Annotated in this window: 51 protein-coding genes and 2 pseudogenes (1 of these 53 cut by a window edge); 31 read left to right on the forward strand and 22 right to left on the reverse strand. The window is 73.2% G+C overall.

Annotated elements, in window-relative coordinates; genetic code table 11:
• Positions 1–202 precede the first annotated feature (202 nt).
• On the forward strand, positions 203–682 hold the full coding sequence (locus P3T29_RS25355; RefSeq protein WP_280718936.1) for a VOC family protein: 480 nt from the start codon (positions 203–205) through the stop codon (positions 680–682).
• Positions 683–689: 7 nt separating this feature from the next.
• Here the strand turns inward: P3T29_RS25355 and P3T29_RS25360 are convergent, their stop codons facing one another.
• Both P3T29_RS25360 and P3T29_RS25365 read right to left on the reverse strand, forming a co-directional pair.
• On the reverse strand, positions 690–1,058 hold the full coding sequence (locus tag P3T29_RS25360) for a cupin domain-containing protein (protein WP_280718937.1): 369 nt from the start codon (positions 1,056–1,058) through the stop codon (positions 690–692).
• A gap of 256 nt (positions 1,059–1,314) precedes the next feature.
• Complete coding sequence (locus P3T29_RS25365; RefSeq protein ID WP_280718938.1) at positions 1,315–2,088, reverse strand: lysophospholipid acyltransferase family protein; 774 nt, start codon at positions 2,086–2,088, stop codon at positions 1,315–1,317.
• Positions 2,089–2,513: 425 nt separating this feature from the next.
• Here P3T29_RS25365 and P3T29_RS25370 point away from each other — a divergent pair, with 425 nt between their 5' ends.
• The 6 genes from P3T29_RS25370 to P3T29_RS25395 all read left to right on the forward strand — a co-directional run bounded on the left by P3T29_RS25370 (position 2,514) and on the right by P3T29_RS25395 (position 8,829).
• On the forward strand, positions 2,514–2,900 hold the full coding sequence (locus P3T29_RS25370; protein ID WP_280718992.1) for a thioredoxin family protein: 387 nt from the start codon (positions 2,514–2,516) through the stop codon (positions 2,898–2,900).
• Between the two features lie 423 nt (positions 2,901–3,323).
• A complete protein-coding gene (locus tag P3T29_RS25375) occupies positions 3,324–4,109 on the forward strand; it encodes an electron transfer flavoprotein subunit beta/FixA family protein (RefSeq protein ID WP_280718939.1) in 786 nt (261 codons plus the stop codon).
• Between the two features lie 70 nt (positions 4,110–4,179).
• On the forward strand, positions 4,180–5,142 hold the full coding sequence (locus tag P3T29_RS25380; protein WP_280718940.1) for an electron transfer flavoprotein subunit alpha/FixB family protein: 963 nt from the start codon (positions 4,180–4,182) through the stop codon (positions 5,140–5,142).
• A gap of 97 nt (positions 5,143–5,239) precedes the next feature.
• On the forward strand, positions 5,240–6,643 hold the full coding sequence (locus P3T29_RS25385) for an acyl-CoA synthetase (RefSeq protein WP_280718941.1): 1,404 nt from the start codon (positions 5,240–5,242) through the stop codon (positions 6,641–6,643).
• 277 nt (positions 6,644–6,920) lie between these two features.
• Entirely contained in the window at positions 6,921–7,979 is a 1,059-nt protein-coding gene (locus tag P3T29_RS25390) for an NUDIX hydrolase (protein WP_280718942.1), read from the forward strand.
• An 82-nt stretch (positions 7,980–8,061) separates the two neighbouring features.
• Positions 8,062–8,829: a DUF4184 family protein gene (locus tag P3T29_RS25395; RefSeq protein ID WP_280718943.1), complete on the forward strand. Its 768-nt coding sequence runs from the start codon at positions 8,062–8,064 to the stop codon at positions 8,827–8,829.
• 36 nt (positions 8,830–8,865) lie between these two features.
• Here the strand turns inward: P3T29_RS25395 and P3T29_RS25400 are convergent, their stop codons facing one another.
• Positions 8,866–10,233, reverse strand: coding sequence for a dipeptidase (locus P3T29_RS25400; protein WP_280718944.1), 1,368 nt, complete (start codon positions 10,231–10,233; stop codon positions 8,866–8,868).
• Between the two features lie 195 nt (positions 10,234–10,428).
• On the opposite strand from P3T29_RS25400, the gene P3T29_RS25405 reads away from it, so the two are divergent.
• The 3 genes from P3T29_RS25405 (at position 10,429) to P3T29_RS25415 (ending at position 14,110) form a co-directional block, all read left to right on the forward strand.
• Entirely contained in the window at positions 10,429–11,622 is a 1,194-nt protein-coding gene (locus P3T29_RS25405; protein ID WP_280718993.1) for a geranylgeranyl reductase family protein, read from the forward strand.
• 176 nt (positions 11,623–11,798) lie between these two features.
• Positions 11,799–13,112, forward strand: a complete 1,314-nt coding sequence (locus P3T29_RS25410; protein ID WP_280718945.1) for an MFS transporter — start codon at positions 11,799–11,801, stop codon at positions 13,110–13,112.
• 236 nt (positions 13,113–13,348) lie between these two features.
• A complete protein-coding gene (locus P3T29_RS25415) occupies positions 13,349–14,110 on the forward strand; it encodes an enoyl-CoA hydratase family protein (RefSeq protein ID WP_280718946.1) in 762 nt (253 codons plus the stop codon).
• Between the two features lie 17 nt (positions 14,111–14,127).
• Here P3T29_RS25415 and P3T29_RS25420 read toward each other — a convergent pair whose 3' ends face one another.
• Positions 14,128–14,883 (reverse strand): maleylpyruvate isomerase family mycothiol-dependent enzyme, encoded by a 756-nt coding sequence (locus P3T29_RS25420; protein ID WP_280718947.1) that lies wholly within the window; start codon positions 14,881–14,883, stop codon positions 14,128–14,130.
• A 102-nt stretch (positions 14,884–14,985) separates the two neighbouring features.
• Here P3T29_RS25420 and P3T29_RS25425 point away from each other — a divergent pair, with 102 nt between their 5' ends.
• Positions 14,986–15,753, forward strand: coding sequence for an acyltransferase (locus P3T29_RS25425; protein WP_280718948.1), 768 nt, complete (start codon positions 14,986–14,988; stop codon positions 15,751–15,753).
• A 74-nt stretch (positions 15,754–15,827) separates the two neighbouring features.
• Here P3T29_RS25425 and P3T29_RS25430 read toward each other — a convergent pair whose 3' ends face one another.
• Positions 15,828–16,565, reverse strand: coding sequence for a chitinase (locus tag P3T29_RS25430; protein WP_280718949.1), 738 nt, complete (start codon positions 16,563–16,565; stop codon positions 15,828–15,830).
• A gap of 460 nt (positions 16,566–17,025) precedes the next feature.
• Here P3T29_RS25430 and P3T29_RS25435 point away from each other — a divergent pair, with 460 nt between their 5' ends.
• A complete protein-coding gene (locus P3T29_RS25435; protein ID WP_280718950.1) occupies positions 17,026–18,138 on the forward strand; it encodes an NADH:flavin oxidoreductase in 1,113 nt (370 codons plus the stop codon).
• A gap of 87 nt (positions 18,139–18,225) precedes the next feature.
• Here P3T29_RS25435 and P3T29_RS25440 read toward each other — a convergent pair whose 3' ends face one another.
• Positions 18,226–18,798, reverse strand: a complete 573-nt coding sequence (locus tag P3T29_RS25440) for a HutD family protein (RefSeq protein ID WP_280718951.1) — start codon at positions 18,796–18,798, stop codon at positions 18,226–18,228.
• Between the two features lie 79 nt (positions 18,799–18,877).
• Positions 18,878–20,119, reverse strand: a complete 1,242-nt coding sequence (locus P3T29_RS25445) for an MFS transporter (protein WP_280718994.1) — start codon at positions 20,117–20,119, stop codon at positions 18,878–18,880.
• Positions 20,120–20,343: 224 nt separating this feature from the next.
• Between P3T29_RS25445 and P3T29_RS25450 the strand changes: the two genes are divergently transcribed.
• From P3T29_RS25450 to P3T29_RS25475, 6 genes are all read left to right on the forward strand, one after another.
• Entirely contained in the window at positions 20,344–21,555 is a 1,212-nt protein-coding gene (locus P3T29_RS25450; protein ID WP_280718995.1) for an ROK family protein, read from the forward strand.
• Positions 21,555–21,977, forward strand: a complete 423-nt coding sequence (locus P3T29_RS25455; protein WP_280718996.1) for a VOC family protein — start codon at positions 21,555–21,557, stop codon at positions 21,975–21,977. The genes P3T29_RS25450 and P3T29_RS25455 overlap by 1 nt, the downstream gene beginning before the upstream one ends.
• Positions 21,978–22,108: 131 nt before the next feature.
• Positions 22,109–22,999, forward strand: coding sequence for a PhzF family phenazine biosynthesis isomerase (locus tag P3T29_RS25460; protein ID WP_280718952.1), 891 nt, complete (start codon positions 22,109–22,111; stop codon positions 22,997–22,999).
• Between the two features lie 157 nt (positions 23,000–23,156).
• On the forward strand, positions 23,157–23,390 hold the full coding sequence (locus P3T29_RS25465) for a hypothetical protein (protein ID WP_280718953.1): 234 nt from the start codon (positions 23,157–23,159) through the stop codon (positions 23,388–23,390).
• A gap of 110 nt (positions 23,391–23,500) precedes the next feature.
• The gene (locus tag P3T29_RS25470) at positions 23,501–24,604 is read left to right on the forward strand and encodes a PLP-dependent cysteine synthase family protein (protein ID WP_280718954.1); all 1,104 of its coding nucleotides are present in this window, start codon (positions 23,501–23,503) and stop codon (positions 24,602–24,604) included.
• Positions 24,605–24,690: 86 nt separating this feature from the next.
• Positions 24,691–25,179, forward strand: a complete 489-nt coding sequence (locus tag P3T29_RS25475; RefSeq protein WP_280718955.1) for a GNAT family N-acetyltransferase — start codon at positions 24,691–24,693, stop codon at positions 25,177–25,179.
• 84 nt (positions 25,180–25,263) lie between these two features.
• Here P3T29_RS25475 and P3T29_RS25480 read toward each other — a convergent pair whose 3' ends face one another.
• From P3T29_RS25480 to P3T29_RS25505, 6 genes and pseudogenes are all read right to left on the reverse strand, one after another.
• Positions 25,264–26,064, reverse strand: a complete 801-nt coding sequence (locus tag P3T29_RS25480; RefSeq protein WP_280718956.1) for a DeoR/GlpR family DNA-binding transcription regulator — start codon at positions 26,062–26,064, stop codon at positions 25,264–25,266.
• A 91-nt stretch (positions 26,065–26,155) separates the two neighbouring features.
• On the reverse strand, positions 26,156–28,546 hold the full coding sequence (locus tag P3T29_RS25485; RefSeq protein WP_280718957.1) for a right-handed parallel beta-helix repeat-containing protein: 2,391 nt from the start codon (positions 28,544–28,546) through the stop codon (positions 26,156–26,158).
• A gap of 212 nt (positions 28,547–28,758) precedes the next feature.
• Complete coding sequence (locus P3T29_RS25490; RefSeq protein ID WP_280718958.1) at positions 28,759–29,670, reverse strand: MOSC N-terminal beta barrel domain-containing protein; 912 nt, start codon at positions 29,668–29,670, stop codon at positions 28,759–28,761.
• Between the two features lie 543 nt (positions 29,671–30,213).
• Positions 30,214–30,615, reverse strand: a pseudogene (locus P3T29_RS32755) (DUF6643 family protein); the annotation flags it as partial.
• 353 nt (positions 30,616–30,968) lie between these two features.
• Positions 30,969–31,424 (reverse strand): large conductance mechanosensitive channel protein MscL, encoded by a 456-nt coding sequence (gene mscL, locus P3T29_RS25500; protein WP_280718959.1) that lies wholly within the window; start codon positions 31,422–31,424, stop codon positions 30,969–30,971.
• A gap of 217 nt (positions 31,425–31,641) precedes the next feature.
• Positions 31,642–32,772, reverse strand: a complete 1,131-nt coding sequence (locus tag P3T29_RS25505) for a glycosyltransferase family 4 protein (RefSeq protein ID WP_280718960.1) — start codon at positions 32,770–32,772, stop codon at positions 31,642–31,644.
• 226 nt (positions 32,773–32,998) lie between these two features.
• Between P3T29_RS25505 and P3T29_RS25510 the strand changes: the two genes are divergently transcribed.
• Both P3T29_RS25510 and P3T29_RS25515 read left to right on the forward strand, forming a co-directional pair.
• A complete protein-coding gene (locus P3T29_RS25510) occupies positions 32,999–34,084 on the forward strand; it encodes a glycosyltransferase family 4 protein (RefSeq protein ID WP_280718961.1) in 1,086 nt (361 codons plus the stop codon).
• Positions 34,085–34,220: 136 nt separating this feature from the next.
• Positions 34,221–35,135 (forward strand): slipin family protein, encoded by a 915-nt coding sequence (locus P3T29_RS25515; RefSeq protein WP_280718962.1) that lies wholly within the window; start codon positions 34,221–34,223, stop codon positions 35,133–35,135.
• Here P3T29_RS25515 and P3T29_RS25520 read toward each other — a convergent pair.
• Positions 35,123–35,608: pseudogene (locus P3T29_RS25520) on the reverse strand (cytosine permease); the annotation flags it as partial. The gene P3T29_RS25515 and the pseudogene P3T29_RS25520 overlap by 13 nt on opposite strands.
• Positions 35,609–35,935: 327 nt before the next feature.
• Here P3T29_RS25520 and P3T29_RS25525 point away from each other — a divergent pair.
• The gene (locus P3T29_RS25525) at positions 35,936–36,601 is read left to right on the forward strand and encodes a thiol:disulfide interchange protein DsbA/DsbL (protein ID WP_280718963.1); all 666 of its coding nucleotides are present in this window, start codon (positions 35,936–35,938) and stop codon (positions 36,599–36,601) included.
• Between the two features lie 13 nt (positions 36,602–36,614).
• On the opposite strand, the gene P3T29_RS25530 is transcribed toward P3T29_RS25525, so the two are convergent.
• Both P3T29_RS25530 and P3T29_RS25535 read right to left on the reverse strand, forming a co-directional pair.
• Positions 36,615–37,364 (reverse strand): class I SAM-dependent methyltransferase, encoded by a 750-nt coding sequence (locus tag P3T29_RS25530; protein ID WP_280718964.1) that lies wholly within the window; start codon positions 37,362–37,364, stop codon positions 36,615–36,617.
• A 60-nt stretch (positions 37,365–37,424) separates the two neighbouring features.
• A complete protein-coding gene (locus P3T29_RS25535; protein ID WP_280718997.1) occupies positions 37,425–38,564 on the reverse strand; it encodes a glycosyltransferase in 1,140 nt (379 codons plus the stop codon).
• A gap of 79 nt (positions 38,565–38,643) precedes the next feature.
• On the opposite strand from P3T29_RS25535, the gene P3T29_RS25540 reads away from it, so the two are divergent.
• Complete coding sequence (locus tag P3T29_RS25540; protein WP_280718965.1) at positions 38,644–39,417, forward strand: aspartate/glutamate racemase family protein; 774 nt, start codon at positions 38,644–38,646, stop codon at positions 39,415–39,417.
• Positions 39,418–39,442: 25 nt separating this feature from the next.
• On the opposite strand, the gene P3T29_RS25545 is transcribed toward P3T29_RS25540, so the two are convergent.
• Complete coding sequence (locus P3T29_RS25545; protein ID WP_280718966.1) at positions 39,443–40,435, reverse strand: polysaccharide deacetylase family protein; 993 nt, start codon at positions 40,433–40,435, stop codon at positions 39,443–39,445.
• A gap of 335 nt (positions 40,436–40,770) precedes the next feature.
• Between P3T29_RS25545 and P3T29_RS25550 the strand changes: the two genes are divergently transcribed.
• On the forward strand, positions 40,771–40,977 hold the full coding sequence (locus P3T29_RS25550; protein WP_280718967.1) for a hypothetical protein: 207 nt from the start codon (positions 40,771–40,773) through the stop codon (positions 40,975–40,977).
• Between the two features lie 39 nt (positions 40,978–41,016).
• Positions 41,017–41,511 carry an NUDIX domain-containing protein gene (locus P3T29_RS25555; protein ID WP_280718968.1) on the forward strand — a complete coding sequence of 165 codons (495 nt, stop codon included), beginning with the start codon at positions 41,017–41,019 and terminating at the stop codon, positions 41,509–41,511.
• Positions 41,512–41,518: 7 nt separating this feature from the next.
• Here P3T29_RS25555 and P3T29_RS25560 read toward each other — a convergent pair whose 3' ends face one another.
• Positions 41,519–42,043 (reverse strand): PTS fructose transporter subunit IIA, encoded by a 525-nt coding sequence (locus P3T29_RS25560; protein WP_348532865.1) that lies wholly within the window; start codon positions 42,041–42,043, stop codon positions 41,519–41,521.
• 298 nt (positions 42,044–42,341) lie between these two features.
• Here P3T29_RS25560 and P3T29_RS25565 point away from each other — a divergent pair, with 298 nt between their 5' ends.
• The 3 genes from P3T29_RS25565 to P3T29_RS25575 all read left to right on the forward strand — a co-directional run bounded on the left by P3T29_RS25565 (position 42,342) and on the right by P3T29_RS25575 (position 45,329).
• Positions 42,342–42,578, forward strand: coding sequence for a DUF397 domain-containing protein (locus tag P3T29_RS25565; protein WP_280718999.1), 237 nt, complete (start codon positions 42,342–42,344; stop codon positions 42,576–42,578).
• Positions 42,579–43,291: 713 nt separating this feature from the next.
• On the forward strand, positions 43,292–43,786 hold the full coding sequence (locus P3T29_RS25570; RefSeq protein ID WP_280718969.1) for a hypothetical protein: 495 nt from the start codon (positions 43,292–43,294) through the stop codon (positions 43,784–43,786).
• Between the two features lie 352 nt (positions 43,787–44,138).
• Positions 44,139–45,329 (forward strand): acyl-CoA dehydrogenase family protein, encoded by a 1,191-nt coding sequence (locus tag P3T29_RS25575; protein WP_280718970.1) that lies wholly within the window; start codon positions 44,139–44,141, stop codon positions 45,327–45,329.
• Between the two features lie 49 nt (positions 45,330–45,378).
• Here the strand turns inward: P3T29_RS25575 and P3T29_RS25580 are convergent, their stop codons facing one another.
• The gene (locus P3T29_RS25580; RefSeq protein WP_280718971.1) at positions 45,379–46,533 is read right to left on the reverse strand and encodes an aminoglycoside phosphotransferase family protein; all 1,155 of its coding nucleotides are present in this window, start codon (positions 46,531–46,533) and stop codon (positions 45,379–45,381) included.
• A 500-nt stretch (positions 46,534–47,033) separates the two neighbouring features.
• On the opposite strand from P3T29_RS25580, the gene P3T29_RS25585 reads away from it, so the two are divergent.
• From P3T29_RS25585 to P3T29_RS25595, 3 genes are all read left to right on the forward strand, one after another.
• Entirely contained in the window at positions 47,034–48,500 is a 1,467-nt protein-coding gene (locus P3T29_RS25585) for a hypothetical protein (protein WP_280718972.1), read from the forward strand.
• Positions 48,501–48,727: 227 nt separating this feature from the next.
• The gene (locus P3T29_RS25590) at positions 48,728–50,176 is read left to right on the forward strand and encodes a HEAT repeat domain-containing protein (RefSeq protein WP_280718973.1); all 1,449 of its coding nucleotides are present in this window, start codon (positions 48,728–48,730) and stop codon (positions 50,174–50,176) included.
• A gap of 304 nt (positions 50,177–50,480) precedes the next feature.
• The gene (locus tag P3T29_RS25595) at positions 50,481–53,333 is read left to right on the forward strand and encodes a BTAD domain-containing putative transcriptional regulator (RefSeq protein ID WP_280718974.1); all 2,853 of its coding nucleotides are present in this window, start codon (positions 50,481–50,483) and stop codon (positions 53,331–53,333) included.
• Positions 53,334–53,356: 23 nt separating this feature from the next.
• On the opposite strand, the gene P3T29_RS25600 is transcribed toward P3T29_RS25595, so the two are convergent.
• The 3 genes from P3T29_RS25600 to P3T29_RS25610 are packed head-to-tail and all read right to left on the reverse strand — an operon-like array spanning position 53,357 to position 55,667.
• Positions 53,357–54,217 carry a biotin-dependent carboxyltransferase family protein gene (locus P3T29_RS25600; protein WP_280718975.1) on the reverse strand — a complete coding sequence of 287 codons (861 nt, stop codon included), beginning with the start codon at positions 54,215–54,217 and terminating at the stop codon, positions 53,357–53,359.
• Positions 54,214–54,834, reverse strand: coding sequence for a 5-oxoprolinase subunit PxpB (gene pxpB / locus P3T29_RS25605; protein WP_280719000.1), 621 nt, complete (start codon positions 54,832–54,834; stop codon positions 54,214–54,216). Before pxpB ends, P3T29_RS25600 begins: the two co-directional genes overlap by 4 nt.
• A 56-nt stretch (positions 54,835–54,890) precedes the next feature.
• The gene (locus P3T29_RS25610) at positions 54,891–55,667 is read right to left on the reverse strand and encodes a 5-oxoprolinase subunit PxpA (protein ID WP_280718976.1); all 777 of its coding nucleotides are present in this window, start codon (positions 55,665–55,667) and stop codon (positions 54,891–54,893) included.
• Between the two features lie 502 nt (positions 55,668–56,169).
• On the opposite strand from P3T29_RS25610, the gene P3T29_RS25615 reads away from it, so the two are divergent.
• Positions 56,170–56,539: the 5' end (the start) of a hypothetical protein gene (locus P3T29_RS25615; RefSeq protein ID WP_280719001.1), read on the forward strand. The gene runs 1,154 nt beyond the window's last position; the window shows 370 of its 1,524 coding nt (coding positions 1–370); the start codon lies at positions 56,170–56,172; the stop codon falls past the right edge of the window.

Below are 56,539 nucleotides of genomic sequence, written 5' to 3' on the forward strand. Positions count from 1 at the left end.
GGGGACCCTGTGGGAGAGTAGGACGCCGCCGAACAATCATTCACAAATGACCCCTCATCCGGGAACGGATGGGGGGTCATTTGCATGTCCGGACCTGACACGGGCCGACACGGCCGGCGCGGGGGCGCGGCGAAACTCGTACTACCGGGTGGTAGCCGTGACCATGTACGGGAGTGACGGTCTCACATACACGGAGGTAGCGATGGCCGACGACGGCTTCACCACATGCCTTTGGTTCGACGGGCAAGCCGAAGAGGCTGCCAACTACTACATCTCGGTCTTCAAGGACTCCAAGCTCGGCAGGATCGGCCACTACACCGAGGCTGGTCCCGGGCCCGCCGGCTCGGTGCTGGTCGTCGAGTTCGAGCTCAACGGCCAGAAGTTCGTGGGGCTGAACGGCGGACCGCAGTTCACGTTCAACGAGTCGATCTCGTTTCAGATCTTCTGCGAAGACCAGGAGGAGGTGGACTACTACTGGAACAGCCTCACCGAGGGTGGTGGGGAGGTCCAGTGCGGCTGGTTGAAGGACAAGTTCGGCGTCTCCTGGCAGGTCGTCCCGAAGGGGCTGATCGAGATGATCAGTGACCCCGACCCGGAGAAGGCCACGCGGACCACCCAGGCGATGTTCGCGATGAAGAAGCTCGACATCGCCGCACTTCAGAAGGCCTACGCGGGGAAGTGAGCAGCCGTCAGACCAGGGACTCCGGCGTGGCGGTAAGTGCCCCGCCGGCGTCGCCGGTGTTGACCACGCCCTCCGGTTCGATCAGCAGCGCTGCGACCTGGCCGTCGGCTTTCGGACAGTGTTCGACGCCTCGGGGAACGACGAACATCTCCCCGGGGCCGAGTTCGACGTCCTGGTCGCGGAGTTGGATCGTCAGTCGGCCGTCGATGACCAGGAAGAGCTCGTCGGTGTCCTCATGGGTGTGCCAGACGAACTCACCCTGGAGTTTGACGACCTTGATCTCGTAGTCGTTCAGCCGACCGACGGCCTTGGGGGACCAGTGTTCGGCGAAGAGTGCGAGTTTGTCCTGGAGGTTGACCTTCTGCGGCTTGTTCACCCGGTCACTCTTGCCGAGTGGTGTCGCCGGACGCAACAGCATGCCGCGCTGTGGCGTCGTCCGGCTTGCGGGCCAGCAGGTGGGCGCGCGGTGCCTGCTCCGGTGGGGAAGTGTCCGGCGCAGTTCTCCTACGACGCCATGGCGTCGTAGGAGAACTGAGTGGTGCTCAGAAAGTCCGGTCCGGTCACAGCGGGCACCGTACTCCGCGAGTACGGCGAGGCCAGGCCCTCTTCTGCCGGGCCGGTGTCCGCAGGCCCTACTTCTGCTGAGCCGCCCGGCGCTCGGCCTTGGCGACGGCCTCGGCCTCGTCCTCGGCCTCCGCGACCTCCAGGGTCGGGGCGGTGCCGCCGAGTTCGGCGGGTACCCACCAGGTGTCGTCGGGGCCGGCGGGGGTGCCGGGGTACTCGCGCTGGGCGCGTTCGAGCATCTCGTTCATCGCCGCACGCAGGCGGCGGGTGACCATGACGGGCTTGTCGCCGGGTTCGAGGACGATGGGCTTGCCGATCATGATGGTGACCGGGACGTGACGCTTGGTCAGGGTCTTCGGCCGGCCCTTGGTCCAGAGCTGCTGAGTGCCCCACAGGATGACGGGCAGCAGCGGTGCCCCGGAGTCGGCCGCCATCCGGGCGGCGCCCGTCTTGAACTTCTTCAGCATGAAGGACCGGCTGATCGTCGCCTCGGGGAACACGCCGACCACCTCGCCCGCGCGCAGAGCCCGCACAGCGGCGTCGTACGCGGGCTGGCCGTCCGCGCGGTCCACGGGGATGTGCTTCATGCCACGCATCAACGGACCGGAGATTCCGTGCTTGAAGACGTCGTCCTTGGCCATGAAGCGCGTCATGCGCTTTCCGCCCTTGAACGCGCCGAGGCCGGCGAACAGGAAGTCGAGGTAGCTGATGTGATTGCTCACCAGCACCGCGCCGCCCGAGGCGGGAATGTTCTCCGCCCCCTCGATCTTGATACGCACGTCGAGGGCGCGGAACGCGGCGATGGCCGTGCCGATCACCGGCGGGTACACGAGATCTGCCACGGTAAGCCCTACTTCCCACGGGCCTCTGGGCCCGGTCCGGCGGTCCCGGGACGAGGGTGGGCCGACGGAATCAGCGGCACGCCGCGGCGGCCACGGGTGATACATAGAGATAATCCCCCGAAGGAGTGCCCTCTGTCACCTGAGGGCATTGTGTGCGTGCCACGTCACTGACCGGAGGCGCCGAGCCGCGTGTACCTGCGGCGCGGCGGCAGGTCCCTCTCGCAGCCGAGGCAGGAGCCGAGAGCGTCGTGGAGGACGGCGGCGGCGAGTGACGGTCGGCTGCACCGGGCGGCGGGACGGGAGCGGGCCGGTGACGAGAGGTGCTGCACACTGGAGCGGTCACCGGCTCGGTGGTGTGGATCGTGGCACTCGCGTCGGTGAGCGTGTCCGGCGGGCTGCTGCGGCCCAGGCGGCCCAGGCGGGCCATGAGGGACGGGTGCGAGGGGAGGATGCGGGTGCGGACGAAGGACGAAACGGTACGACTGTCGGCGGCTGAGCTGGGCCTGGGGCCGGGGGAGGCCGGCGGCGAGGGCCTCGGGGCGCGGGCCACGCTGGTGCAGTTCTCCTCGGCGTTCTGCCAGCCGTGCCGGGCGACACGCCGGGTGCTGGCCGAGGTCGCCGAGATGGTGGACGGCGTGGCGCACGTCGAGATCGACGCCGAGGAGCAGCTCGAACTGGTGCGGCGGCTGGAGATCCTGCGGACGCCGACCGTGCTGGTGCTGGACGCGGCCGGACGGGTGGTCCGGCGGGCGGTCGGGCAGCCGCGCCGGGCGGATGTGATCGCGGCGCTGGGCGCGGCCGTCGGCGGGTGAGCCCTTTAGGCCTCTGGATCGGCCCCCGGATCTGCCCCGGAACGGCGGCAGAAAGGCGGCTTCGAAAGGTCGGGTTGAGGGACCGTCCGGCCGGGTGGATCTGTCAAGACCTTTCAATCTCACAGTGGATCTGCTGCGCAGTCAGGGGGTAGCGGGCCCGCACTGGGGCAGGATGGGGCGCAGACGGCAGTGCAGCTGTCCCGCACCCCTCCCGGCCAGGGCACAAAGGGGGCGCGGGACGCTTGGCCGGGACCTTGCAGCGCTAAGCTACTGGCCAGTAGTGACGGCTAAGCTACTGGCGAGTATGCTGCCAGGAAGTTCCGGACGGGCACAGGAATACGCTGCCCGGAGTAGGCGCGTCGCGTGTTCGCGCCTACTTGCACAGCCGCAGCCGCCGGACGAGACCAGTACAGGAGACAGGCCGTGAGCTTGAGGATCGTTGTCTGTGTGAAGTACGTGCCCGACGCGACCGGTGACCGTCGCTTCGCGGACGACACCACCACCGACCGGGAGGGCGTCGACGGCCTCCTTTCGGAGCTGGACGAGTACGGCGTGGAGCAGGCGCTCCGGATCGCCGACGCCCACGGCGACGCCGAGGTGACCGTCCTGACCGTCGGCCCGGACGACGCCAAGGACGCCCTGCGCAAGGCCCTCTCGATGGGCGCCGACAAGGCCGTCCACGTGAACGACGACGACATCCACGGCACTGACGTGATCGGCACCTCGGCGATCATCGCCAAGGCGCTGGAGCAGACCGGGTTCGACCTGGTCATCGGCGGCATGGCCTCGACCGACGGCACCATGGGTGTGCTGCCGGCGCTGCTGGCCGAGCGCCTGGGTGTCCCGCAGCTCACCCTGCTGTCGGAGGTGTCGGTCGACGGCACCACGGTCAAGGGCCGCCGTGACGGCGACGCCGCCACCGAGCAGCTCGAGGCCGAGCTGCCCGTCGTGATCTCGGTCACCGACCAGTCGGGTGAGGCGCGCTACCCCTCCTTCAAGGGGATCATGGCCGCCAAGAAGAAGCCGGTCCAGGAGTTCGACCTGGACGACCTGGGCATCGACGCGGACGAGGTCGGCCTGGCCGGTGCCTGGACGGCTGTCGAGACGATCACCGCCCGCCCGGCCCGCACCGCCGGCACGATCGTCAAGGACGAGGGCGAGGGCGGCAAGCAGCTCGCTACCTTCCTCGCCGAGCAGAAGTTCATCTGACCCGTTCGACGTGGTGACTGTCCCTTCGCAGAGCTGACGGGCAGTCAGGAGATACAGGAGACATTGAGCAATGGGTGAGATTCTCGTCCTCGTCGACCACGCCGACGGTGTGGTCCGCAAGCCGGCCCTCGAACTGCTGACCCTGGCCCGCCGCATCGGCGAGCCCTCGGCGGTCGTGCTGGGTGCCGGTTCCGCCGCCGCCGACATCGCCGCCAAGGCGGCCGAGTTCGGTGCGGCCAAGGTGTACGTCGCCGACGCCGCCGAGTTCGCCGACCAGCTGGTCGTCCCGAAGGTCGACGCGCTGACCCAGGTCGCCAAGGCCGCCGGCGCGGCCGCAGTGCTGGTCACCTCGTCCGGTGAGGGCAAGGAGATCGCGGCCCGCGTCGCGCTGCGCCTGGGCTCCGGCATCATCACCGACGCCGTCGACCTGGAAGCCGGCGACGGCGGTCCGGTCGCCACCCAGTCGGTGTTCGCCGCGTCCTTCCAGGTGAAGTCCAAGGTGTCGCACGGCACCCCGGTCATCACCGTCAAGCCGAACTCCACCAGCCCGGAGGCCGCCCCGGCCGCCGGAGCGGTCGAGAACGTCACCGTCGAGTTCACCGGCAACGCCGCCAAGGTCGTCGCCCGCACCCCGCGCGTCTCCTCGGGCCGCCCGGAGCTGACCGAGGCCGCGATCGTGGTCTCCGGTGGCCGTGGTGTCGGTGCCGCCACGGGCTTCGGCGTGGTGGAGGAGCTGGCCGACTCGCTCGGTGCGGCCGTCGGTGCCTCGCGCGCCGCCGTGGACGCCGGCTGGTACCCGCACAGCAACCAGGTCGGCCAGACCGGCAAGCAGGTCTCGCCGCAGCTGTACGTCGCGGCGGGCATCTCCGGCGCGATCCAGCACCGGGCCGGCATGCAGACCTCGAAGACCATCGTGGCCATCAACAAGGACCCCGAGGCCCCGATCTTCGAGCTGGTCGACTACGGCGTGGTCGGCGACCTGTTCGCCGTCCTGCCGCAGCTGACCGCCGAGGTCAAGTCCCGCAAGGGCTGACCCGCGCGGCAGCGCACAGCAGACGCCGAAGGGCGCGTTTCCCGGGTTCCGGGGAGCGCGCCCTTCGGCGTTCCCGCGCCGCGTAGAGTCCTGGATCATGCGACTGCTAACGGCACTTGAGGGTGCGTACGGCGACTCGGCCGACGCGCTGCGGATCGACGGGTACGCGATGTCGCGCGAGCAGCTGCTCGGCGCGGCGACGGCGGTGGCGGAGCGGGTGGCGGGGGCTCCGGCGCTGGCCGTGCTGGCGCGGCCGTCCGCCGAGACGGTGGTCGCCGTGGTGGGCGGGCTGCTGGCGGGCGTTCCGGTGGTGCCGCTGCCGCCCGACTCCGGCCCGAAGGAGCGGGAGCACATCCTGCGCGACTCGGGGGCCACCCTGCTCGCAGGTGGTCAGGCTTCGGCAGACGACGGGATCGAAACGTTCGCGGTGGAGCTCGGGGCTCGTTCGGGGGGCTCGTTCGCGGAGCCCGCGCCGGAGCGCACCGCCTTCGTGCTCTACACCTCGGGTACCACCGGCGCGCCGAAGGGAGCGCTGATCCCGCGCTCTGCCGTCGCCGCAGGCCTGGACGGGCTCGCCGCCGCCTGGCAGTGGACCGCCGAGGACACCTTGGTCCACGGACTGCCGCTGTTCCATGTGCACGGGCTGGTGCTCGGCGTGCTGGGCGCGCTGCGCACGGGCAGTCGCCTGGTGCACACGGGGCGTCCGACGCCGGAGGCGTACGCCGGGGCGCGCGGCAGCCTGTACTTCGGGGTGCCGACGGTCTGGTCGCGGGTCGTGGCCGACCGGGCGGCGGCGGAGGCGCTCGGTTCGGCACGGCTGCTGGTCTCGGGCAGTGCTCCGCTGCCCGTCCCGGTCTTCGAACGGCTCGCCGCGCTCACCGGGCGCGCCCCGGTCGAGCGGTACGGGATGACCGAGTCGCTCATCACCGTGTCCACCCGGGCCGACGGGGAGCGTCGGCCCGGCAGCGTCGGTCTGCCGCTGGACGGCGTCCGCACCAGGCTGGTCGGCGAGGACGGCGGAGCCGTCCCGCACGACGGCGAGACGGTCGGCGAGCTCCAGGTGGCCGGGCCCACCCTCTTCACCGGGTACCTGAACAGGCCGGACGCGAACGCCGAGTCCTGGACGGCGGACGGCTGGTTCCGCACCGGGGACGTCGCCGTGATCGGCCCGGACGGCTTCCACCGGATCGTCGGCCGTGCCTCGGTGGACCTGATCAAGAGCGGCGGCTACCGGATCGGCGCGGGCGAGGTGGAGTCGGCGCTGCGGGACCACCCGGCGGTCGCCGACGCGGCGGTGATCGGCGCGCCGGACCCGGACCTCGGGCAGGCCGTGGTCGCGTACGTGATCGCGGACGGGGTGGTGACGGGCGATCAGCTGACGGCGTTCGTGGCCGAGCGGCTCTCGGTGCACAAGCGGCCCCGCCGGGTGGTGCTGGTCGACGAACTGCCGCGCAACGCGATGGGCAAGGTACTGAAGAAGCAGCTGCTCGACCTGGGGTGACCTGGGCAGCCGGGTAACTCGTGGGGGGCGCGGGGAACTGCGCGAAGTCGGAAGGCAACGGTCCGCACCCTCCCGCGAAGCGCAGCCTCCGCACCGCCGAGGTAGCTGGCGCCAGCCACCGGGCACGTGCCGTACGGCCGGGAAGCGATGGTGCGGCGGGCGGCCAGGTATGGGCACGGGCCCGGGGCGGGTACCACCTGGGGTGGCGGCGGGCCGGTGCGTACGGTCCGCACCGCCCGGCGCGGACGGCGTCGGGGCGGAAGCGAAGGGGGATGCTGTGATCGTCTGGGTCAATGGCACGTTCGGCGCGGGCAAGACCAGCGCCTGCCACGAGCTGGTGGAGTTGCTGCCGGGCAGCCTGCTGTACGACCCGGAGCTGACCGGTCAGGGGCTGCGCCGGGTACTGCCGCCGGACCGGATGGCCCCGGTCTCCGACTTCCAGGACCTGCCGTCCTGGCGCCGCCTGGTGCCGGAGGTCGCGGCCGCGCTGCTCAGCGAGGTGCCGGGTCCGCTGGTGGTACCGATGACGCTGCTGCGCGAGGACTACCGGGACGAGATCTTCGGGGCGCTCGCGGCACGGGGACTGGCGGTGCACCACTTCGTCCTGGACCCTGCCGAAACGATCCTGCAGGAACGGATCGCGGCCCGCGAGGAGTGCCCGGGGGATCCGGAGAGCAGCGCCCGGGTCCGGGCCTGGTGCCGGGAACACCTGCCGCAGTACCGGCTGGCCAGACGCTGGCTCGCCCGGGACGCCCAGCTCGTCGACACCGGCGAGCTGACCCCGTTGCAGACCGCCGAGCGGCTCGCCGAACTGATCAAGGACGGCACGGCCCGCTGCCCCATCGTCCAGAGCGCCGACACGACCGGCGACACCGTCGCCGCCGCCGTCCTGCTCTTCGACGGCCAGGGCCGGGTGCTGCTGGTCGACCCCGTCTACAAGCCGGCCTGGGAGTTCCCCGGCGGGGTGGTCGAGCGGGGTGAGGCCCCGACGGACGCCGCCCAGCGCGAGGTGGCGGAGGAACTCGGGCTCCGGCTGGAGACCGCCTCCCTCCGGCTGCTGGCTGTCGACTGGGAGCCGCGCACCGGCCCGCGCCGGGGCGGCCTGCGGCTGGTCTACGACGGTGGACGGCTCGACGCGGCCGCCCTGGCCGCCCTGCGGCTGCCCCCCGAGGAGTTGCGCGGCTGGCGGCTGGTCACCCTCGGTGAGGCCGCCGCCCTGCTGCCGCCCGGTCGGCTGCGCCGGCTCAAGGCGGCGCTCGACGCCCGTGAGCAGGGCGAACTGCGCTACCTGGAGGCCGGACTGCCCGCCGCTGCCGGGGCGGTGACGGGAAGTTGAGTGTGCACGCACACGGTTGCACGCATACGGTTGACCGGGCGGGGCCTCGAAGCGAAGCCGTGGTGTGCGGGAGGATGGCGGCATGCCGTTCACGCTCAGCCACCCCGCCGCCGTACTGCCGTTGCTGCGGGGCGCCACCGGCCGGGGGCCGTTGATCGTCTCCGGGCTGGTCGCCGGGTCGATGGCTCCGGACGTCCCGTTCTTCGCCGACTCGCTGCTCCCCGGGGCCTACGCTCTCGGCGGGCCGACCCACCGGTGGTGGGCGGTGCCGACCGCCGACGTGCTGCTCGCCGGGGGCTTGGTGGGGCTCTGGCACGGCCTGGTACGCGCTCCGCTGGTCGACCTGCTGCCCGGCCGGTGGGCTGCGGCGGCCGAGGCCGTCACCGCGCCCTCGGGTGACCGGAACCACCGGTTCGGGTGGTTTGCCGCCTCGGCGGCCGTCGGCGCGGCCACGCACGTCGGCTGGGACGCCTTCACCCACGAGGGGCGGGCGGGCGTCCGGGCGCTCCCCGCGTTGAACCGGTCCCTCGCCGGGGTGCCGGTCCACACGGTGCTCCAGTACGGCACCTCGGTGCTCGGGCTGGCCTGCGTCGTACGCCACGCCGCCCGAGTGGTGGCCGCCGCGCCGCCGGCCGGCCCGCCGGGCCCCCGCCCCACGGCCCGCCGGGCCGGCCGTGCGGTGCTGGCCGTCGCCACCGCCGGAGGGGTGGCGCACCGGCTGGCCCGGCGCGAGCGCGGGCTGATCGCGGAGTTCTGCTTCGGCGCCGGCGCCGGTTTCGCGGTGGGCGCGGCCGCCTACGCGACCGTGGTGAAGCGGCTCACCGCCCGCGAGCGGCTTCGCGCCCGCTGAGCGCCGCCGACGGACCTGTCGGCGGAGCCCCGGGCGTCAGGCCTGCCGTGCCGGCTCCGCGTAGCGGCGCAGGAAGAGCGCCTCGGTGAGGGCCATCCGCTCCAGCTCCAGCGGGTCGACGCTCTCGTTGACGGCGTGGATCTGGGTGGTCGGCTCCTCGACGCCGATCAGCACGATCTCGGCGTCCGGGTAGAGCGTGCGGAGCGCGTTGCAGAGCGGAATCGAGCCGCCTTCGCCGGAGATCACCATCTCGGAGCCGAACGCCTCGAGCATGGCCCCGCCCATCGCCTCGTACGCCCGGCCCGAGGTGTCCGCGCTGAACGGCTTGCCGCCGCTGAGCCGGGTGACGGTCGCCTGGGCGCCGAACGGGACGGCCGCCTCCAGGTGCGCGACCAGCGCGTCCTGGGCGCCCTTCAGCTCCATGCCCGGCGGGATCCGCAGGCTGACCTTCGCCTTGGCCTCGGCCTGTACGGCGGAGGCCGCGCCGACCACCGGGGGCGCGTCGATGCCGAGCACGCTCACCGACGGGCGGGCCCAGAGCCGGTCCGCCACGGTGCCGGTGCCGATCAGGGCGACCCCGTCCAGGACCTTCGCGTCGGTCCGGAACTGCTCCTCGGTGTACTCGACGCCCTGCCAGACCTGGTCGGCGCGCAGCCCGTCCACCGCGACGTCGCCGTGCTCGTCGTGCAGGGTCGCGAGCACGCGGACGAGCGCCAGCAGCGCGTCCGGCGCGGCGCCGCCGAAGGCGCCCGAGTGCAGGTTGCCCGTGAGGGTGGAGAGGGCGATCTCGACCTCGGTGACGCCGCGCAGGGAGGCCGTGACGGTGGGCAGCCCGGCGGTGAAGTTGCCGGTGTCGCCGATGACGATCACGTCGGCGGCGAGCAGCTCGGGGTGCGCCTCGGCGTACTGCTGCAGCCCGCCGGTGCCCTGCTCCTCCGAGCCCTCGATGATCACCTTCAGGTTGACGGGGAAGCCGCCGTCCACCTCGCGCAGCGCCCGAAGGGCCGTCAGGTGCATCAGGATGTTGCCCTTGCAGTCCGCCGCGCCGCGCCCGTACCAGCGGCCGTCACGCTCGGTCAGCTCGAACGCCGGGCTCAGCCAGGAGGCCGCGTCCATCGGCGGCTGCACGTCGTAGTGCGAGTACAGCAGCACCGTCGGCGCACCCGCCGGGCCGGGCAGCTCGGCGTAGACCGACTGGGTGCCGTCGGGGGTGTCGAAGACCCGAACGCCCGTCAGACCCTCGGCGGCGAAGGCGTCGGCCACCCAGCGGGCGGCCTTCTCGCACTCCTCGACCGCGAACTGCCGGGGGTCCGCGACGGACGGGAAGGCCACCAGCTCGGCCAGATCGGCCTTGGCTCGCGGCATCAGTGACCGGACGGCCGCTGCCAGGGACTGCTGGGTCATCAACTTCTCCGAGGGTGTTCGGGGGGCGGTACGAGGGGTCTTCCGATCATAGGCGGACGCCTCTGGGGTACCCAGCGGAGCACAGCCTGGCAGCCGGGCGGGTGACGCGGACTAGGATTGGTGGTCGTGACTGACTCCGGTAGCTCCCTCGGCCAGGACCGCAACGACACCCCTGCCGCCTCCGAAGCCTCTGACCTGCCCGACGGCCCCGACGTTCTCGACGGCGTCTGGGACGTGGTGGTGGTCGGCGCCGGTCCGGCCGGCTCCTCGGCCGCGTACGCGGCGGCCACCCAGGGGCGGCGGGTGCTGCTCCTCGACAAGGCCGAACACCCCCGGTACAAGACCTGCGGCGGCGGCATCATCGGCCCGTCCAGGGACAGTCTGCCGCCGGACTTCAAGCTGCCGCTGCAGGACCGCATCCACGCGGTCACCTTCGCGCTCACCGGACGCTACGCCCGTACCCGGCGCTCGAAGCCGATGCTGTTCGGCCTGGTCAACCGGGACGAGTTCGACCTGCGGTTGGTGCAGGCCGCCGAGCAGGCCGGTGCGGTGCTGGTCACCGGGGTCACCGTGACCGGGGTCGAGCAGCAGGGCGGTGACCAGCGCACGGTCGCCGTCACCACCGCCGACGGCCGCCGGGTCGAGGCCCGCGCGGTGGTCGGCGCGGACGGCAGCGCGAGCCGGGTCGGGCGGCACGTCGGGGTGACGTTCGACCAGATCGACCTGGGGCTGGAGGCCGAGATCCCGGTGCCCGAGTCGGTCTCCCGGGCCTGGGCCGGACGGATCCACCTCGACTGGGGGCCGCTGCCGGGTTCGTACGGCTGGGTCTTCCCCAAGACCGACTCCGGCACGCTCACCGTGGGTGTCATCTCGGCGCGCGGCGACGGCGAGCGGACCAAGCAGTACCTCGCCGACTACATCGGGCAGTTGGGCCTCTCCGGATTCCCGCCGAGCATCGAGTCCGGGCACCTGACCCGCTGCCGCACCGAGGACTCCCCGCTCTCCCGGGGCCGGGTGCTGGTCGCCGGGGACGCGGCCGGCCTGCTGGAGCCGTGGACCCGCGAGGGCATCTCGTACGCGCTGCGCTCGGGACGGCTCGCGGGGGAGTGGGCCGTGAAGGTCGCCGAGGCGAACGCCCCGGCGGACGTGCGGCGGCAGGCGCTCAACTACGCCTTCGCGATCAAGGCCGGGCTTGGGGTCGAGATGCGGGCGGGCAAGGTGATGCTGGGCGCGTTCGAGCGCCGTCCGTACCTGTTCCACGCGGCGGTCTGCCTGGTCACCCCTGCGTGGCGGGCGTTCGCCCGGACCACGCAGGGGCACACGACCTTCGCCCAGGTGATGCGGGACTACCGCGCCGCGAGGCGCCTGGCGGCGCTGGCCTCGCGCTGAGGCTTCGCCAGCCGCTCGGGCACAGGGGCACGAGGAACTGCGCGATGCGGGAGGTGCGGCGCCGTCACTTCCGGTTTCGCGCACGCGTTTCAGCAAGCAGAGCCTCGCGCCCCTGGTTGTGGCTGGCGTCAGCTAAATCAGTTTCGTGAATGGGCCATAGGCGATGTGATTAGTGCATGATCGCTATCAATCCCTCGCGTCTCCTGCACCCCGACCCGATGGTCCGGCGTCTCGCTGCCATCACCCTGGTCAACACCGTCGGCAACGGGCTGATGATGACGCTTGCCGTCCTCTTCTTCACCCGGGTTCTCGGCTTCGGTGTCGCCCAGGTCGGCCTCGGCCTCACCGCCGCCGGGCTGTGCGGTGTGCTGGCCGGGATCCCGGCCGGGCGAGCTGCCGACCGGTGGGGCAGCAAGCCGGTGCTGGTCACTCTGGTGAGCCTGGAGGCGGTCGGCTGCGTCGGGTACGTGCTCGTGCACCGGTTCGCCGCCTTCGTGCTGGTCGCCTGCTTCGTGGCGGCTGTCGACCAGGGTTCGACGGCCGTGCGCAGCGCGCTGTACGCGGAGGTGCTGCCCGCCGACCGCCGGGTGGCCGGGCGCGCCTACCTCCGGGTCGTCACCAACATCGGCATGGGTGTGGGTACCGTCCTGGCGGCGCTCGTTCTGCAGGCCGACACCCGGAGCGCGTACGTGGCGGCGATCCTGGTCGACGCGGTCTCCTTCGCCGTCGTGGCGCTGATGTTCGTGACCGTCCCCATGGCCGAGCGGGCCGCCGCAGTCGTTGCCGACGCGTCGACCGTCGAGCCGACCGCCGAGGCTGCCGCCGAGTCCGGGCCGGTCGCGGCCAAGGGCGGCAACCCCGCGCTGCGCAACCTGCCGTTCCTCGTGGTGACGGCGCTGAGCGCCGTGCTCTGCCTGCAGTTCGCCGTGATCGAGGTCGGCGTCCCGCTCTGGATCGCCAAGCACACCGCAGCCCCCAGGGTGATGATCGCGGGGTCGCTGATGGTCAACATAGCGCTGGTGGTGGCACTCCAGGTCCGCGCCACCAAGGGCACCGAACAGCCCGGCGTCGCCGCCCGGATCTTCCGCCGGGGAGGACTGCTGCTCACCGCCTCCTGCCTGGTGCTCGGCCTCGCGCACGGTCTGCCCGCCCTGCCGGCCGCCCTGTTGGTGCTGGCCGGCGTCGGCTTCCAAGGGCTCGGCGAGGTGTTCTCCCAGGCCGCCGGGTGGGCGCTGAGCTACGACCTGGCGGGTGAGGGCGCCCATGGCGCGTACCAGGGCGTCTTCGGCACCGGCATGTCGGCGAGCATGATGTTCGGCCCCGCGCTCATCACCACCGTGGTGATCGGGAACGGCTTCGTCGGCTGGGCCGTGTTGGGCGCCGTCTTCGCCGCCTGCGGCCTCGCGATGCCCCCGATCGTCCGCTGGTCCCGGCGCCGCACCGCCCGGACGGCCCCGGTCGCGGCATCGGTCACCGTCCCGGTCGCCTGACCAGGTCCGACCACCCATGACCACGCCTGACCACGTCGGGCAGCTGCCGGGACTCCCGGCAGCTGCCGGCAGTCCCGGCCACGGCCGCTGACCAGGGGATTTCGGATGGGGCCTGGATCAGGGGGCGGGTGGCGTGCCAGAGTCCTTCCGGGCAGCCCCGGTACCCGGTGCTGCCCGTGCCCTCCGACTCACCACCGGTCGGACCCACCCTCGATCCTGCAGAAGGGCCAGTCGCGATGACCCGCGAAGTACCGTTCGTCCGCATCACCAGCGCCGACGCCGTCACCACCCTGGAGCTGGACTCCCCGCACAACCGGAACGCCCTCTCCACCCGGCTGATGGCCGAGCTGGCCAAGGGGCTGGCGGATGCCGCCGCCGACCCCGCCGTGCGGGCGGTGGTGCTCGGGCACACCGGCAAGGTGTTCTGCGCGGGTGCGGACCTGTCCGAGGCCACCGGCAGCGACCCGACGGTCGGGCCGCGCGGGCTGGTGGACATCCAGCGGGCCGTCATCGACTGCCCGAAGCCGGTGATCGCGGTCGTGGACGGGCATGTCCGGGCGGGCGGGCTGGGGTTGCTCGGCGCGGCCGACATCGTGATCGCCGGGCCGCTCTCCACCTTCGCGTTCACCGAGGTCCGGCTCGGCCTCGCACCGGCCGTGATCTCGCTCCCGCTGCGCCCCAAGCTCACCTCGCGCGCCGTCTCCCGCTACTACCTGACCGGTGAGACCTTCGACCCCGCCGAGGCCGCCCGGATCGGCCTGATCACCGAGGCGGCCGAGGACCCGGCGGCCGTGCTCAAGACGGTCCTCGACGCCGTCCGGCTCGGCTCGCCGCAGGGGCTCGCCGAGTCGAAGCGGTTGGCCAACGCCGATGTGGTCACCTCGTTCGAGCTGGACGCCGAGGAGCGCGTCCTCCAGTCGGCCCGCCTGTTCAGCTCGGACGAGGCGCAGCAGGGCATGCGCGCCTTCCTGGAGCGCCGCCCGGCGCCCTGGGCGTAGCCCGCAGACGCCGGGGTTCAGCTCCAGCGGATCTGTGCCGTCTCCCGCCACAGGTCGAAGAGCGTGCGATCGCCGCTCACCTCGACCCGGGTCAGCGGGAGGCGGTTCCAGAGCAGCAGGTAGAGCTGGTGGGCGGTGCCGTCGACCTCACAGTCGGCGGGCGCCGTACCGCGCTCGACCCGGACCGGTTCCTGACTGATCCTCACCAGCCAGGGCTCCGCACCGTCCGTGGGCCGGATCAGCAGCGTGCGCTCCTGCGCGCTGCGCAGCCGCGCGAGCGGCCCGACCAGGAACCCGTCCACCAGCTCGCCGATCCCGTCCAGTGCGAACGCGCCGTCCGTCGGGGAGGTCGCCCGCCCGGCGGCGGCCTCGGCGTCCACCCGGTGCACGGCCGTCTCGTGCGCCTGCCGCCGCGCCCAGAACGCGAGCGGGGACGGTGCGGGCAGGAATGCCCAGCAGTCCAGCTCCGCCGGGGCGTTCTCCAGCGCCTCGAGCAGCCCGGCATGTCCCTCCCGGAACCAGCCGACCAGCGCGGCATCCGCCGGGACCGGCCCCCAGGCGGCCTCCTGGGCGGCCTCGTCCAGTGGCCCTTGGTGCCCGTGCGCGACGTACGCCGTCGCCCAGCGGTGCACCTGGCCGGTGTGCCGGACGAGGTCGCGCAACTGCCAGTCGGGGCAGGTTGGTACGGGCGCGTCGGGGTCGGTGGTGGCGATCGCGTCCGCGAACAGCGCGCCCTCGCGCCGCAGCGCGTCGATGTGCTCGGAGATCTTCATGAGTCACGAGTCTGGCATCGAACGCCCGTGTGATGTGGCTCCTGCTGTGATGTTGCTCCCTCTCCGATCACGCCCCGGCGTGCGGCCGATAGCGTGGGGCGCATGCCGATCGCCCGTACGCTCCTGACCGCCGCCCGCTCCCGAGGCCGCCGCGCCGCCGGGTGGCTGGTGCACCGGGGCTGGCGCTGGGTACAGGGCGTCGCGGCGGTGTCCAACCAGAGCCCCGGGCCGTACCGGTTCCGGGAGCTCGGGGACGGGACGAAGCTGGCGTTCCCGCTCGGCGCGGTCTTCAACGAGCAGTGGATCACCATCGGGCCGTTCTCGATCATCGGTGAGCGCGTCACCATCTCGGCCGGCTTCCTGCCCGGTCTCGACCTCGGGCCCGACCCGGTCGTCCAGATCGGTGGCGGCTGCGTGATCGGGCGCGGCAGCCACATAGTCGGCCACCAGTCGATCGTGCTCGGCGACGACGTCTGGACCGGCCCGTACGTCTACATCACCGACACCGCGCACACCTACGACGACACCGAGCTGCCGATCGGCAAGCAGTGGCCGCGCAACGAGCCCGTGGAGATCGGCGCCGGCTCCTGGATCGGTACGGGAGCGGTGATCCTCCCCGGCGCGCGGCTCGGCCGCAACGTGGTCGTCGCCGCCGGGTCGGTGGTGCGCGGCGAAGTCCCCGACCACGCCGTGGTCGCCGGTGCACCGGCCAAGGTGGTGCGCAGCTGGACGGAGGTCGAGGGCTGGCAGCCGCCGCTGCGGCACGACCCGCCGACCCCCGTCCCGGACGGCGTCACCGCCGAGCAACTCCGCGCCCTGGTGGGCTGGGACCTCCGGCTGCCCGGCCGGAGCGGCGAACCGCAGGACTGACCGGCCCGACTGACGTTCGGTCAGATATCCGGCTCGCCCTGGACGATCGCCGAGGAGGGGGACTCCAACGGAGATCAGCAGGACAGGTTGCCGCCGCCCACGTCGGTGCCGAGGACGCCGACGAACTTCTTGTAGAGGTTGATGCGGTCGTTGCGCTCGTCGGCGTTCTTGCCGTTGCACTCCAGGTCGCCGTTGATGCTGCGGATCGTCTCGCCGAAGCCCTTGTTGTCGACCATCGCGATGTGCGGGGTCATCTTGCCGGCGCCCTGCTGACTGTTCCAGAACCACAGGCCGGTCTCCCACGAGACGGCGGGGTCCTGTGCCACCTTCTCCGGGTGGTGCAGCAGGTCGATGTGCAGGGCGTCACCTGCGGCCTTGTAGTTGAAGTTCCAGCTCAGTTGCAGCGGGCCGCGCCCGTAGTACTGCTTGCCGTCCGGGCAGCCGTAGGGCTGGCTCATGTCGCAGTAGTGGCTGTAGTTGGCGGTGTTCTGTTCGACGACGTACTTCAGGCCGCCGGTCTCGTGGCTGACGTTGGCGAAGAAGGCCGCCGCCTCGCGCTTCTTGGTCGCGGCATTGCCGGTGTTGGCGAAGCCGGGGTAGGCGCCCAGGGCGTCGGTCAGGCCCTTGTACGTGTAGAAGGAGTTGCGGCTCGGGAACATCTGGTTGAACTGGGCCTCGCTGACCACGAATCCAGTGGCACGGGTCTCGGTGCGGACGGCTCCCGAGGCGGTCACCGGTGCAGCCAAGGCGAGCGTGCTCGCGATGGCAGCCGAGGCCCCGGCGGCCATGACACGGCGTACGGACATTCTCATACTCCTTGCGCAGCTTGGATGGACCATGTAAAGCGACCGGCCGGATAATTCGGAGTCCCCGGACCGGGCGCCGAACCAATCGTCCCGAAGATTCTCCGTACATCAAGGGAATCGGAACAGAATCACTCTCATGGGGCTGCATCAGAGTCGCCACGGTAATGGTTCGCTGACGATTGATCAGAAATTCCGTAGGCGGCCGGCGGGTCTTTTCCGGCTGAGTGGATCGGGTGTGGCAGACCGCCGCCGTTGTCCCGAGTCGAGTGTCCGGAGTGGAGCTGCCTCCCGTTCCGTCCCGTTCCGGCGTGAGTGCGCGGGCGGGCAGTGGCGGAGGTCGCAGCGGCGGAGGTCGTGGCCGCCCGGTGGAATGAGATCCGCACGTCGGGTGGTTGCTGAGAGCGGGCGGGTGGTGCTGTTCGGGTGCCGTCCGCGTCCTTCGTTCAGCCGAGCTAGGAGATCTTCCGTGACAACCCGTGCGGCCCAGACGCTGTCCCGTCCGTTCACCCTGGGCGGGCTCACCGTGCCGAACCGGATCGCGATGGCACCGATGACCCGTCAGTTCTCGCCCGGTGGGGTGCCTGGCGAGGATGTGGCCGCGTACTACGCCCGGCGGGCGGCCGGTGGGGTGGGCCTGATCATCACCGAGGGCACCTATGTCGGCCATCCGTCGGCGGGGCAGAGCGAGCGCGTGCCGCACTTCCACGGCGAGGACTCGCTGGCGGGGTGGGCCCGGGTCGCCGAGGCCGTCCACCAGGTCGGCGGCAAGATCGTGCCGCAGCTCTGGCACGTGGGGATGACCCGCACCGCCGACGCCACGTCCTTCCCGGAGGCGTCGGCCGTCGGCCCGTCCGGGGTCGCCCTGGACGGCAGTACGCCCGGCACCGGTCGTGCCATGACTCAGGCCGACCTGGACGATGTCATCGGCGCCTTCGCCACGGCCGCCGCCGAGGCCGAGCGTCTCGGCTTCGACGGGGTCGAGCTGCACGGCGCCCACGGCTACCTCATCGACCAGTTCCTCTGGTCCGGGACCAACCGCCGCACCGACGCCTACGGTGGCAGTCTCGCCTCCCGGGCCCGCTTCGCCGCCGAGATCGTCGCCGCCGTCCGCGCGGCCGTCTCCCCGGAGTTTCCGGTGATCTTCCGGCTGTCCCAGTGGAAGACGAACAACTACGACGCCCGGATAGCCGAGACGCCCGACGAGTTCGAAGCCCTTCTCACCCAGCTCACCGACGCGGGCGCCGACGCCTTCCACGCCTCCACCCGCCGCTACTGGCTCCCCGAGTTCGACGGCTCGGACCTCAACCTCGCGGGCTGGGCGAAGAAGCTCTCCGGCAAGCCGGCCATCACCGTCGGCTCGATCGGCCTGGACAACGAGTTCATCAGCTCCTTCCAGGGCCAGTCGGCTGCCGTGGCCGGCATCGACCACCTCCTGGACCGCCTCGAGCGCGACGAGTTCGACCTCGTCGCGGTCGGACGCGCGCTGCTCTCCGACCCCTCCTGGGCCGCCAAGGTCCTCACCGGCCGCACCGACGAGCTGGCGCCGTTCTCCCCGGAGGCGCTGCGCACCCTGTACTGACACAACAGAGCCCGGACCGAGGCCGCCGTTTCGGCCTCGGTCCGGGCTCTGTTCCGTGCGGCTGGGCGCTCGCCCCGCAGGTGCTGCTCAGCCGGCCCGGGTCGCCCGGATCGTCACCACGGCGGCGACGCCGTCCACCCGGAGCAGGTCGTCGTAACCGTTGCTGAGCAGGGCCGCGTCGAGCGGGCCGAGGCGGAGGTCGGCGGCGCCGAGTTCTGCCGTCCCGGCCAGGCAGACCAGCAGCAGGACGGCGTTCTCCGGTGCCTCGACGGAGCGTTGGAAGTCCGCGATCTCGACCTCGGCGGTCGCGCGGCCGCGCCGGGTCATGACGTTGAAGTCGACGACCGGGCCGCCGAGCAGCCGGCAGTCGGTCTCCGCGTCGCCGGGGAAGGCGAACGGGCGGTACGGCTGCGCGAGCCGGTGCTCCGTCCCCGCGACGGTCAGGGCCATGCCGGCGCCCTGGACGACCGTGATCACGCGGTCCACGCCGTCGAAGCGGGAGAACGGGCCGCCCTGGGCGACGTCGGCGAGGCTCACCCGCCAGTCGAAGTCCGCGAGCGCGGCGTCCGCCGGGAATCCGGCCACCTCGCGGGTGACTCCGCCGCCGTTCAGCCACGGGGTGGCGGGGCGCTCCCCGGCGCGCAGTACCTGAACCGTCATCGCTCGTCCCGTCCACTGGTCGTCCGGCTGATCACGCAGTTCTCGGTGTGATCCTCGGGTGATCCTCCCACGGTGCCGTTCAGACCGTCCGGCCCCGCCCCGACCGCAGTGCGCCCGGCCGGACCACGACCGCGAGCAGACCGGCCAGCGCGGAGGTGCCCGCGACGGTGGTGAGCGCCATCGGCAGGCTCGCCGCGTCCGCCAGGACCCCGATCACCGGCGGTCCGATCAGCATCCCGGCGTACCCGAGCGTGGAGGCCGTCGCCACGCCCTGCGGGCCGCCGACCGCCCCGGCGCGGGCGATGGCCAGCGGGAAGATGTTCGCCAGCCCGAGGCCGACCAGCCCGAGCCCGGCCAGCACGACCGGGACGGACGGCGCGAGGGCGCCGGTCAGCATCCCGGCGGCCGCCGTCAGCCCGCCGGCCAGCATCACCCGGGTCTGCCCGAGCCGGATGGTGAGCCAGGTGCCGCTGATCCGTCCGGCCGTCATCGCGAGGGCGAACGCGGCGTACCCGGTAGCGGCCAGCCCCGCGCTCGCGTGCACGTCGTCGGTCAGGTGCAGCGTCGCCCAGTCGGCGAGCGCGCCCTCCCCGTACGCGTCGCACAGGGCGGTCAGCCCGAGCAGGACGACCAGCAGCCGGGCCCCGGACAGCTGGGCGGCTCGCGGCTCGCGCCGGGCCTGAGCGGTGGCCTGAGCAGCAACGGGAGCAGCGACCGCAGTTGTGGCCTGAGCCGTGACCGGAGCCGTGCCCGGAGTTGCCTCCTGCGCAGTGGCCCGCGCCGTGACCGGAGCAGCCGAGCGCAGCAGCGCCGTACCCGCCGCAGCGGTGACCAGCAGCCCGAGCGCGCCGCCGAGCGCGAGCGCCCAGGCGGCGCTGACCCGCCCGGCGAGCAGCCCGCCGACCGCCGCGCCGAGCAGGCCGCCCAGGCTGTAGCCCGCGTGGAAGCTGGGCATGACGGGGCGTCGGAGTTCGGCGACCAGGTCGACGGCGGCGCTGTTCATGGCGACGTTCGCCGCGCCGTAGCCCGCGCCGAAGAGCAGCAGGACGCCGCCGAGGGCGGGTACCGAGTGGGTGTGCGGGGGCAGCGGCACGGCGAGGCTGAGCACGGCGAGCGAGGCGACGGTGACCGGCCGGGAGCCGTACCGGACGCAGAGCCGCCCGATCACCGGCATGGTGGCGACGGCGCCGGCCGAGATGCAGAGCAGGGCGAGCCCGAGTGCGCTGTGCGAGGCACCGACCTGCGCGCGGATGTCCGGTATGCGGACGACCCAGGCGGCGAAGAGGAAGCCGTCGACGGCGAAGAAGGCGGTGAGGGCGATCCGGGCCGAGGTCCAGGTGGTGCGCCGGGCTGGGCCGACCGGGTGGTTGTGGGACCGGCCGACGGACCGCTCGTGCGTCTGATCGGGGGCTTCGGGCAGGGCTTGGGTTTTGTTTAGGCGCGGCACAAAGTCAGAATAGGGGTGTGCCTCACACACCCACAAGCCCGAACACCGGTCCGAAGCCGTCCGGCGAGCGCCGACCGGCGCCCGACCGGGGCCGTACGCTGCTCGGTCCCGCCCTCGCGCTGGTCCACACCGGCCAGGCGCCCACTCGCTCCGCACTCACCAGCGCCCTCGACGTGACCCGTGCCACCGCCGGAGCGATCAGTGCCGAACTGGAGGCCCTCGGCCTGATCACGGTGGACTCCAGCCCGGCCGGCGGTGGGCGCGGACGTCCGTCGCACCGGCTGGCCGTCGATCCGTCGGGGCCGGTGGTGATCGCCGCGCAGATCCACGCGGACGGGCTCAGCATCGCCCTCGCCGGGCTCGGCGGACGGCTCGAAGAGCCCGTCCACCTCCCGCTGCCGGACGCCACCGACCCCGTCCGGCTGCTGAGCGCCGTGGCCCGGGCGGGTGCGGACCTCGCCCGGGCCTCCGGTCGGCGCTGCCTGGGGGCGGCCCTCGCGCTGCCCAACCCGGTGACCGAGCCGGACGGAGCCGCGCTCGCCGCGCTGCACTTCGCCTGGCCGAGCGGGACGCCCGTCGCCGACCTGTTCGCGGAGCAACTCCGCAAGGCCGACCTGGGCCCCCGGGCCCGGATGCCGCTGCCGAGCACCGTCGCCAACGACGCCAACCTCGCCGCCCTCGCCGAGCACCGGCACGGCGCGGGCCGGGGCTCCCGGCACCTGCTGCTGGTGACCTCGGGCCACCGGGGTGTCGGCGGCGCGCTGGTGATCGACGGTCGGCTGCACACGGGCAGCGCCGGACTGGCCATGGAGGTGGGACATCTGACGGTCGATCCGCAGGGCCGCCCGTGCGCCTGCGGCAACCGGGGCTGCCTCAACTCCGAGACCGACCCGGAGGCGTTGTTCGCCGCCGCCGACCGCACGCCGGATCCGCGGCGCCCGCTGCTCGAGCAGGCCCGTGAACTCGCCCGCGCGGCGGCCGCGGACCCCCGGGCCCGCGCCGCCGTCGACCACGTGGTCGACCGGCTGGGGCTGGGCCTTGCCGGGCTGGTGAACATCCTCAACCCCGACCGCATCGTGCTCAGCGGGCTCCACCGCGACCTGCTCGCCGCCGCCCCGGAGCGCCTGGCGGCGGTCGTCGCGGACCGCTGCCTGTTGGGTCGCAGCGGCCGGATGCCGATCGTCGCCGCCGAGGTCACCCACGCCGGGCTGGTCGGTGCGGCGGAGCTGGCCTGGGAACCGCTGTTGCACGATCCGCAGGCGGTGGCGGCCGGTACTGTGGCGGGAACGCGCGGAGAGAGGCAGAAGTGATGGTTTATCAGCTGGACCACGTCGTCGTCTGGGTCGCGGACCCGGTGCGGTCGCTCGCCTTCTACCAGGAGGTGCTGGGCCTGGAGCCGGTCCGGGCGGTGGAGTACGCCGCCGACCAGGTCCCGTTCGTCAGCGTCCGGCTCAATCCGGGGACGATCCTGGACCTCACGCCGCTCACCGCCGTCCCGGGGGTCGACGCCGTGACCGGCGCCGAGGGCAGTGCGGGCAACCGGCTCAACCACATCTGCCTGGCGATGTCCGAGGCCGAGTTCGAGGCCCTCCACCAGAGGCTCCACGCCAGCGGGCAGGGGACCACGACCCCGTACCTGAAGGACCTCTTCGGTGCTCGCGGCGACGCGCCTCGGGCCTTCTACTTCACCGACCCGGACGGCAACGCCTTCGAGGCCCGGTACTACGACTAGGCCGGCCGGGCTGGGCCGATCGGGCTGGTTTGGCCGGGCTGGGTTGGCCGGGCCCAACTGCCTGGTCGGGACCAGCGGGTGGGTGGGTCGCGCGGGGAATCGCGTGAGCGAGTCCGGAGTTATGATCTTGCATGACAACTCCCTCGCTCGCTCCCGAGATCCTGCGTTATGTCGCGTTCGCCACCGACCCGGCCGGTGGCAACCCCGCCGGTGTGGTGCTGGACGCCACCGGGCTGGACAGTGCGGAGCAGCTCGCGATCGCCGCGAAGCTCGGTTACTCGGAGACGGCCTTCCTCGTCGCGGATGGCGCGAATGACGCGGAACGCACGTACGCCGTCCGTTACTTCAGCCCGCTGACCGAGGTGCCGTTCTGCGGGCACGCCACGGTGGCCGCCGCCGTGGCGCTGGCCGAGAAGATCGGGCCCGGTCGGGTGCTGTTCCGGACCAAGGCCGGGGACGTGCCGGTGGAGGTCGCGGCCACCGCCGACGGCACCCTGGAGGCGACGCTGACCAGCGTCGAGCCGCACGTCGACGAGATCACCGACGACCAGCTCACGGAGGCGCTGGCCGCGCTGGCCTGGGAGTGCGACGACCTCGACCCGACGCTGCCGCCCCGGATCGGCTACGCCGGCGCCCGGCATCTGGTGCTGGCCGCCGCGACCCGCGCCCGGCTCGCCGACCTCGACTACGACTTCGACCGGCTGGCCGGCTTCATGACCGAGCTCGACCTGGTCACGCTTCAGCTGGTCTGGCGGGAGTCCGCCGACACCTTCCACGTCCGGAACCCGTTCCCGGTCGGCGGCGTGGTCGAGGACCCGGCCACCGGCGCGGCGGCCGCCGCCTTCGGCGCGTACCTGCGCGAGCGCGGCCAGGTCACGCCGCCCGTCGTACTGACCCTGCACCAGGGCGATGACATGGGCCGCCCGGGGCTGCTGCGGGTGGAACTGCGGGACGGTGACCCGAGGGTGCGGGTCAGCGGTGCGGGGGTGCGGATCCCGGACGGGGACGTATCGGGGGAGTAAGGCGCGCTCGGCCCGTGCCGGGGTCCGTGTCGGTGGCGGCGGCGTTCCAGGTCGTGGGGGCGGCCGCCGCCGGGCCGATCCGGTGGGCCGTAGAATTCGAATCCCCGAGGAGTGCCGGGCCGGCCGTACCGGTCGGTGAGAGTTAAGGAACAAGACAGTGCAGATCATCGGAGCGATCGAGCGCAGGCAGCGGCTGTTGCAGGCCATCCGCGAGGGTGGCGGCCAGTGGACCTGGCAGCGGGCTCGGGAGACCTACGAGGTCCGCCCGGAGCCGCGTATCCCGCGCCGGGACCTGCAGGAGCTGACCCGGGCCGGGTACCTCACCCGGGTCGAGACCGGGGTGTACGAGATCCCCGGCAGCGGTGAGGCGCACGGCGGCTCGGAGCAGTAGTCGCAGAGGGATAAGCGGAAGCTGTACCTATCGTAACAGTCACTTATCGTAATTGATTGTTACACTCGGTAGGAGCCGGGCGCTGCCCGGTGGAACCGAGGAGATGCGTGATGGCTGCCGTGACCGTTGATGTGGACCGTTCCGATGCCGCGTACCGGGCTTGGCTCAAGGAAGCCGTCCGCAAGGTGCAGGCCGACTCCAACCGGTCGGCCGACACCCACCTGCTGCGCTTCCCGCTCCCCGAGGCCTGGGGGATCGACCTCTACCTGAAGGACGAGTCCACCCACCCGACCGGCAGCCTCAAGCACCGGCTCGCCCGCTCGCTCTTCCTCTACGGGCTCTGCAACGGGTGGATCAGACCGGGCAAGCCGGTGATCGAGGCGTCGAGTGGTTCGACCGCCGTCTCCGAGGCGTACTTCGCCAAGCTGATCGGCGTGCCGTTCATCGCGGTGATGGCCAAGAGCACCAGCCCGGCCAAGATCGACCTGATCGAGTTCCAGGGCGGCAGCTGTCACCTTGTCGACAATCCGGGCGAGGTGTACGAGGCGTCCGCCCGGCTGGCCGAGCAGACCGGTGGGCACTACATGGACCAGTTCACCTACGCCGAGCGGGCCACCGACTGGCGCGGCAACAACAACATCGCCGAGTCGATCTTCGCCCAGCTGCGCCTGGAGCCGCACCCCGAGCCCGCCTGGATCGTCGCTACGGCCGGCACCGGCGGCACCTCCGCGACCATCGCCCGCTACGTCCACTACCTCCAGCACGACACCCGGATCTGCGTCGCCGACCCGGAGAACTCCTGCTTCTTCGACGGCTGGATCGGCCACGACCCCGAGGCGACCTGCACGCAGGGCTCGCGGATCGAGGGCATCGGCCGCCCCCGGATGGAGCCCAGCTTCGTGCCGGGCGCCATCGACCGGATGATGCGGGTCCCCGACGCGGCCTCGATCGCCGCCATGCGGGTGCTGGAGAACGTGCTCGGCAAGAAGGCCGGCGCCTCCACCGGTACGGGCCTGTGGAGCGCGCTGCGGATCGTCGCCGAGATGCGGGCGGCGGGTGAGCACGGCAGCGTCGTCACGCTGATCTGCGACCCGGGCGACCGCTACCTCGACAAGTACTACTCCGACGCCTGGCTGGCCGAGCAGGACATCGACATCGCGCCCTACCAGGCCATGCTGGAACGTTTCCTCGACGGTGCCGACCAGCTCGACTGACCGGCTCGACCGACCGTAGGGCCGACCGGCTCGACCGACCGAAAGTCAGTGGCGGCCGCGCCGGTCGGCGTGATACTCAACGCTGCATGAATGATCTTCTGACCGACCGTCTTGTCCTGCACCCCTTCACCGCCGAGGAGGCCAGGCTGGTCGAGACCGGCGAACGCGGCCCGGACACCCACTGGGCCCCCGACTACCCGGCCGAGGGCGAGCGGACGGGCGCCCGGATGTTCGTCCGCGCCTGCGAGGCCGTCGGTGACCCGCAGCCCTTCGGCGGCTACGAGATACGCCGCGCCTCGGACGGCCGGGCCATCGGTGGCATCGGCTTCCACGGCGGCCCGGACGAGCACGGCGCCGTCGAGGTCGGCTACGGCCTCGCCGAGTCCGCCCGGGGCCAGGGCTACGCCCGCGAGGCCGTCCGCCGCATGGTGGAACTCGCCCGCGAGCAGGGCGTGACCAAGTTCCTCGGCAACACCGGCCACGACAACGTTCCCTCGCAGCGGGTGATGCTCGCCGCCGGGATGACCCTCGTGAACGAGGACGAGGAACTCAAGTACTACGAGCTCGTACTCTAACCACGCGTACTTCAACCACTCGTACTTCAACCACGGGCCGGCCACCACGGGCCGGCCTGGTCCGGTGGCTCCAGCGGCGGAGGCCTACCCCGCGAGGATCAGCTCCCGGACGTGCTCGCGCGCGGCGTCGGCGGCCTCGGCGGGGAGGGCGGCGTCGGTCACCCAGGTGTCCACCTCGGCCAGTTCGGCGAAGGTGGACAGGCCCACGATGCCCCACTTGGTGTGGTCGGCCACGGTGATCACGCGGCGGGCGGAGGCGACGAAGTTCCGGTTGGTCTCCGCCTCCGCGAGATTGGGGGTGGAGAGGCCGGCCTCGGGGGAGAGGCCGTGGGTGCCGAGGAAGAGCAGGTCGAAGTGGAGCGAGCGGATCGCCCGGTCCGCGACCGGGCCGACCAGTGAGTCGGAGGGCGTCCGCACCCCGCCGGTCAGCACCACCGTCGCCCCCGGGGCGCCGCTCTGCCGCTGCGCCCGCTCGAAGACGTCGGCGACCCGGACGGAGTTGGTCACCACCGTCAGGTGCTCGATCTCGGTGAGGTGCTGGGCCAGCGCGAAGGTGGTGGTGCCACCGGAGAGCGCGATCGCGCTGCCTGCGGTCACCAACTGGGCTGCGGCCCGGGCGATCTCCTCCTTGGCGGAGAGCTCCAGCGCGGACTTGGCCTCGAAGCCCGGCTCGTGGGTGCGGGCCTCCTCGACCACCACCGCGCCGCCGTGCACCTTCTCGATCACGCCCGCCTTCGCGAGCGCGTCGAGGTCCCGGCGGATCGTCATGTCGGAGACGTTCAGCCGTCGGGTCAGCTCGTTGACCCGTACGCCACCGCGCCGCCGTACCTCGTCCAGGATCAGCGCGCGGCGCTGTTCGGCGAGCAGATTGCTGTTGTCGGCCACGTGGTCAGGCCCTCCCGATCCGGTCCTGCTGCGTCCGGTACCACCGCATTGGTTGCTACCAACACATCCGGTACTACTCACGCATCCGTCACTACTGGGCCATCCTCGCAGATTCCCGCTCCGGCAGGTCCGCCGGGACGAGCAGTTGCAGCTCCTCGGTGGACGGGTCGGCGAGTTGGGCGACCCGCATCGCGTGCCGCTCGACCATGGTCTCGAAGACCTGACGGGCCGTCCGGCCGTTGCCGAAGCCGGGCCCGCGCTCCAGCCCGGCGAAGTGCTCCAGCAGGACGGCCGCCGTGCCCTCGCCGAGTTCGTACTCGTGCTCGGCGCACTGGCAGCGCGCGATCTGCAGCAGCTCGGCGGCGGTGTAGTCGGGGAAGGTGATGGTGCGGGAGAACCGGGAGGAGACCCCGGGGTTGGCGGAGAGGAAGCGCTCCATCTCGAGGGTGTAGCCGGCCACGATCACCACCACCTCGTCGCGGTGGTCCTCCATCAGCTTGACCAGGGTGTCGATCGCCTCGCGGCCGAAGTCGCGGGCGCCGTCCTCGGGCGCCAGCGCGTACGCCTCGTCGATGAAGAGCACCCCGCCCCGGGCCTTGTCGAAGGCGGCCTGGGTGCGGATCGCGGTGGAGCCGATGTGCTCGCCGACCAGGTCGACCCGGGCGACCTCGACCAGGTGGCCGTTCTGCAGTACGCCGAGCGAGGCCAGGATCTCGCCGTAGAGGCGGGCCACGGTGGTCTTGCCGGTGCCGGGGGAGCCGGTGAAGACCAGGTGGCGGCGGAGCGAGGGGGCCTTCAGCCCGGCCTGGCGGCGCCGGCGGCCGACCGAGATCAGGTCGATCAGCGTCCGGACCTCCTGTTTGACGGTGGCCAGGCCGATCAGCGCGTCCAGTTCGGCGAGTGCCTCGTCGGCCGGGCGGCAGTCCGGGATCTGGCTGATCTGGGCGGCCAGGGCGGGTGCGGCGGTGGTCAGTTGGGCGGTGCGCGGTGCCGGTAGCTCGACCACCGGCGGGGCGACGTCGTCGGAGGTGCAGCCCTCGGTGACCGGGCCCGGCTCGGAGAACTCGAAGCCCGCGCGGCCGTTCTGCTCGGCCCGGCAGCGGGTGAGCGCGGTGCGGCAGCCGTCGATGATGTGGAAGCCGAAGCCCTTGCCGTGCGAGACCCGGCAGTCCTCGAAGCTGCCCTTCCCCTGGGCGGAGACGTACACGGCGGCGTCGGTGGAGCCGCGTACGGTGCAGTCGCGCAGCTCCGGGTCGGCGCCCTTGGTGACGATCACTCCGGTGGCGACCTCGGAGATCTCGCACCCCGTCAGCCGACCGCCGCTGCCGTGGTCGCGGAACCAGAGCCCGGTGCCCGCCTGCTGGATCCGGCAGTCGGCGAGCGAGACGGTGGCGCCGCCGCTGACCGAGACCGCCGAGCTGCGGATCCGGCTGAACGAGCAGTCCTTGGCGACGGCGCGGGACTCCCGGTCCAGCACGAACAGGGCGTCCGGCAGGTCGTGCAGCGAGCAGTCGGTGAGGGTGAGCCGGGCGCCGTCGCTGACCCAGACGGCGGGATAGTCGCCGGTGCTGGAGTGGATCTCGCTGGAGCGGGCCTCGGCGTGGGTGCCCTGGTCCCAGACCGAGAGCGCGCCCCGGCCGAAGTCCCGGACGGTGGTCTGCTCCAGGGTGAGCCGGGAGCGGCCGCGCAGGTCGGCGGCGTTCTCCGGGAGGGTGTGCACCCGGCAGCCGGTGAGGGTGAGTTCGGCCTCGGTGTCCAGGGTGAGTCCGTTGCCGGTGACGCGGTGGATCTCGCAGTCGGCGAGCCGGCCGCTGGCCTGCGACTCGGCCTGCACCCCGCTGCCCCGGATCTCGTAGATCTCACAGCTGGTCAGCTCCGCGCTGCTGCCCGGGTCGGCGAGCAGCACGCCGGCGCCGCTCGCGTGGTGCAGCTTGCAGCGCTCCAGCCGGGCGGTGGCACCGCCGAGCACCGCCAGCCCGGCCTGGCCGGCGTCCAGCACCTCGCAGTCCTCGACCACGGCGGTGGCCTGCGAACGCAGCCGGATGCCCAGGCCCGAGGGGTTGCTGACGGTGCATCCGCGCAGGGTCGCGTTGCCACGGTCCGCGATCTCGACGCCGACGGCCGAACGGGTCTCGACCCGGCAACCGGACAGCTCGACGTCGGCCTCCGGGCCGGTGACCAGCACCGCCGGGACGGAACTCTCCGCGCCCTCGATCACCAGGTCGCGGACGGTCGCGGCAGCCGTCACGGTGAGCGGGACCCCGGACGGCGGGACGATCCGCACGGTGCCGGGGCCGTCCGAGGGCAGAACCGTCACCCGCTTGTCGATCAGCAGGTTCTCCCGGAACATCCCGGGCCGGACCAGCACGGTGTCACCGGGCTCGGCGGCCGTGAGGGCCTCGTGGAGCGTCTCGTACTCCCCGGCGCGCCGCCGCCACCGGGAGGCGCTGTCCTGCGTGACCCGGACCCTGTACTCACCCATGGCGATCCGTCATCCCCACCTTCGTCGAGTTCGTCGAGACCCTGCGGGTTGCCCGCTCGCGGCACCGTGCTCACCGTAGCGTGCGCCGCCCGTCGTCCCGGTCGCTCGAGTGCTACAACGAGCGAGCACGCATTCGGTTCCGGCTCGCCAGTCCCGCTGGTCCGGCTCGCCAGTCCCGCTGGTCCGGCTCGCCAGTTCCGTTGCTCCGGTACTCAGTCCCGCTGGTCCGGGACCGGGAGCGGGCCCTCCTCCAGCACGGTGACCTGGTCGCCGAGGCGGACCGTCCCGAGCAGGTCGCCGACCGCCGGGCGTGCCGTCCCGGGGCGTTCCGGGATGAGGTGCTGGCCGAACGCGAGGCGCTGGCCGAAGCGGCGGTGCCGACCGAGCGCGCGCAGTGGTTCGGGGCCCCGGCGCTCGCCGGTCTCCTGGTCGGTCGTGGTGACGATGCAGCGGCCGCACTGCTTGGCCACCCGGAAGGTGACCTCGCCGACCTGGATCCGCCGCCAGCCGCCCTCGGCCCACGGTTCGGTGCCGGTGATGACCAGGTTCGGGCGGAAACGTTCCATCGGCAGGGCGGCGGCCTTGCGCTCGTCGTCCGGGTGGTCCTCGGCGAGCAGAGCGTTCAGGGCGGTGAGCGAGGCGGTGGTGGTGACCAGCAGGGGGTAGCCGTCGGCCATGCTCACGGTGTCGCCCGGGCCCGCGTAGTCGGGGTCGACGGCCCGGCTCAGCGGATCGTCCAGGTGCAGCAGCCGGATCGGGCCGACCCGCTCGCCGAAGCGCTCGCTGAACCAGTCCGCAGCCTGTTTGTCCGCCACCGAGGCTTTGAAGACCGAACCGAAGACGGTCGCCTCGATCACCGGAGCACCGGCAGGGGAGGACGGCGCGGTGACCTCGAGCCGGGAGCCGTCGGGCGCGGTGACCGTCAGCGAACCGTCCGGCGAGGGCATCACCCGGAGCTGGCCGAGAGCAGGTTCGTCGCGCTGGGTGATGGCCTTGCCGCGTTCGTCGGCGAGCATCCACCGCCGGTCCCCGGTCAGGCCCCAGGGTTCGACCTGGGCACTCTCGGGGCTGAGCCGGTAGGCGGACTTGAGCGGGTAGACATGGAGGCCGGTGAGCTGTGGCATGAGGCCATCCTGCCAGCCGACCAGGCGTACCTGTGTGCGAGGGCCGCCCGGAGCCGCTCCGCAGCGGTGGTCCGGACGGCCCTCGGTGACGACCCGTTCCCCTACTGGTTCACCCGGTCCCCTCGTTCGCCGGGTGCCCTGTCCGTCGGGGGCGGTGGATCAGTAGGCGTTCCCCTGGTAGCCGGGCTGCTGGTACTGCGGCTGCTCGCCGTACTGCGCCGGGCGCGCCTGCGGCACGGGTCGGACGGGTGCCACCGGAGCGGCCGGGCGGAGCTGGTTGCCGCCGAAGCTCTGGTCGCCGAAGCTCTGCTGCGGCTGCCCGCCGTACGTCTGGCCGTTGCCGCCCTGCGTGGCGAAGCCCTGGGTGGCGAAACCCTGCTGATTGAAGCCCTGTTGGGCAGCGGCGGGCTGGCCGCCGAAGCCCTGGCCGCCGAAGCCCTGCGGCGCGGTCGCGAAGGTGTTCTGGCCACCGAAGCTCTGGCCACCCATGCTCGGGCCGCCGCCCTGGAAGTTGCCGCCCTGCTGCTGGAACGCCGGGGCCGGGGCCTGCGGTCGTTGCGGCTGCGCGTACTGCTGCGGACCGCCGTAACCGGGCATCGGCGGTTGCGGCGGCACGGCGTACGTGCCCGCGCCGGGCTGCACTGGGATGTAGCTGGTGGGGGCGCTGCTGCTGGGGCCGGGGCCGAGCGCGAGCCGGGCGGGAGGCAGCGCGGGGAGGTTGCTCGCGGGGCTGTCGAAGCCCTGCGGGCCGTAACCCGGGCTGTTGGTCGTGCCGAACCCCGACTGGTAACCGGCGGAGAGGGCTGGGGGCAGCGCCGCCGGCACGTTGATGGGGGCGATCTGGGGGACACCGCGCTCTGCGACCAGGCTGTCGTAGATGGGCGTGCCGGACGAGAAGGACGGAGAGGGGTAGCCGACTCCGTCGTAGGAGCGGGGCGAGGTCATGGGGCATACCGTAAGCCCACAATGCGCCTGCTGAGGAGAGTGGGAGGCCCTGGAGTTCGAGTGTTTACAGAGTCTTCGCTCGAACATAACTCTCGAATGTGTGAATATCCGACATTCCGGCGTTAAATTCAAGCCAAGGTCCCGCTGGTCGGCGGGTCGACATCCGTCCGAGGAGGAGTCGAACAGTGGACGAATAGGTCGATTCGTGCGGACGCGCACGCCCCCATGTCGAAGCGAGCTCGAAGTGAGGGCGTGCGGGTGAGGCGGGCAAGCCCCCGGAGCGGTCTGCAGTCCGGGCGGCTTGCCGGGGCAGGTTGGTGGGGTGGGTCAGCGGGCTGGGGCAGCGGGGTGGGTCAGCGGGTCTGCAACGCCTCGCCGTGCGCCTGGGCCGGGAAGCCCGGTCGGCCCGCCAGCTCGGAGGTGCAGAAGGAGCAGCGGACGGCGGCGGCCGGGACGGTGCTCAGGCACTCCGGGCAGTCCGTCTTGGCGACGGGGGTGGGCTTGGCGGGCTGGAAGCGGGCCTGCAGTTTGCCGACCGGCACCACCACCGCGAAGTAGATCACCGTGGCGACCAGCAGGAAGCTGATCAGCGCGTTCAGGAAGGCGCCGTACGGGAAGGTCGTGCCCGCGACGCTGAACGCCTTCTGGGTGAAGTCGCCGATGGTGCCGGTGGCGACCCCGATCAGCGGGGTCAGGAAGGCCGTGACGAACCCGGTGACGACGGCGGTGAAGGCGGCGCCGATGACGATGCCGACCGCGAGGTCCACCACGTTTCCGCGCAGCAGGAAGCTGCGGAATCCCTTGAACACCGGGTGACTCCAAATGTGTGTGCGGAGGCCGGCCGGACCGGCCGGTCGAGAAGGGCCAGCAGGCCCGGCGGGCCATCCTTCCGACTCAACGGGCGTGTGGTCCAACTGAGTTCACCCGAACTGCCTAACGGCCGCCCCGGCCCGGGCGGCGGACCGGCGCGGTACGCCGACCCTCCGCGTACGGCCGGAACCGGCCCCCACCCAGCAGCCATGGGCGTCAGCGCCGGAGCGCGCGCTCGTAGAAGTCGACCATCTGCCCGGACACCTGGTGCAGGGTGAACCGGGTCAGGAACCGGGCCCGCGCCGACCGGACCCGCCCGGTCGCCGCCGCCCGGTCGCCGAGCGTCTCCAGCAGCGCCGCCGCCAGCTCGGTCGGCCGCTCCGGCGGGACCAGCCGCGCGTAGTCCTCCGAGCCGACCGTCTCCCGCAGCGCCGCCACGTCGGAACAGACCAGCGGGACGCCGACGCCCATCGCCTCCAGCGCGGTACTCCCCAGCCCCTCCCAGCGCGACGGCACGGCGCACACGTCCGCCCCCGCCATCAGGTCGAACACGTCCGCGCGCGGGCCCAGGAAGCGCACCCGGCCCGCCCTCCCGGCAAGCTCCCGCAGCCGGGCGGTCTCCTCGCCGGGGCCGCCCGCGAGCAGCAGCACCGCCTCCGGCGCGGCCCGGAGCACCAGGGGCCACGCCTGCAGCAGGACGTCCAGGCCCTTCTGGTAATCCTGCCGGGCCGCCGCCAGCACCACCGGCGTGCCGTCCGCGAGCCCCAGCGCGGACCGTACCGCCGCCCGGCGCTCGGGCGTCACCGAGCCCAGCAGCTCGGGGTCGCGCCCGTGCGGCACCACATCGATCCGGCCCGGCGCGATCCGCAGCCGCCGGGCCATCACCCCCGCCAGGTACTTGCTCAGCGCGTGGAACCGCCTGGTGCCCTGGGCGGTCGCGGCGTCCGCCGCCTGGGCGGCCCGGACCTGCCACGGGCGCTGCCCCCGCGCGTGCAGGTGCTCCGTCCCGTACCAGGGGTTGACCAGGCTCGACACCACCGGCGTACCGGCCGCCAGCGCGGCCGCCCGGCCCAGCACGTCCGACTCGTGGAGCGCGGTGTGCACCAACTCCGGCCGCCGCTCCCGCACCAGCCGGCGCAGCGCGACGGCGGTGCGCGCCCGGTTCGGGCGGTGCACACCGAAGACGCTCGCCCCGGCCGCCGTCAGCTCCGCCTGGAAGCCGCCGGACGACTCCGCGAGGTACGCCACGTCCAGCCGTACCCCCGCCCGCAGCAGCTGCGGCGCCATCGAGACCAGCCCCTGCTGGGCGCCGCCGACCCGGTCCAGGCTGTCGATCACATAGAGCACGCGCACAGCAGTGACCCCCCGGCCGACGACCCTTGGTGCGGTGCGTACGACGGCTCTCCCGACCGCCCCACGCCCTGACTGGGGATCAGCATCCCAGGTCGCGGCGGTCGCCCGCCAGGGATTAGGCCCGGCCCGACAATCGGCGGCCGCCTCCGCTTCGCCCGCAGTCTCCCCGTGCTTCGCCGAACCGCCTGCGCGCCCGTGCGGCCTGTGTCAGGGTCGGAACATGTCCGACGCCGCGTCAGCTCCACCCCGCGTGCTCCATCTGGTCACCGATCCCGGGCGGTTCGGTGCCCAGAACTTCGCCCGCGACCTGCACGCCGAGCTGCTCCGCCGGGGCCAGCCCTCCGAGTTGCGCGCACTCCACCCGCAGCCCCGCACCTCGCAGGGCGCCCCGGCCGACGACCTCCCCGTGCTCGGGCCGTCCGGCTACCACCCCACCGCCCTGCGCGCCCTGCGAGCCGCCGCCCGGGAGGCGGACGTGGTCGTCGCCCACGGCTCCACCACCCTCCAGGCGTGCGCGCTGGGCCTCCTCGGCAGCGGGATACCCTTCGTGTACGTGACCAGCGGCGACCCCCGGACGGGCCCGGACGGCTGGGCCCGGCGGCTCTGGACCGCCGCCTTCCTACACTGTGCCGCCGCTGTCTCCGCCGTCTCCGACGGAGCCCGGCAGGTACTGATCCAGAGCTGCCGGCTGCCCGCCGCCCGGGTCCGGACCATCCCCAACGGCCGGGCCACCGAACGGTTCCGGCCCGCCGGCAGCGAGGAGGAACGGCGCTGCGCGCGGGAGTTGCTGGGGCTGCCGGCCAGGGGGCCGCTGGTCGCCTGGATCGGGTCGGCCGCCGCCGACAAGCGGTTCGACCTCGCGCTCGACGTGCTCGACCGCCTCCCCGACGTCCACCTCGCGGTGGCGGGCGACTGCCCTCTGCCCGACAGTCAGACCGACCACACCGGCCGGGCCCACTTCCTCGGCCGGCTCGCCGACTCCGCGCCGCTCTACCGCGCCGCCGACGCCCTGCTGCTCACCAGCGACAGCGAGGGCGTGCCCGGCGCACTGATCGAGGGCACTCTCGCCGGACTGCCGGCCGTCGCCACCGACGTCGGCTGGGTCCGCGACCTCGTCCTGGACGGCGTCACCGGCGCGCTGGTCGGGCCCGGTGACGCGGCCGCGCTCGCGGAGGCGCTGGGCAAGGTACTGGCCGGCAGCGCCCGACTCGGCGCCGCCGCCCGGGAGCACACCCTCGCCCGGTTCGACCTCGCCGTGGTCACCGACGCCTGGCTGCTGCTGCTCCAGCAGGTCGCCAGCCGCTGACGGAGCGACAACTCCGTTGCAAGGTCTGTTGGTTGCCAGCCGTCGCGCGCATACTGGCGGGCGCGGCTCGCACCCGCGCGACAGGGCCCGTCGCGGACCCGGCCCGGGCGCGCCGTGACGGGGAAGGTCGGGCGACGTGGCGATTTTCGAGGTCATCGTTGGGGTGGGGCTGGTGTCGGGGCTGCTCTGGCTGCGGGCCGGCGTACGGGTGGTGCAGCAGTACGAGCGCGGCGTGGTGTTCCGGCTCGGCCGGGTCCGCGAGACGGTCCGCCCGCCCGGGCTGACGCTGCTGATCCCGGTCGTGGACCGGATGCGGAAGGTCAACGTGCAGACGATCACCATGCCCGTCCCGGCGCAGGAGGGCATCACCCGCGACAACGTCTCAGTCCGGGTCGACGCGGTGGTGTACTTCCGGGTGGTCGAGCCCGTCCGGGCCACGGTCGACGTGCAGAACTACACCTTCGCGATGTCCCAGGTCGCCCAGACCTCGCTGCGCTCGATCATCGGCAAGAGCGAGCTGGACGACCTGCTCTCGGGCCGGGAGAACCTGCACCAGGGCCTGGAACTGATGCTGGAGAACCCGGCCACCGCCTGGGGCGTGCACATCGACCGGGTCGAGATCAAGGACGTCGCGCTGCCCGACTCGATGAAGCGCTCGATGGCCCGCCAGGCCGAGGCCGACCGCGAGCGCCGGGCCCGGATCATCACTGCGGACGGCGAGTTCCAGGCTGCCGCCAAGCTGTCGGAGGCGGCCGCCATGATGGACGCCACGCCCTCGGCGATGCAGCTGCGCCTGCTGCAGACGGTGGTCGAGGTCGCGGCGGAGAAGAACTCCACCCTGGTGCTGCCGTTCCCGGTCGAGTTGCTGCGCTTCTTCGACGGCGCCACGGCTGCCGCGGCCGCAGCCAGCGCCACGGCTGTCGCCACTGCGGCGAACGGCCGGCCGCCCGTCCAGGAGCAGCCGACCGAGGCCGGGCAGATCGAGCAGGCCGCGCCCGCCGTACAGGCCGCGCCCGCCGTGCAGGTCGTTCCGGTCGATCAGGTGGACTGATCGACCGTCAAGCGAGCCGGGTCGACGGCCACCGTCCCGCCGGCCCGCCCACGGGAGGAGCGCGACAGGACGAGGTAGCAGCCGGCGGCGACCAGGCCCGAGAGCAGGAAGCTGACGTCGATCCCGCCGGTCAGCTTCAGCAGCGGCCCCTGGTAGACGGGCGTGTCCACGGCGCAGAGGCCGACCACGCTGCCGAGCGCCCAGGCGACGGTGGCCGGGATGTTCCAACCCGCCCGGTACCAGTAGATGCCGCCCCGGGTGCGCTGGTTGAGCACCTGCAGTGACTGCCGGTCGTAGTCGCCCTTGCAGCGCTTGAAACCGATCAGCGTGATGACGGCCCAGGGGGTGCCGATCGCGGTGAGCACCAGCACGAAGGAGGTCACGGCGTCCTGGGCGCTCCAGACGAAGTGGCCGAGGAAGACCAGAATCGTCGCCATGGCCGCGACCACGTAGGTGGCCTGCAGCCGGGTGGCGCCTCGACGCCGCGCTGTTCGATCAGCGAGGCGGAGGGGGAGTTCGACATGGAGGTGGTCTTCCTGGTCCTCGACACAGCGGCCCGAAGGGGGACGGGCCGCCGGTGGTGCTGGGAGAGACGGGGGGTTTCGCCAGCCTGTTCATGATTCTTTGCAGGCCGGGCCCGGCACAATGGCGGATCGTCCATGGCCTGGGTGGTGTTGCCCCGATATATCTGTTCGGTCGTACCGCCACAGACAGATCTAAACCGCTCCGATCGGGTGAATATCCGGCAAGCCCGCGCCCCAGGCTGGCCGGTCGCTCTGGGTGACTGGCAGACTACGGCTGTGAACTCCCTGCTGCGCACCGCCGTTCTGCTCGCCGTCACCGGCAGCCTGCTCACCAGCGGCCTGCTCACCGGTCCCGCCGCCGTCGCCGCTGGGCCGGCCGCGCCGCACGAGAGCGCCCAGTACGTCCAGTTGGCTCATCCGCAGCCCGTCCGGGAGGCCGCGAAGCAGGAGGCCGTCGAGTTCTTCTGGTACGACTGCTCGCACTCCCAGCAGCTCGAATTCCCCCTTGAGCGCTGGGCCGAGCGCCACCGGACGGACGTCGTGCTGCGCCGGGTCCCGGCGGTCTGGCCCGGCGGGCCCGACGAGTCGGTGCAGCTCGCGCACGCCCGGCTCTACTACACCCTGGAGCGGCTCGGCGCCGTCGACCACCTCCAGCTCGACGCCTTCCGTGCCGTCCACGACCAGCACACCGACCTGACCACCGAGGACCTCGCCACCGGCTGGGCGCTGCGGCACGGCCTCGACGCCGCCGGGTTCCGCGCCGCCTACCGCTCCCCGGAGGTGGACCGCGCGACCAAGGAGGCCCCAGCCCTCTTCACCCGCTACGAGGTCGCCGAACTCCCCACCGTCGTGGTCCAGGGCCGTTACCGCACCGGCCCCAGCGCCGCAGGCGGCGTCGACCAGGTCCCGGCCGTCCTCGACCGCCTGGTCGCTCAGCGCTGAGCCGGTCGCGGTCTCAGGCAGCGCGCCGCAGCAGCAGCGTGACGAACCCCAGCGTCCCCCGGTACCCGCCGAGCCACCCCGCCCGGTGCTCCGCCGCGATCGTCGCGGCCTCCGCGCTGTCGGGGTGCGCCGGGTTGTCGAGAGCCCACTCGGCGAGCGAGCCCGTCCAGGACCACTCGTAGTCGTCCCACTCCGACAGGCTGCTGACATGCCCGTGGACGGGCGTCCACCCGTTGACGACCGCCCGCTGCACGGTGCTCGCCAGGTCGGTGAACTCCCCGGCCGCCGCGCCGCCGAGCCCGGCCAGGGCCTCCAGGCTCGGCTGGCGCTCCCAGAAGCCGTCGCCGACCACCGCCACCCCGCCCGGGGCCAGGTGCCGGCGGATGGCGGCAAGCGTCGGCAGCAGCCCGCCGAACGCGTGCGTCGCGCCGACGCAGAGCACCACGTCGAACGGCTCCGGCAGGCTGAACTCGCGCGCGTCCTGATGGTGCAGGCCGAGCCGCCGGGAGACCCCGAGCGATTCGGCGCCGTGCTGGGCCAGCCCCAGCGCCTCGGCGTCGTCGTCCACACCGACCGCCCGCAGCTGCGGGTGCGCGGCGAGCGCGCGGAGCAGCCAGGGTGCCTCGCCGCACCCGAGGTCCAGTACCCGCCCGGTGCCCGCCCCGACCGCACGGTCGATCAGGCGCCGCACGGTCTCGTCGGAGAGCGGCGCGGCGACGGGGTGCGCGGAGTGGGCGATCCGGGAAATCAACTGACGCTCCATCCGACCAGTCTGGCGCAGAACTGCTCGACCTGTCCGGGAATGGGAACGGGGGATATCCGGTCAGCTCGTCCGGGGGTAGGTGCGCCCCTTCCAGGCCGACCCGCGTCCCCGCCAGTGCTGGACGGCGGAGTCCACCGTCATCAGCAGGTACAGCAGCGCCGTGAACGGCAGCAGCAGCGCGGCCCCGGCCGGCTGCCGGTAGTACCGCACCATCGGCAGGAAGGTCCCCGCCATCAGCGCCCACGCCACCCCGCCGGCCAGCAGCACCGCCGGCCGGCCGGCCACCACCCCGGCCACTGCGGCCACCGGCGGCACCAGGTAGACGAGCGTCAGCCCGAGCACCGTGCCGAGCAGCAGCACCGGCGAGTGCCGCAGCTGCGCGTACGCGCTGCGCGAGACCATCTGCCAGAGCTGGGACAGCCGGGGGTACGGACGGACGCTCTCCACCTGATCCGCCAGCCCGAGCCAGATCCGCCCGCCGGAGGACTTCACGGCCCGGGCGAGCGAGACGTCGTCGATCACGGCACCCCGGATGCCCGCGACCCCGCCGGCCCGCGCCAGCGCCTCGCGCCGCACCAGCGAGCACCCGCCGGCTGCGGCCGCCGTCCGGGCGCCGGGGCGGTTGCTCCGGCGGAAGGGGTACAGCTGTGCGAAGAAGTAGACGAACGCCGGGACGATCAGTCGCTCCCAGGCGGTCGTCACCCGCAGCCGCGCCATCTGCGAGACCAGGTCCAGCCCGTTGCTGTCGGCGGCCGACACCAGCTCGGCGAGCGAGCCGGGTCCGTGCGCGATGTCGGCGTCGGTGAGCAGCAGGTACTCGGCCTGGCCGGCCAGCTCCACGCCGTGCCGCAGCGCCCAGAGCTTGCCCGTCCAGCCGGGCGGCAGCGGGGGCGGGGCGGTGACGGTGAGCGGCAGCCCGCCCACGGCGCCGAGGCGCTCGGCGAGCTCGCCCGTACCGTCCGTGCTGTGGTCGTCGACCAGGATCACCCGTGCGCGCCCGGGGTACCGCTGCGCGAGCAGGCTCGGCAGGCTGACGGGCAGCACCTCGGCCTCGTCCCGGGCGGGCACGACGATCGCCACGTCCGGCCAGGCGGAGGGCGGGCGGCGCGGGGGAAGTCGCTGGTCGGTGCGCCAGAAGAACCCGTGGCAGCAGGTCAGCCAGAGCCAGCCGAGCAGGGACGACGCCGAGAGCCAGAGCAGCACGGTCACTCCGGCAGTCTGCCGCACGAGACCGGCCGGGACGGGGGTGGCCGGGCGGGTTCCAGTAGAGTTTCGCCCTGTGAAGATCGCATTGGTGGACTCCGGTATCGGCCTGCTGGCGGCTGCGGCGGCGCTGCGCGGCCTGCGGCCCGACGTGGACCTCGTGCTCTCCTCGGACCCGGACGGCATGCCCTGGGGCCCCCGCACGCCCGAGGACGTGACGGAACACGCGCTGGCCTGCGCGCGGGCCGCCGCCGCGCTCGGGCCGGACGCGCTGGTGGTCGCCTGCAACACCGCCTCCGTCCACGCGCTGGAGACCCTCCGGGCCGAGCTGGAGCCGGGCCTGCCGGTGATCGGTACCGTCCCGGCGATCAAGCCCGCCTCGGCGAGCGGCGGCCGGGTCGCGATCTGGGCGACCCCGGCGACCACCGGGAGCCCGTACCAGCGCGCGCTGATCAGCCGGTTCGGCGGATCGGCCCAGGTCACCGAGGTGGCCTGCCCCGGCCTGGCCGACGCGGTCGAGCACGGGGACGCCGAGGCGATCGCCGCCGCGATCGCCGCCGCCGCCGCCCGTACGCCTGCCGGAACGGACGCGCTCGTGCTCGGCTGCACCCACTACGAACTGGTCGAGGAGAGCATCCGGGCCGCCGTCGCCGGCCTCGCCGCGCCCGGCCTCCGCTGGTACGGCTCGGCGGACGCCGTCGCCGCCCAAGCCCTCCGCCGGATCGGTACCGACAGAGTCGGCACGGGCCGCCTCACGGTGCTGCACGGCGGCCGGGAGGCGGCCCTCCCCGCCGCAGCGGCCCGCTACGCGGAGGGCCGCCTGCTGGCCGCACCCGTCCCGGCCGTCTGAGCGGCCACCGAAAAAGGGGCGCCCGCTACCCGGCGGAGGCCTGAGCCCGTCCCCGCCAGCGCTGGACGGCCGGTTCCAGCCCGGACAGGATCGTGTCGAAACGCCGCGTGCTGGTCGTCGAGTCGACCTGCAGCCGGCTGATCCTGAGCGGATGCGCGGGCAGTCGGGGCCCGAGCCGGTGGTCCGACAGGAAGCCGAGCCGGTAGCCGAGCTGACGGAGCGTCGCGTCCGCCCGGGAGTCGTACCCGCCGTCGGGGTACGCGAAGGCGGCCGGGGGTTCGCCGAGCCACTGGGTGAGGGCGAGGTGCGCGGCGGTGATCTCGGTCTGCACCGTCGAATCGTCGCAGCGGCCGAGGCAGGGGTGGCCCAGAGTGTGGTTCCCGATCGCGATCTTGGCGGCCGCCAGGGTCCGCAGGTCCTCGGGCCGCAGCTGTTCCCGGCGGGGCGCCTGGCGCTGTGCGCTGACCCGCAGCTCGTGCAGGCTGCGGCGGCGGTCCGGGTCCGGTAGCGCCTTGAGCCGGGCCAGCAGCTGTTCGGGGCTGCTGTGGGTGCGCAGCGAGCGGGCCTGGCCCCCGTGCGCGGCCAGGAACTGGGCCTCGTGCCACCAGAACGGCAGGTCGGTGCCGATCAGCTCCGCTATCACGAAGGCCGCCGCCGGGATCCGGCGGGCGGCGAGCGCGGGCAGGGCGTGGGTGAGGACCGTACGGTCGGCGTCGTCGAAGGTGATCAGCACGCTGCGCGGCGGCAGCGGGCGGCCCTCGGAGATCGCCTGTTCCACGGCCTGCAGCGAGACGGGCGTGGCCAGCCGGTGCAGCCGGTCGAGCTGGGCGCCGAACGAGTTCGGGTCGGTCACCCCGTGGTACGCGAGCACCGCGAGCCGCCCGGCGGCCCGGGCGCGGAACAGCGGCTGGACGGGCGAGAACCGCAGCCAGCCACCGCGCTCACGCGCGGGCCTCGGGCCGGTGGCGGTGGTGGTCGGCGGCCGGCTGGTGATGGTCGTGGAATAGGAATACGGCACGGGTCCCCCCTCGGTCGCCGATGCGGCGCGGCGGTACCGCCGGAGGGCCGTACCCGGCCCTCCGGCACCTGGGCGCGGCGGCTCCGCTCCCTGGTTCTCCGGTCCACGGCGGGGACTCCCGACCTGCGCTGTGGACGGTCCTGGCTAGCTCGGTGCTGGCTAGCTCGGTGCTGGATCGTTCAATGTAGTGGAGACCACTGTCACCCACCGATGGTTGTACGGCGGTCGGCGTGTTTTCGCGGAAGTCCGGATCAACCCGGGACGAAGCCCCGAGCGGCCTGGCCGGCCCGGCCGCCGGGCTGCTCCGGGGCCGCCCGGGGTATACCGTGGGTGTCATGGCGGAAACCCAACGTGACCAGCTGCTGCTGGCCGTGGCCGGCGCGGCCTGTATCGGGGTGGGCATCCTGATCGCGGTCGCCGTCCCCGAGAGCGACGGCCCGGCCTGGGCGATGGCGGTGGCGGGCTGTCTGGCCGCCGGGGTGCTGCTGCTGGGCCGGTTGGCGTTCGCACGGTTCCGCACCGGTCGTCGCGCCGTGCTCTGATGTCCCGGTCCGGGTGCCGTTCCCGACTAGGGTCGGATCATGGCTATCCCTTCGTTTCTGGCTGAACTCCGCTCCCACGTCGGCACCAGTCCGCTCTGGCTCTCCGGTGTCGCCGCCGTCGTCCTCGACGAACAGGGGCGGCTGCTGCTGGGCCGCCGGGTCGACACCGGCCGCTGGGCGATGATCGGCGGCATCCTCGATCCCGGCGAGGAGCCGGCCGACTGCGCGGTCCGGGAGTGCTTCGAGGAGACCGGTGTGCTGGTCGAACCGGAGGAACTCACCTCGGTGACCGTCTCGCCGATGCTGGAGTACCCGAACGGCGACCAGGCCCGGTACCTGGACCTGACCTTCCGCTGCCGCCTGGTCTCCGGTGAGGCCCGGGTCAACGACGACGAGTCGCTGGAGGTCGGCTGGTTCGCGCTGGACGAGCTGCCCGAGCTCGACGACTACACCCGGGACCGGCTCGCCCTCGCCCTCTCGACCGAGCGCGGGACGGCGTTCAACTTCTCGGGCCTGCCCTCCGGCCTGGTCTGACCGGCTTTCAGAGCTTGCGCTGCCGGTACATCTCCTCGGCCGCGTCCAGGACCGCCGTGAGGTCGCCGCCCGCCGTGGCGGTGGCGACGGCTGCCACCGCCCCCTCCACGAACGGGGCGTCGGCCAGCCGTACCGGGAAGGGCAGGCCGTGCTCGTCGGCTGCGGCCAGCAACGCCCGTACGGTGCTAACGGCGCTGCCGAGGTCGGCGAGGACGGCCACGCCGTGCCCCTGGTCCACCTGGCGGGCGGCTGCGGCGACCAGCACCGCGCTGGTGCCCGGGCCGTCCGCCAGGTTGCCTCCGGTCGCGGCGACCGGAGCCGGGTCGTCGCTGCCGGCCAGCGCCACCGCCAGCGCGCCGGTCGCCGTGGCCACCTCCTGGCTGTGCGACACCAGGACCAGCCCGACCCGCCCGTGCGCCGGCGGACGCCCGGGCCGGGACGCGGGCTGCGGCTCGCGCGGCCCGTCCGGCGGGGCGGAGGGGGCGGTCGAAATGGGGATCACATCGGCGCGGTGGGCGTCCCGGCGGTCCATCGGCTGCTCCTGGTGGCCTGTCGGAGGTGCTGGGCGAGGTCTGAGGGGCATATCGGACGGGCGTAAGAGAGCGGGCATAAGAGAGGTTGTCTGAAAAGCCAGGTTCTGAGACCAACACTCTCGCAGCAGGCGCTCCCGCTAGCACAGTCGGCGCCCCGAAGCGGACGGATCCGGACATCTCGGCCCACACGGAGGAGTCCTGGTCCGAACCTCTTCCGCGTCGTGTAAGGGTGTATACGCTGGGGCTTTCGATGACCATGGGAGGAGCTGCACAGTGACGGCGGACATTGGTACGAGCGTGGACGGCAGTGGCATCGGCACTCTGGGGGCGGCGCGCAAGCCCCAGCTGGACCTGACCGAAGCCGACTGGCTCTCCAGCAGCCAGGGCGTCGGGGACGTGCAGATCGCCTTCGTCGAGGGCTACATCGCGATGCGGGACGGTCGGCAGCCCGAGGGGCCGGTCCTGGTCTTCACCCCGGCGGAGTGGCGTGCCTTCGTCCTCGGCGCCCGCGACGGCGAGTTCGACCTCACCTGACGGGATCCGCGGCCGGCGGGTTCACGGCCCGGCGGGATCCGCACGGGTGACACGGCGAGGGCGCTCCGGCCGACGGGTTGGCGGGGGCGCCCTCGCCATGTGCCAATCCCCGATTGGTTGTTGACTGTTCGACAAGAGGCGGCCCACAGTATGAAGCAGACAGACGCCGTGCCCATCGCCCCCACGCGACCGAGCACGGCGCCTGCTGTGATGCCCGGCACGAGTGCCGGACCCCTCCCGTGGTACCCCGGACGCACCAGGGCGCGTCAGTCGCCGGGAGGCGTTGGCTCCGGTGTCCGAGAGCGACTCGGACACGGGTGCCGGGTGCCCGGAATCCGCACGCCCCCACGCGGCGGTGTCCCGGGCAAGGTCCGCGAGTGCGACGGGCCGGGGCCCCGCGAACCTGGCTTATTGGTGTTGGTCGGGTCTGACGGTGTCAGGTCTGAGGTATCGGGTCTGACGGTCTGTGGACGGCTGGAGGTGCACAGGCGGTTCAGGTGGATCGCACGACGACGGGCACATTGATGGAACGCGCACGTGGGCGCGCTGCGACATGCCGCCCCCCGGTGGATCGAGCCCACAGCGGCTGTCGTGCAGAACCGAACGTAGCCCGGACGGTTGCTCAGAGTCAACATTGGTCTCTGAGCGTGGATCTCGGCCGGACGGCCGACCCGCCCCGTGAGCAGGGCGTGACGGGCACGTACGATGGTGTCATGTCATTTCTCCGCCGTCGCTCCGGCTCTCCCGCAGGACCGGACTTCGACGTGCTCGCGATGGACCCGGGCGACTGGCCTGGCCACTTCGGCGCCATGGTGATGAGCGGCCCGGACGGCTCCTGCCAGGGGATCTTCCTGCGCTACGACCTGTTCGGCGGTCGCGGCCCCGCGATGTTCATCGGGAACCTCCCCGAGGGCTCGCCGGCCCGGGAGACGGCTGACGGAGTCCCGTTCGAAATCAGCCAGCTTCTCGCGGCGCTGGAGAACGAGGAACCGGTCGAGTTCGTCTCCGCCGAGGACTTCCCGGTGATGCTTGGCGACGACCTGCTGATCGTGAAGAAGATCAAGGTCAGCGAGGAGCGGGTGTTCTGCGCCCAGTTCGGGCGCAGCGACGGCGTCCAGGTCACCATCGCCTCCTGGGACCGCCCGATCGCCGACGACCTCTACCAGCTGCTCAAGCCGCTGCCCTCGGACATGTTCCAGCAGGGCTGATTCGAGCATGCCGATCCCAGCAGGCCGATCTCGGCAGGGCTGGGCGCGACCTCCGGCGGTGCTTGACGGTTTCGATCATTGCTTCGTACAGTCACGAGCATGTCACCTCGCCGCTGCCCGCTGCTGACCCGCCGCAGCTATCTCGACCTGCGGCGTACCGCCGGCGCGAAGTGTCCGTGGTGTTGAGAGGGAGCCGCAGGCTCCCTCGGCGGCGCGTGGGCGGCTGATCCGGCCGGGCTGCCGGCCCGGCTGTCGGCCGTGGGGGCCGCCGCATCCGGTCACCGCGCGCCTGCCCCGGTGCGCTGCCCGCAGTCCGCCGAGCTCCATGCTGCCGCCCGGAGGCGCAAGCACCATGACCCCCACCGCCTTTTCGCCGGCCGACGGTCCGTCAGCCACCGCCTCACCCGCCGCCGCGGCGGTCTCGGCGGCGCTCGCCCGGCTGCCCAGGGTGGTCGATCTGCTGGCCGCCCGCGCCGAGGAGCACGACCGGGACGCGACCTTCCCGTACCAGGGCGTCGAGGCCCTGCACGAGGCCGGCCTGCTCACCCTGACGGTGGGTCAGCGCTACGGCGGCCCGGGCGGGACGCTGAGCGACACCGTCAAGGTGCTCTCGGGGCTCGGGCGCGGGGACGCCTCGGTGGCGGTCCTGGCGGCCTTCACCCTGCTCAGGCACGCCGAGCAGGCCCGGACGGGCAGCTGGCCCGCCGCCGCGTACCGGCGGCTGCTCACGGAGTCCAAGCGCGGCCCGGCGCTGGTCGACACGTTGCGTGCGGAGCCCGGTGGGACGGGCGAGCTGCCCGCCACGGTGGCCCGCCGGAACGGCTCGAACTGGCTGCTGACCGGGCGCAAGACCTGCTGCACCGGGGCCGAGGCCCTGGCCTGGATGGCGGTCTGGGCCCGCACCGACGAAGCCGTCCCGAGGACCGGGCTCTTCCTGGTGCGCGGCGACAGCCCGGGGGTCGAGGTCGACCCGGTCTGTGACCAGCTCGGGCTACGGGCCAGTGCCGGCCATGACGTGCTGCTGGCGGACGTCGAGGTCGGCGCCGACGCGGTCGTCGGGCTGGCCGGACCGGGCGGGCACCGACCGGGTACGGACCCGCTCGACCTCGCCTGGCACGACCTGGCGCTCGCCGCCGTCCATCTGGGCGTGGCCCGCTCCGCGCAGGACTGGTTGGTCCGCTTCCTGAAGCAGCGCACCCCCGCCAACCCGAGCGAGCCGCCGGCGACCCTGCCCCGCTACCGGAGCGCCCTGGGCGAGCTGGCGAGCACCCTGATCGGCGCCGAGGAGCTGGTGGCCGGGCTGGCCGCCCGGATCGACCGGGGCGACCCGGCGGCGGTGGACCGCGCCGGGGTGGCGCAACTGCTCGCCAACCGGGCCGCCACGGCGGCCGTCCAGCAGGCCGTCACGCTCACCGGCAACCTGGGCCTGAGCCGCCGCCACCCGCTCGAGCGGTACCTGCGGGACGTCCTGAGCGGCCGGGCACACTTCCCCCCGGAGGAAGCGGTGCTCGAAGCGGCCGCCCGCGCGGCCCTCGAAGGCTAGCCAGACAGAGCCCCGCGCCCCCGTTCGTGGCTGATCGAGTGCCGATGATTCAGCGAGTGCCCACCGCAGCCCGGACCGCCCGGCGGGCGAGCGCGGCGTCGTCGTACAGGCGGCGGATCATGATGCGCTGCTCCTCGCCCGCGCCCGGGACGTCGTGCAGCCGGATCTCCCGCATCAGCACCAGCACCAGGTTGACCAGGAACGCGTCCCGGGCCACCGTGCCGCCGGACTGGGCGAGTTGGCTGATCTGGCGGCGGGCGGCGGTGTCGCCGGAGAGCACGCTCCAGAGCACCGCGAGGTCGTACCCGGGCAGGTACCAGCCGGCCTCCTCCCAGTCGACCAGGACCGGCCCGGACGGCGCGAGCAGCATGTTGCCGAGCAGCGCGTCGCCGTGGCAGAGCTGCAGCGGGGTGTGGGCGAGTCCGTGCAGCAGGCCGCGCAGGTCGCCCGCGTCGCGGTCGGTCAGCTGGCCGACGGAGTGGAAGCGCGCGATCTCCAGCTGGTAGTCGAGCGGCTTGCCGAACATGTCCGTCGGCGGGCGCCAGAGGTTGAGGGTCCGGACGGCGCCCAGCACGGCGCGCACCTCGCCCGGGGTGGGGGCGTTGACGGGGTGGCGCTCGCGGGCCGCCGGGCGGCCGGGGACGCGCTCCAGGATCAGCACGCAGCGGTCGTGGTCGGCCGCGACCAGCCGGGGCATCCGGATCGGCGGACGGTGCCGGACGAAGGCCCGGTAGACGGCCACCTCGTGGTGGAAGCGTTCGATCAGCTGCTGGTACTGCTCACCGCGTGCGGCCTGCGGGGCCAGGCACTTGGCGACCACCGGCGCCCGGCCGATGGTGCCGGCGATCAGGATGTGCCGGCTGCCCTCGCGCAGCACCTGCCGGGGGAGGAAGGCGGGGGCTATCCGCGCGATGTTGGCGAGGGCGGCCCGGACGGCGGGGGTCTGCAGGGTCGCCGGGTCCACCCGGTCGATGACGGTCTCGGGGCGGCCGCGCAGCAGGCGTTCGGTGCCGGGGCGGGCGGCGAGCTGGTCGGCCGGGCGGGCGGCCGGCGGGCGGACCGCCAGCGCTCGGGGGTCGCGGAGGTCGCGGAACTCGGTGCCACGGGGGGCGGGGCCCTGCCCGGCCCGGCCGCCGACTGCGGTGGGGGGACGCAGCGCAGTACGGGTCTGGGTGGAGGTGCCGGTGGTCGCTGAGGAGTACATGGGGTGGTGAGGATCCCTTCCTGGCCGACGGTGGCCTCTGCCAGTGAGAGCTGACGCGGGTGACTGCGACGCCGGAGCGAGCGGTGGCGCCGTAGCGTGCAGCTGACCCCCGCTCATGCGGGGCGCAGAGCGGGGCGGAGGCGGGTGGGGACGAGGTGGAGCGAAGGCGCCGGGCACGGAGTACCGGCCTTCGCGGACCGTCCGCACCCTGGGGAGTACGGGGTCCACGACCGCCGGGGCCGTGCCCGGCGCCTTCGCGCCACCCAGCCGCGCCACCCCCTCGGATGAGGCCACGGGACGACCGTTGACTGCCCATCAGGTGACGTACCCTGAGGCGGTTTCCGGCCCTCCCGACCCGAAGTCGGGGTGGCGCAGCTCTACATGACACCCGATCGCTACTGGCACACCATGTGGCGGACCCTGGCGAAGCCTGGCGAATGGTCGCGTGGCACATGACAGAGCACTACTGTCGAACCAGCCGAGGAACCTGGGGGCTTCACGTGAGCAGGGGGCCGAACACCAGACTCGCCGACCTGTTCGCCCTGACCGGATGGTCCAAGGGCGAGCTGGCCAGGCTGGTCAACCGGCGCGGTGCGGCGATGGGTCAGCAGCAGCTGTCCACCGACACCTCGCGGGTGCGGCGCTGGATCGAGCAGGGGGAGATCCCCCGCGATCCGGTGCCACGAGTGCTGGCCGCCGTGTTCACCGAGCGGCTCGGCCGTGTCGTCAGCACTGAGGACCTCGGTCTGGAACGACACCGGCCCTCCAGGTCCGACAGCACGCGGTCGGCGGAGCCCTGGGAGCCGGATCGGACGGCTGCGGTCCTCACCGAGTTCACGGGAATGGACCTCATGCTCAACCGACGTGGATTGGTCGGCGCGGGCGCCGCGCTCACGGCCGGCGCCGTCATCGCCGACAACCTGTACGACTGGCTCAGCGGGCCCGACGTGGCGTACGCCGCCACCCGCCCCGGCCCCCGGCAAGTGATCACCCAGGGCGGTTCCCGCCCGGTCGTCGACGTGTACGAGCCCGGCCCGGTCGGCTTCGAGGAGGTGGCCGCGCTCGAACGGTCGGTGGAGGTCTTCCGGGCCTGGGACGCCTCCCGGGGCGGCGGGCTGCAGCGCAAGGCCGTGGTGGGCCAGCTCAACGAGGTGGGCGGCCTGCTGACGCACGATCTGCACCCGTTGGTGAAGCAGCGGCTCTGGACGGTCGCCGCCAACCTCTCGGTGCTGGCCGGCTGGATGTCCCACGACGTCGGTCTGGAGCCCACCGCGCAGCGGTACTTCGTGATCGCCGCGCAGGCGGCGAAGGAGGCCGGCGACCGGCCCCGGGCCGGTGAGGCGATCTCCCGGGCCGCCCGGCAGATGCTGCACCTCGGGCGCGCCGACGACGCGCTCGAACTCGTCCAGCTCGCCCAGGCCAGCAGCGGTGACCGGGCGCTGCCCCGCACGCGCGCGATGCTGCAGACGGTGGAGGCCTGGGCGCAGGCGTCGCTCGGGCGTTCGGACGCCACCAGACGCGTCCTCGGCCAGGCGGAGGACCTCTTCGTCCAGGACACCGGTGAGGCCGCGCCGAGCTGGATGCAGCTCTTCAACGAGGCCGAACTGCACGGCATGCAGGCCCTGGTGTACCGGACCCTCGCCGAGCACGACCCGGGCGCCGCCCGGCTCGCCGAGCTGCACGCCCGCCAGGCGATCGACCTGCGGGCCAAGACCGGCCTGGAGCGCTCGGCGTTGCTCGACCGGATCACCCTCGCCTCGGTCTACTGGATCTCCGGCGAGCCCGACGAGGCCCAGGTGCAGGCCAAGCTGGCGATGGCGGCGATCGGCCAGACCTCCTCCCTGCGGACCTGGGACAGACTGCGCGAGATGTACCGGCTGTCGGGCCGCTACCAGCACCTGGCGGCCGTTGCCGAGCTGCGGGACGAGATCGACGCGGCGATGCCCCGGCCTCGCCGGAAGGCGTAGTTCCGGTCGACGCCTCCTAGCACGGCAGGGCCGGTGCCGTCGGTGGTTTCCACTAAATCCTGTTGAGAATTTCTCTGACATGTGCAGATCCGAGCTTGTGTGCGTAAGGGGCGCCCAGGCGGTAACCTTCGGTAATTCCGGCGCCCGGGCGCCCTCGTAGGACCGACCAGACCCCCGGCGACGGAAATCCCGTTGCCACCTAGACCGCCGCAACGGATGCTGACCTCATGTTCGAGCCAGTGATAGCGCCCAGTGCCAGCCTCCTCGGCCTCCTCCAGCGAGGCCGTGGTGACGGACAGCTGCATGCGCTGGCAGCCGACCGGGGCGAGGCCATCGCCGCCCTGGAGGAGTGCGTCACCTGCGACCCACGGGCCGACTGGCAGCTCGAGAACCGCTCGCTCTACTACGCCCGCCTCTACATGGAGCTGGAGGCGCCGCTCACCGGTCTCGAGCAGCACCTGCACGCTCCCGAGGACGTCTTCGACGAGACCGAGCACCGCACCGGCCTGGCCCTCGCGGTGCTCGGCCACCTCGCCGCCTACGGCCGCCGCGACGCGCTCGACCTGCTGCGCGGCTACGTCGCGGTCGGCACCAACTGGGCCTGGGCCCTGGACGAGCTCGCCCTGCGCGACGACGACCGGTCCCTGCTCCGGCTGGCCCCCGCCGTGCTGGGCCGCTTCCCCGCCGACCAGGCGGGCGACGCCGCGCTGCGGGCCGTCATCGCCGCCGCGTACGAGCCGAGGCCGTGGCGGCTGTGGGCCGCCCACCATCCCCGGATCGCCGTCGCGAGCGAGCAGTCACCCTTCGACCTCTGGCAGCGCCAGCTGAACCGTTCCGGCATCACCCCGGGCTGGAGCACCACGGACGTGCTCGCCTGGGCCGACCAGGCCGATCCGTCGGACGACGACGGCACCGACCGTGGCGCGGTCGCGCGCCGCGCCGCCGCCGCCGCCCGCTGCCTCGCCGCCGTCGTCCGCCCGCAGGACCGCTCCACCGTGCTCGCCGCCGCCGCCGGCGGCGCGCCCGGCGCCCGGACGGCCGCCCTGCGCTACCTGGTCGACCAACAGGACCCGGCCGCCGCCGCCCTGATCGAGATCGCCGCCGCCGATGTCGACCACCGCATCGTGGGCGCCGCCCTCGAGGTGCTCGGCCGGATGCGCGGGCCCGAGGCACTGGCCCACGCCCGCCGCTGGGCCGACCCGTCCACCGGCGGCACGGACAGCGCCCTCGGCGAGGCCGCCGTCCAACTGCTCGCCGACTGCGGCGAGCCCGAGGACGGCCCGCTGGTGGTCGCCGCGCTGCGCCGCTGGATCTCCGTACGCGGAGCCGTCGGCGCGGGCCTGGGCACCCTGATCGACGGCGTGGGGCGGCTGGCCGCCGCCGGAGCCGTCCCCGCCCTGCGCCACGTGTACGGCGAGGCCGTCTCCTCCGAACTGCGCGGCCGGGCCGCCCAGGCGCTGGCCCGGACGGACGTCTACTTCCCCCGGGGCCTCGCCGTCGAGTGCCTCTGGGACTGCGAGGAGACCACCCGCGAACTCGCCGCCCGCCACGTCACCACCACCGGTGACGTCCGGGTGCTGGAGCGCCTGCGCCGCCTGGCGGCCGACCCGGCCGAGGAGGCCGAGGTGCACGCCGCCGTACGCGGCCGGCTCACCTCCCGCGACCGTACCCAGTAGCCCCTCCACTCCGTACGCCCTCCCACGGCCCCCCGGCCGTGGGTCAGGTCAGCTTGTCGTCCCGGGTACAAGGTGATTCGACGAGTCCGGGCCCGACGGCTGTTCCCCCGTGTCCCCGGGGCGCCCCCGTGACGCCCCCGGGACCCCTGTGCGGTCGCCGGCGCGTCCGCACCGTCGGGCCGGACCCGTCACGAACATCCTGCAACAGCCCTCTAACATGCCACTAACAGGACTCGCGGCGGGCTTCCGGCTGGTCAGCGCCAGGCTCGGTGGCGGGTGCGGCGGCAAGGCGTGAAGGGATTCGATGAGATTCGCGGTGCTCGGACCTGTGACGGTGACCAGGGACAGCGCACCGGTCCCGGTCAGCTCGCGGATGGGTCGCACGCTGCTGGCCCTGCTCCTGGTGAACGCCGACCGGACGGTCCCGGTCCACCGGCTCGTCGGCGCACTGTGGGGCGACACCCCACCGCCCACCGCCACCGCCTCCCTGCACAACCACGTGATGAGGCTGCGCCGCGTCCTCGGGCCCGACGGCGCCGCGATCCAGCGGACCCCCGACGGTTACCTCATCTCGCTGCGCCCCGGACAGCTCGATCTCCACGAGTTCGACGACCGGTGCCGCCGGGGCCGGGCTGCACTGGCCGAGGGCCGCTGGCTCGACACGGCGGACGCGCTGTCGGCGGCCCTCGGGCTCTGGCGCGGTGAGCCCCTGGCCGACGTCCCCGTCGTCAACCTCGACACCGAGGACCTCGACCACATCCACGAGACCCGGCTGCAGGCGATCGAAGGACTGGCCGAGGCACGGCTGCGCCTGGGGCAGTACGGCCAGGTCATCAGCGAACTCCGGCCGGTGGTCCGCGAGCACCCCTGGGCCGAGGCGCTGCACGGGCAGTTGATGCGTGCGTTCTACGGCGCCGGGCGACAGGCCGACGCCCTGAAGGTCTACCGGGACCTGCGGCAGGAGCTCGTCGACGAGCTCGGGGTCGAACCGTCCCCGGCCGTCCGGGAGTTGCACCAGCGGATCCTCGACGCGGACGCAGCTGTGGAGACGGACGCGGACGGCGTGGACCTGCCCGCCGGCGGCCTGTCCACCGCTCGGCCGCCGGTGAAGGCCGACCCGCCGAGCCGCCCGTCGCAGCCGGTTCAGCAGCCGGTTCCCCAGCAACTGCCGCCGACCACAAGGTACTTCGCTGCTCGAAGCGACGCGCTCGCGACGCTGTTCGATCTGCTGGACGACACCGGTGACGCCCCTGGCGCCGCCCGGATCGCCACCATCACCGGCACCGCGGGCGTCGGCAAGACCGCGCTCGCCGTGCACTGGGCCCACCAGTGCGCCGAGCGCTTCCCGGACGGCCGGCTGTATGTCAACCTGCGCGGCTTCGATCCGGCCGGGCAGCCCGTGACGGCCGAGCACGCGGTGCGCGGGTTCCTGGACGGCCTGGGTATGCCGCCCGGGCGGATCCCGGCGGCGTTCGAGGCGCAGGTCGCCCTCTACCGCAGTCTGGTCGCGGGCCGGCGGCTGCTGGTGGTGCTGGACAACGCCCGGGACGCCGAACAGGTCCGCCCGCTGCTGCCCGGCACCGCGACCTGTCCCGTCCTGGTGACCAGCCGCAACCGGTTGGCGAGCCTGGTGGCCATCGAGGGCGCGCAGCTGCTGCCGCTGGACCTGCTCACCGTCGCCGAAGCCCGGGAACTGCTGGCCCGCCGACTGGGCCCGGAGACGGTGGCGCGGGAGGCGGCCTCGGTCGACGAGCTGATCGAGCTGTGCGCCCGGCTGCCGCTGGCGCTGAGCGTGGTGGCCGCGCGCCTCGCGATGAACCCGGGATTCCCGTTCGCCACCCTGCTGGCGCGCCTCGCCGACACCCGTGACCGCCTCGCGACGCTGAACGCGGGCGACACCGTCACCGACGTGCGAGCGGTGTTCTCCTGGTCGTACGAACAGCTCAGCGGCCCGGCGGCCCGCCTGTTCCGGCTGCTCAGCGTGCACCCCGGCCCGGACGTCTCGCTCCCCGCCGCAGCCTGCCTCGCCGATCTGACGCCCACTCAGGCCCGGGCGGCGCTGGACGAACTGGCCGACTCCCACCTGCTCACCGAACACGCTCCGGGCCGCTACGCCTCCCACGACCTGCTGCGCGCCTACGCCGCCGACCTGGCCCGCACGGTGGAGGACGAGCCCGGCCGCCGCGCCGCCGCCGAGCGGATGCTCGACCACTACCTGCACACCGCCTACGCGGCCGAGCGGCTGATCTATCCGGCCCGCGACCCGATCACCCTGCGCGCCGCCTGCCCGGGCGCCGTCCCGGAGGACTTCGCCACGGCCGGCGCGGCGATGGCCTGGTACGACGCCGAACACCTGGTGCTGCTCGCGGCCGGTGCGGCGGCGGCCGACAGCGGGTTCGACACCCAGGCCTGGCAGCTCCCCTGGGCGCTGACGACCTACCTCGTCCGGAGCGGCCGCTGGCACGACGTCCGGACGAGCCAGCGCGCCGGTCTGGCGGCAGCCCGGCGGCTGGGCGAACTGCGGGGGCAGGCGCTGGCCCACCGCGTGCTGGGACAGCTCTGCCGAGAGCCGGACGAGCGCGAGACCGGCGGCGCCCACCTGCGCGAGGCACTCGACCTGGAACGTCGACTGGGCAGCCTCAGCGGCCAGGCGGACGTCCTGCACAGCCTCGCCTTCTGGTACGAGCTGGGGGTCAACTACCCCGAAGCGCTCGACCACGCCCAGCAGGCCCTGGAGCTGCACCGCGCCGCCGGCCACCCCTCCGGACAGGCCCGGCTCCTGAACGCCGTCGGCTGGTACCGCTCCAGGCTGGGCGACCACGAACAGGCGCTGGTCGACTGCCAGGAAGCCCTCGCCCTCATCCAGGGGACCGGCGACCGCAACAGCGAGGCCCAGGTGCTGAACAGTCTCGGCCACCTCCACCAGACCCTCGGCCAGACCGCGCAGGCCGTCAGCGCCTACCGGCAGTCCGTCGACGTGCACCGGGAGAACGGCCACCGGCCGGCCGAGGCCGACGCCCTGGTCAAGCTCGGCGACGCCCACCGCGCCGCCGGTGACCTCGCCGAGGCCCAGGAGCACTGGCGGGCGGCCCTGGCGATCCTCACCGACCTGGGCCGCCCGGACGCCGAGGAGGTCCGCGCCAAACTCTCGGCCTGATCAGGGGGCCCAGCTGCCGGGGCTCACCCCCGCAGCAGCACGAAGCGCACCGGCGTCCCCGGCCGGGCCTGCGCCGCAGCCGCCAGATCGGCGGCCGGGACGACCCCGACCACGGGGTAGCCGCCGGTGGTCGGGTGGTCGGCCAGGAAGACCACCGGGCGGCCGTCGGGCGGGACCTGGACGGCGCCCAGCACCATGCCCTCGCTGGGCAGCTCGCCGGTACGGGCCCGGGGGAGCGGCGGTCCCTCGGTCCGCAGGGCGATCCGGTTGCTGGCGGACGCCACCAGGTAGCGCTGCCGGGGCAGCGCGGCCAACGCCTCGGCGGTGAACCAGTCGGCCCGGGGGCCCGGCCGCAGCCGCAGCACCAGCTCGGTGGGCGGCGCGGGCAGCGGCACCACGTCCACCGCCGGGTGCGACCGTGCTGCCGGGCCGACGGGCAGTACGTCACCCGTTGCCAGCGGTGCCGGGCCCAGGCCCGACAGCAGGTCGGCCGAGCGGCTGCCGAACTGCTCGGGCACGGCGATCCCGCCCGCCACCGCCAGGTAGCTGCGGACCCCGTGCGTGGCGGCCCCGACCTCCACCAGCCCGCCCGCCGGCACGGCCACCGCCGCCCCCCACGCGGCCGGCCGCCCGGCCACCCGTACGGGAGCTGCCGCACCCGTCACCGCGATCACCACGGGTTCCGCCGCCCGCAGCGCGACCCCGCCGAGCGTGGTCTCCAGCGCCGCCGCCCCGGGCTCGTTGCCGACCAGCCGGTTCGCCGCCAGCAGGGCCGGCCGGTCCAGCGCCCCCGCTCGCGGGACGCCGAGGTGGGCGACACCGTGCCGCCCGAGATCCTGCACGGTCGTCAGCGGCCCCGGCCGCACCACCAGCAGGTCGTTCATGCCGACATGCCCCGAACCGCCACGAACCGCACCCGTACGCCCGGCGCGAGCAGGGCTGCCGGATCACGTCCGGTGTCCCAGAGCCGCAGTGCCGTCCGCCCGATGAGCTGCCAGCCGCCGGGGGAGGAACGCGGGTAGACGCCGGTGTACGGTCCGGCCAGTGCCACCGATCCCGGCGGGACGGAGCTGCGCGGGGTGGCCCGCCGGGGTACGTCGTACCGGGCGGGCAGGCCGGTCAGGTAGCCGAAGCCGGGGGCGAAGCCGCAGAACGCCACCCGGTACTCGGGCTCGGTGTGGATCCGGACCGCCTCCGCCGCCGACACTCCCCAGAGCCGGGCCACCTCGGCGAGATCGGGGCCGTCGTAGACCGTGGGCACCTCGACCAGCGGGCCGGTGGCCGACGGCCGGGCGGGGACGGTCCACCCCGCGAGCAGCCGGGCCAGCGCGGTCCGGTCGGCGACCCCGTCCAGCAGTACGGTTCGCGCGGCCGGGACGATCTCCGCCATCTCGGGCAGCTCCGCCCGCTGGGCCAGCAGCTCGGCGTAGAGCGCGCCGACCCGCTCGGTGGAGTCCGCCTCCACCAGCAGGGCGTCCTCGCCGACCGGGCGGAGCAGCAGTCCGTCGGGCTGTAGTCCGTCCGGCAACAGCTCGTCCGGCAGTATTCCGTCCGGCATCAGACGAACGCCTCCACCCGCACGCCCGCCGAGGCCAGCGCCCCGCGCACCCGCCAGGCCAGCTGCGCCGCGCCCGGGGTGTCGCCGTGCACGCAGAGCGAGCGGGCCTCGACCGCGACCCGTTCGCCGCCCACCGCCGTCACCAGCCCGTCGCGCGCCATCCCGACGGCCCGGGCGATCACCGCCTCCGGGTCGTGGATCACCGCCTCGGGGTCGCGGCGCGGCACCAGCGTGCCCGCCCAGGTGTACGCGCGGTCGGCGAACGCCTCGGTGACCACCGGCAGCCCGACCCCCTCCGCGACCGCCAGCAGCCGCGAACCCGGCAGGCCCAGCACCGGCAGCGGCCCGTCGCACACCGCACCCGCCCGGAGCACACCCGCGACGACGGCCTCGGCCTGTTCGGAGTCGCCGACCACCCGGTTGTAGAGGGCGCCGTGCGGTTTCACGTACGAGACCCGGGAGCCGGCGGCGCGGGCGAAGACCTGGAGGGCACCGATCTGGTAGGCGATCTCGTCGGCGAGTTCCTCGGACGGCACGTCCATCGCCCGGCGGCCGAAACCGGCGAGATCCCGGTAGGAGACCTGGGCGCCGATCCGTACGCCGCGCTCGGCGGCCAGTGCGCAGACCCGGCGCATCGTCGAGGGGTCGCCGGCGTGGAAGCCGCAGGCCACGTTGGCGCTCGTCACCACGGAGAGCAGGGCCTCGTCATCGGTCAGGGTCCAGCGTCCGAACCCCTCGCCGAGGTCCGCATTCAGATCGATCACCGCATCGGCCACGCCACGCCCGCCTCCCGCGCCAGCTTCCTGGGGTGATGGTAGGGCCTGCCCAGGGGCGCCCGTGCAACTGACCCGAGCGCGGAGCGCACACCCGGCGGTATGCGCTCCCCCACCTGGCGGAACGTTTCTCGGCGGCCGCTCGGCCTGCGGCGCGGCCGACTCCGAGGGCGGCTGGTCAGCGTGCGGCGGCGGCCCGCTGCCGGACCGCCGGGGCCCACTCCGGCCGCCGGACGGCGCGTAGCACGATCAGCAGCGGGACCACGCCGACGACACCGAATGACATATCGACAAATCGCCAGTACAGGGGTATCCCGCGCAGCGGCCCGCAGATCAGCGTCGGCGGAATGATGCCGCCACCGGCGATCGATCCCCGCTGGAGCCGACCGCAGACCTCGACTCGAGCGCGCTCGACCACTGTCTTCGGGGCCGGCGGAACCGGTACAACCGGGCTCGTTTCGGACCTTGTGGGTGCGAACCTCTAATCTTGTCCACCGTGACCGTCATCGCAGACCAGCCCACCGCGCACGAGCTCCGGCCCACCGCCGCAGCCGCCCGGCCCGCGCCCGGCCCGGCGGCCGACGAGGGGCTCGCCCGCCGGCTCAAGGCGCTGGCCTGCACCGCGCCGCTGCACGACCTGGAGAGCCGCAAGGTCAACCTGGCCGGCGAGTACAGCTCCTACGCGATGGCCGAGGTCGGCCTCGCGGTGATCGACCTCGTCACGCTCAACATGGACTTCGACACCGGCGCCGACCGCGACATAGTCCTCAGCCGCCTGCTGCCCCGGGTCGCCGCCCAGAACCCGTCCCGTCCGACCACCGAGCACGAGCGGGTCGCCCGCTGGGTGCTGGAGTCGCTGATCAACGTCGGCAGCG

Origin of the sequence: Kitasatospora sp. MAP5-34 (genome assembly GCF_029894335.1) — a bacterium.
GTDB lineage: Bacteria > Actinomycetota > Actinomycetes > Streptomycetales > Streptomycetaceae > Kitasatospora.

Excerpts from the sequence above, each read along its gene's own strand:
- P3T29_RS25595 (WP_280718974.1), top strand. The coding sequence starts at position 50,481 with ATGAGATTCGCGGTGCTCGGACCTGTGACGGTGACCAGGGACAGCGCA.
- P3T29_RS25455 (WP_280718996.1), top strand. The coding sequence starts at position 21,555 with ATGGTTTATCAGCTGGACCACGTCGTCGTCTGGGTCGCGGACCCGGTG.
- P3T29_RS25470 (WP_280718954.1), top strand. The coding sequence starts at position 23,501 with ATGGCTGCCGTGACCGTTGATGTGGACCGTTCCGATGCCGCGTACCGG.
- P3T29_RS25400 (WP_280718944.1), bottom strand. The coding sequence starts at position 10,233 with ATGACCCAGCAGTCCCTGGCAGCGGCCGTCCGGTCACTGATGCCGCGA.
- P3T29_RS25415 (WP_280718946.1), top strand. The coding sequence starts at position 13,349 with ATGACCCGCGAAGTACCGTTCGTCCGCATCACCAGCGCCGACGCCGTC.
- P3T29_RS25425 (WP_280718948.1), top strand. The coding sequence starts at position 14,986 with ATGCCGATCGCCCGTACGCTCCTGACCGCCGCCCGCTCCCGAGGCCGC.
- P3T29_RS25355 (WP_280718936.1), top strand. The coding sequence starts at position 203 with ATGGCCGACGACGGCTTCACCACATGCCTTTGGTTCGACGGGCAAGCC.
- P3T29_RS25570 (WP_280718969.1), top strand. The coding sequence starts at position 43,292 with ATGTCATTTCTCCGCCGTCGCTCCGGCTCTCCCGCAGGACCGGACTTC.
- P3T29_RS25490 (WP_280718958.1), bottom strand. The coding sequence starts at position 29,670 with ATGCCACAGCTCACCGGCCTCCATGTCTACCCGCTCAAGTCCGCCTAC.
- P3T29_RS25580 (WP_280718971.1), bottom strand. The coding sequence starts at position 46,533 with ATGTACTCCTCAGCGACCACCGGCACCTCCACCCAGACCCGTACTGCG.
- P3T29_RS25575 (WP_280718970.1), top strand. The coding sequence starts at position 44,139 with ATGACCCCCACCGCCTTTTCGCCGGCCGACGGTCCGTCAGCCACCGCC.
- P3T29_RS25555 (WP_280718968.1), top strand. The coding sequence starts at position 41,017 with ATGGCTATCCCTTCGTTTCTGGCTGAACTCCGCTCCCACGTCGGCACC.
- P3T29_RS25395 (WP_280718943.1), top strand. The coding sequence starts at position 8,062 with ATGCCGTTCACGCTCAGCCACCCCGCCGCCGTACTGCCGTTGCTGCGG.
- P3T29_RS25510 (WP_280718961.1), top strand. The coding sequence starts at position 32,999 with ATGTCCGACGCCGCGTCAGCTCCACCCCGCGTGCTCCATCTGGTCACC.
- P3T29_RS25485 (WP_280718957.1), bottom strand. The coding sequence starts at position 28,546 with ATGGGTGAGTACAGGGTCCGGGTCACGCAGGACAGCGCCTCCCGGTGG.
- P3T29_RS25410 (WP_280718945.1), top strand. The coding sequence starts at position 11,799 with ATGATCGCTATCAATCCCTCGCGTCTCCTGCACCCCGACCCGATGGTC.
- P3T29_RS25385 (WP_280718941.1), top strand. The coding sequence starts at position 5,240 with ATGCGACTGCTAACGGCACTTGAGGGTGCGTACGGCGACTCGGCCGAC.
- P3T29_RS25420 (WP_280718947.1), bottom strand. The coding sequence starts at position 14,883 with ATGAAGATCTCCGAGCACATCGACGCGCTGCGGCGCGAGGGCGCGCTG.
- P3T29_RS25530 (WP_280718964.1), bottom strand. The coding sequence starts at position 37,364 with ATGGAGCGTCAGTTGATTTCCCGGATCGCCCACTCCGCGCACCCCGTC.
- P3T29_RS25460 (WP_280718952.1), top strand. The coding sequence starts at position 22,109 with ATGACAACTCCCTCGCTCGCTCCCGAGATCCTGCGTTATGTCGCGTTC.
- P3T29_RS25475 (WP_280718955.1), top strand. The coding sequence starts at position 24,691 with ATGAATGATCTTCTGACCGACCGTCTTGTCCTGCACCCCTTCACCGCC.
- P3T29_RS25550 (WP_280718967.1), top strand. The coding sequence starts at position 40,771 with ATGGCGGAAACCCAACGTGACCAGCTGCTGCTGGCCGTGGCCGGCGCG.
- P3T29_RS25430 (WP_280718949.1), bottom strand. The coding sequence starts at position 16,565 with ATGAGAATGTCCGTACGCCGTGTCATGGCCGCCGGGGCCTCGGCTGCC.
- P3T29_RS25600 (WP_280718975.1), bottom strand. The coding sequence starts at position 54,217 with ATGAACGACCTGCTGGTGGTGCGGCCGGGGCCGCTGACGACCGTGCAG.
- P3T29_RS25370 (WP_280718992.1), top strand. The coding sequence starts at position 2,514 with ATGAGGGACGGGTGCGAGGGGAGGATGCGGGTGCGGACGAAGGACGAA.
- P3T29_RS25380 (WP_280718940.1), top strand. The coding sequence starts at position 4,180 with ATGGGTGAGATTCTCGTCCTCGTCGACCACGCCGACGGTGTGGTCCGC.
- P3T29_RS25590 (WP_280718973.1), top strand. The coding sequence starts at position 48,728 with ATGTTCGAGCCAGTGATAGCGCCCAGTGCCAGCCTCCTCGGCCTCCTC.
- P3T29_RS25560 (WP_348532865.1), bottom strand. The coding sequence starts at position 42,043 with ATGGACCGCCGGGACGCCCACCGCGCCGATGTGATCCCCATTTCGACC.
- P3T29_RS25440 (WP_280718951.1), bottom strand. The coding sequence starts at position 18,798 with ATGACGGTTCAGGTACTGCGCGCCGGGGAGCGCCCCGCCACCCCGTGG.